This window comes from Stenotrophomonas nitritireducens (assembly GCF_001700965.1).
Taxonomy (GTDB): Bacteria; Pseudomonadota; Gammaproteobacteria; order Xanthomonadales; family Xanthomonadaceae; genus Stenotrophomonas; species Stenotrophomonas nitritireducens_A.
The window spans coordinates 4167089-4223774 of record NZ_CP016756.1; the positions used below are offsets into that span (position 1 = coordinate 4167089).

A 56686-nucleotide genomic window follows, 5' to 3' on the forward strand; every position below is an offset into this window, starting at 1 on the left:
TCCTGATATTGGGGCAATTACCTTTACGTCCTCTGGCTTGGCATCTGTAAAAACCTTGAGGAGCTCCATCGTGCCCGCGTCCGAGAAATCACCTCCCGCAACTTTTTTATCAAAGATTGCCTTTTCAATGATTTTTAAAGCCGTTGCTCTACTGAATCGTGAGCTGATTTTTTTGTGTCCGCTGTAGATTGAGTCTAATGAAATGTAAAATGAAATAACATCGTCGATGCAATATCCTTTATTGTTTTTTGTATCAATCGTAAATTTCTTTGATTGGACTGCGTCATGTGGGCTGCACTCATGGATTAATTCCAGGGCGGAATTTAAGAGCATCTTAGTGTCCACGGTGTTTTCGTTCTTATCGGTTGAAGCCATTTGTAGCGTCCTTTTACTCGGTTTGGAGATCCAGCGTTAAGGGTTCTATGAACGTTGGAGCCGTAATTGTCCTCTATCTTGCCACGTCATAAGTGGCATTGCCATTACCTCACTCAAGTGCATGTCAAGAAAACAGATTACACGACGAGCTGCCGTTGCGAGCTATATGAATCATGTGAGGTGGCGAGAGCCCTCGGTCTTCCTGCACCAACGTTCATAGGAGCTAGCTGTAATTGCAGCAAGCATCGGCGCACCCAGTTAAGGATGCCAATTCGATCTTAAAAGCTTGACAAAAGTTGGATCTGCCTTTTGCTAAATATATCCACTCAAAAAAGGAGATCACATGAAAATCAACGCAATTCAGAGGCTCATCCGAAAGGCCCGTGAGACCGGAGTTATTTCGATTAAAGAAGGGGTCTTTCTTTCAACAGGAGAGAAGATCAAGGGGGAATTGCTTATTTGGGATGAGGCCGCGTCTATCAATGTTCTAGACGACGATCTCTGGATCTATACAGAAGGAGGGATGTATATGCAATTGGGGCAAAAGCCCGAGCGAGAGCTCAACTGCTATGTGTAAAAAAAAGACCGCCGAAAGGCGGTTTTTTTACAACTGCGTCTATTGACAAAAATGCGATCTGCCTTTTACTTAAATTATCAAGGGAGATCACTCATGAATACTCAAATTAAACTCAAAGACATCACGACCCCCGAACAACTTAGAGAGCGTATTGGCAAAGACGGTTTAGGATTTCCCAAGCTTTCACTGGGGATCTATTGGAAGCGCTTCAAAGGGTTGATGACGACCAACCGGACCAGTGACGAGCAAGTTGAGACTCGTGTTGAGTTCTGCTGCTTCGATGGCACCAAATCAGTCCGCCGATTCGTCTAATCCAGGAGACCTTATGAACGCTTATATCTCAGATGTCCAAGTTTGCCTTGCTGCTAAAGAGAGCTTTGGTCTTTGCTCTCCAGCTGAATTCCTTCATCAATTAACGGGGTATGCTCAGTCTGATTTTGATCATGCTTTTGACAGAGCGGCACGCAAAGGCCTAGTCAACGTTTACGGACGAGACACGGTTCTGATTTCGGGCAAGGGCTCTTTGTTCTTGCAGAGTCAAGCCATCGAGGATCATAAATGGCGTGCTGTTGAACGGGTCAAGCAAAGGCTGGTAGAGAGAGAAGAACGCCGGCGCTGGGAAGTCCAGCAGCTCATCAAATCAAAGATGGAGTTTGCTCGAGAGCTTCGAGCGGCTTGACCTGGATCATGGGCCGTTGGCCCACCGCGCCTTGGGTGCTTCGCACGCGATCATTGATCGCCCCGGGCGGGCCCGAGTCGCTTGCTCACGAACCAGGGCTCTTCCGCTCAATGGCATCCCATCGATCTGCTGCCGCACGGTAGATGAAGCCTAAGGCAGGAAACGTCAGCAGCACCGCTGCTCCGGCCGCAATGAAGGTTTTCAAAGGTTGGATGTCGCCCTCTTCGTCAGTCCAGCCCCAGTCGTCCGGCATCCAGAAGAGTGCGCTCTGTGTGCCTCCATACAACATGATCGCAAGTCCCACCCACGCGAGGCCAAAGTAGATCCACTTTAGGGGTGACATGCCCGATTGGACGTGGGCGCGGCGAACGAACGCCTCAGGCTCGAAGTGAGCACTGCAAACGTAGTGGATCAAGGCAACAAGCGAAGCAGTGCTGATAGCACCCGCGATCATTGTAATGACAGACATCTGCCCTCCTGGGCGGACTGAATTAGGTGCGTAGATCACTCATTGCATGTGCAGCAGTCTACCGCCGTGAGCGCTCGTTGCGCTGCCACCTATGGCGAGCGAATTCTTGCGAATAAAGGGTAAAAACCATTGCTAAAGAATAGTTTTGCGCTTTAATGAGGTTGTTCAAATAATTAGGAGATCTCATGTTTTTATATCACTGCACTGACAGCGAAAATCTTTGTAAAATTGCATTAGATGATTTTACGAAGGACAATGTCATTCGTGGACTGTGCTTTTCTGATAACGCTCTAGATCACTTTGGTGACGTAACGTATCGAATAGAGCTTAGAGATGAGGAGAATATGCTCACTACCGATATGCTTCACAACCTGGATGTATCACCAACCAATTCTATTGACTACATGTCTGACAGGCATGGAAACCCGTTAATTATTAGGGGGGAAGATATTAGATCTGCTTTCGAGAAAGCCTGCCTTGAATTCGATTACGATAAAGAACAGTGGGAGAACCTGTGGGCATGCGCGATTGAGTTTGACGACTGTAGTGGCAACGATGAGCTTATTGAATATGCCAATGGAGAAGATCCAGCCTGGGATTTGCAGAGCATACGCGGCCGAACCGCCTATCATCTTGGTCTGGCCGGAGCTGTGATTTCAGATGAGAACGGAACTTCATACATCATCTCAGATAGCAGCCTTCGGCTTGATCGAGTCGAATACGATGACGAGAACATGGAGGATCAGTGGCGTGTCGTGGAAAGGTGCTCACATACTAAAGGCGCTGATGAGTCTACGTTGACCCAAAAAGAGTTCCAGACAAACTCAGTGGAAATTCCCCCGAGCTTCAAGGAATGCGTTGCAAGCCAGCATAGTCTTGGTCCGGCATCTGTAACGCGAGTCACCAGTTCCCGTCGTCTTTGAGCTAGCACACGGTGCATCGGCCGAGTGTCAGATTTTTCTGACACCCCTAGTCTTCACGTAGCGCTTACAATGCGGTTGTCGTCAAGGGAACAGGGGAAGTTCGTGCGCTCTACCATTTCACCGGCCGTCCTGGCCGCACTATGCGTCTTTTTTGTAGGTTGTCAGCAGGACGCGGCTTCAACAACCTCCGGTCACGTGGCAAACAAGCCTCCGATTGTCATTACAGAGGAGCCTTGGGTAGGCAAAGCCTTCGATGGTGAGACGGTTCGTTTGAATCCTCCCATCCGGTTCTACCAGGAACTCATCCGGGCGCGCAACCAGGTGGCAAAAGGCGAGTTCGAAACCACCGCGGACTATGAGAAGCGGAAAGCGGAGCTATCTCTACCTGTTGGCATTGATGCCGGCAAAGTCTATCTCTTCGAATTCACGACGAAGGTCAAATATGATGCTGATCAAGGGGCGTATACAGCGGATCCCAGCTTTTGCACGGACTACGATTTCACCGCCTTGAAGAGCACATTGGCTTGCCGCCTGGCTAGTGTCGAGGGTGCGCCGCTAGTCAACAGGCGGGAGGTCTACGGACAGACCCAACTGTTTGAGAAGAAGACAGACACCGAGTATTCGGTGCTCATGTCCCCACAAGATGTTCGTAAGATCGCTAAGCGTTCCTCCCAATACGCAAGCTATGCGTTGCCCTCGAAGTGTCCAGTGGCCGTAGAGGAAGCTAAAAATTACGGCCCGATTGCCATGGCTTACGGTGTGACCTTTGAGCGACCTGACTTCGTCAAGGGAGACACCATGCATCTGCACACCTATCCGGAATATAAGAACGAATGGGACGTAGAAAAGATAGGCGTTTTTGGCAAGATGACATCACTGGTCTGCTACACCAACGACGAGCACAAGCGTGTGGTCTATCGGCAGGTGCTCTAGATGCCACAGTCTAAAATTCGCAGGCGAACGCGGTTCGTGCACGGGCTAGCTCTTCTGTTCTTGGGGCCTCTCGCGTCTTGGCTCGCCTTCGGGCTACTTGTGGAGTTCCAGGAGTCGCCAAGTTCGGTGAGCACGATTCCGTCAACTTGGGGCTACTACCTCGGGATCACGGCGATCCCGATGATCTTCGGGTTGATTCTTGTCGCGTTTGTGCGCCCAGCATATGGATGGCTGATCTATGCGCTCGGCGCTGCATTTATGCTCTACGGACAGGCTGCATTATCGGCCATGCCAACCCCTTACTGACCGGACCAAGTCATGCTGAAAGAGTTCCCCAAGCCGTTGGCTGCCACCATTGGTGATGTCGTTGGCTCCTACTACTACAGTCACCGACGCTTGGAGACGATGCTTTATGAAGCAGGCGCTTCTGGCGATGTTCCTGAGGGAAATTGCGTTGATAAGGTTCAAAATTGGCTTGTGAGAGAAGGGAAGGAGGATGTCTCTAAGGCCTTCACGATCCTTGGCAAGCTCATTGAAACGCTGATGGATGGTGAGGTCTCGACCTGGGACCCCGACAAAGAGCTCACTGCTCGCAAGCGAATCAACGAAATTCTTGCTCGCTATCAACTGTCCTATGGATTTGGCGGCCGCATTCTGGGCGCTCACTCTGTCACAGCTCCAAGCAAGGCGTTCGGCGATGCTTTGAAGGACTTCTCGGTCGCAGAGGTGGAGGAAGAGTTTGAGCGAGCGGTGAGATTCATTGACAGTGATCCGGCTGCTGCCGTCACGGCAGCATGCGCCATTGTCGAAGCTCTCTGTAAGCACTACATCGCCACTGAGCGCCTGGATCTACCCACGAGTCAGACAGTGAAGCCCCTGTGGGTTGTCGTTGCTAAGCACTTGAAGCTGTCGCCTGAGCAGCTGGAAGACGATGACTTGAAGCGTGTGCTGTCGGGGCTAAGCTCCATCATTGATGGCCTCGGTGCTTATCGAACGCATGCGGGCAGTGCCCACGGCCAGCACAAACGCGCCTACAAGGTCGCTCCAAGGCACGCACGTCTTGTTGTCCACTCAGCTCATTCTTTGTGCCTGTTTGTGGTGGAAACTTGGCAGGCCCGGGAAGCCCTGGCCAAGGGGAGATAGGGACATGATCGAACCAGACCGAAAAGCAGTATTAGCGGCGTTGCCGGAGCTCAGCTCAGTCATCCTAAGCCCCAGTTTTGCAGTGCTGACGACAGATCACGAGTGCTGGACATGCGTGGCAGCGACATCGGTCAGCGCTCTTTGGGTGCCAAGCTTCGTTGAGCGCTTTGATGACGACGAAGAGCTGTCCGTCGCAGACGCAGCCGTTCTCAGATTTGTGGAGTCGATCAACCTTCCAGCCGCGCAGCACATCTCAGCAGCTGCGCCCTGGATGCTTATGGCGACGACGAAGGGATCGGGCACGCGCTACCTGGTCAACCGTTGCCAAGCGTGTGGTGCTATCCAGGGCGACTTCCACCTCTTCGGAGTGGATGGTCCGTTCGGGTTGGTCACATTGGAAAAGCAGGGGACAGAGCACATCAATGTTCGCTATGTCGATTGCCCGATTGAAGCAGTTGCCGGGATTGCCCAAGCAACTTGGATTGATCAAATCTCTGCGAGAAATTTGCAGCCACAGTAGTTTTTCAGCCTTCCAGCTGAGCTGATAGCCTCGCTTTTGCGGGGCTTTTTTATGCCGGGTGCCGATGCTGAACAAGCATTTATGGAAAGGGACGCCTTTCACGTGGACCAAAACCTCCAATGAAAATACAGTTCTCATCGAAGTCTGGCATGGCGTCAGATAAGTGGAGAGCTTAATGAGCTACATCAATTTGAGTGAACTTGATTCAACCGGCAGGAATAACATTCTGATGGACGTGGAGCTTGCACACGTGGTCCAGAATTATTCTTATGGAGACGATATTCAGTTGGAGTATTCGCAGGTTTTCATCATTGTCAGTATGAAAGCTCTTGAGCAGCTTCGATGCACATCGGATGAGAGTGCGGACCTTTCATTTTCCTTCTATACCCAAATTGGGACTGCACTTGTGAAAATCAATGTGACGGTAGTTGATAACGATGCTTTTGGGGAGTCGATGACCATGACTGTCGAGTTGGAGGAGGTCATGTATGTTGAGTAATTCGACCGCTGCTCTTCTGCAAGGGCGAACTAAAGCTTATTTTGACTCTGAAAAAAGGGGGGAAGCATGAATGAGTTGCTCCCAGGGCTTGATTTTTCCGGCTACATCCAAGGCAGGGCCGAGATCTGCAACAGGATTAGGAGAGGCTTTGATGAAATTGAAGATGCGATAAAAATGGCCAAGGATGGCAAGCTTTTTGATCGGAGATTGCACGAGGGCAAACGATATCTCAGTCGCACAGAGAGCGAGCTGATCGACACTATTGATCGGTCAGCATGGCGCTACTTGATGGAACAAAGTGGACTTTGGTCGTTTCTTAATGATGCAAGGCGCGATGAATGGACGCGAGGATTGGGTGGGTATGATCCAGTTCCTGAGTTCAGTTCAGATAATGTTGAGGCCACTTTTCGCGAATACTATGAATCGCGGGAGCAAATGCGAGACGACGGACTAAGGGATATTTTTTTGGAACTTAGTCGTGATTATAAGTGCAATGAGCATCACTATCTCGCGGAAAAGTGCATTGTTAAGTTGTCTGACTGGACTGGTGGCTTTGATCAATCAAGTGTCAATGTTATCGATGATTTGGCAAGGGTCATGTGCTCACTTGATGGAAAGCCGGAGTTCGATCATCGAATCACTACATTTAGGATGCTTACACAGAATTGCTGGGAGGACGCACCTTGGAATGATTACTTCTCATTGAAGGTATTCAAAAACAAGAACGGACATATCAAGTTTAAGCGACTGGATCTATTAGAAAGATTGAATAATGAGATTGGGAGGGTCTTTTCCAATGCACTGCCTCCCGAAATTAAGTTATGAGGTCTTGAAGTGCTACTAGCCGAGCCTCCAGGACGGCGCAAGCGCCGTCTTGGAGAGCATCCTTGATCCGATTTTGGTGATAGAGAGCGAGCCGCTGGCTGCGGTTGGTCTCAACTTTTGCGGCACTTTTCCGACGCTTCCGCAGTGCGTCAGGCTTGTTAGATAGCGCGCGTGTTGCATCAGGGCAGCGGGCGAGCTCACCGAACTTGCTGGCATGACCAGGCCTCAGGCGGGACCTGAGTGCAGCGACTGACCGAACATGGTCCGGCCAGAAGTCTTGCCACTCGCTACCGGGAGCTACCGCGTCATTGCTTGGGAGGGGCACAGGCACGACGAGTGCGTTGAGCTCGATGAGTGACCAGATCAAGGGTAGGAAGCGCCCTGGATCTACCTGGTAGACCCTCACGGCTTCTCCCACCAGCGCTAGGCGGGCACCCTGAAACTTGGTCAGCACCTTGGCGATACCAAGGCTCCCGCCATCACCGGAGCGCCGGGTAAAGCCAATGAGGGCTAGGTCAGACGAATGGTGGACGAAGACACGAAAGCGTGGCTCAGCCCAACGCTTGGCCAGGTGCCTCAGCACAGTGCACTTCATCGAATTGCGGGTATGAGGCGTCCAGTGGTTGGCAGAGCGAGCTAGCAATTCCAGACGCCGCTGCACCAAGTCGGTTGGAGAAAAGCCCAGGGCGCGGCCGTGCGATGGAAGGGGTGGGGCAGCAGCTGGGCTGCAGAACGGTTCGCCAAGGCTGAGCAGATCTGAAGTGCCGCGTCTTCGATTGCAGCGCTCACAGCACAGGAAGCAGTTCGAGAAGTCATCCGGGCCGCCAAGCTCAACGGGAACGATCTGAGCGACGACGATTGACGATCTCTGGGTGAAGTCAGACGCGCAGATCGGGCAAGAGGTCTGCATCGCTCTCAAATGCTCACGAAGTTTTGCTGGCAGATTGAATGATTGGTGAGCCGAAAGTTCAGAGATGGCTTGGCTGAAATTCGCAATCGGATCATCAAGAGAACTTTGCTTCGCTTCGTTCACTTGCTCGATCCTAATTTTGTCTGTCGTCTCCATAAAATCTGTCGTCTCCCGTTCTTGCTAGATCTCATTTCAGTGAAGCAGAAATTGAGATCGGCGCAAGAGTCAGCATTGAAAAGAAAGACCAGGAGCGAAAAGAAAGAGCAGGAGCGAAAAGAAAGAGCAGAAGCGTCGGCTAGCGGAACGGCAAAGGCATCGTCATTTTCACAAGTCTAGATCATACACATGACGCACCTTGGGGTGTTCCGCGCTGACCCCCGCGCGCCCTGTGTAGAGCCTCTGAGAGCTTTTCAGCGCAAGGATTAAAAGAAGCCCCCGGTGAGGGGCTTTTTTAACGCCTTCGATTCACCGCAGCATCTTTCGCTAAATAATTTTAAGCAGACCCCTTGCCAATTCACGGAATCGCCTTACGGTCAATTTATGCCAAACGGAGAATTTATGAAGCTGATCAAAAGAAATGTATTACTTGAGAGTGATCAATTGAGATCACTCAGCGCAATGGCAATTCGGAAAAGAACAAGCGTCAATGAGTTGGTGCGACTAGCTGTCGATGGACTGTTGAACGATCAACTGTTCAACGAGCTCCATGAAAAAACAATGCAAGAGCTTAGGAGCTTTGCTGGTCGCGAGGAAAAGCGACTAACAGAGGTTCGTAGAGAACTTCTTGCAGATCTAAGTGCAGGAGTCCAGGCAATGAACGAGGCATCCGAGCGGCACATCGAACGAAGCACTGATCTGACTAAGGCCTTTGTTCGCAATCTTTCAGATGCATTGAACGGTGAGCCGATCCAAGAAAAAGCGATGCCGGCAGTGAGGTCGAGCCGAGAAATATTGAATTGGATGCAGAGTCAAGGCGTCACCAAAACTAATAACAACCCTAACTAACAAAGGAGATATAAATGAACAAACTAAAATTAACGATGATCGCAATGCTTGCTGCCTCGCTCACTGGATGCGCCACCATCGACCAACTTGCCGGTGGAAGCGCATCTCCGATCAACAAAGGCACAGTCGCTAAAGGTGCAGGAATTGGCTGTGCAGCGGGTGGGGCGCTCGGGGCCATTTTCGCAGGCAAAGACGGTGCGCTGAAAGGATGTGCGGCGGGCGGATTGATCGGTGGAGGCTTTGCTTACAAGCAAGAGCTCGCACGAGCCAGAGAAGCCGCAGATGCAGCTCGCCTGGCAGGCATGAAAGCAACAGTGGGCGTGAAGACCGAGACCTCTGCTGATGGGAAGGCTACGGAAAAATTCCAAGGCCTAGTGATCGAGTATGACCCCGCATCGGTGGTCAAGCCTGACGACAAGACCAAAGCCTTCTTCGATAAGCTCGGCACGATCTTGAAGTCTTCAAAAAATGAGCTGACTGTTCGAACCGAAGGTGGAGCAGGGTGCTTGGCTGTTGTCGGCGAGTTGAACGGACGCAATGCTTTGACTAAGCACAAGCTCGACAACCAGTGCGGCAAAGTTCCGACTCACCGCATCTTAGTCTCTCCACTGCCGGAGCTGAAATAAGTGGAGCCCTTCGGGGCTCTTCTTATCTCAAAAGGAGATCAAGATGAGTATCAGTGATTACGAGCGAAGAAAATTATTGGAAAAAGCTGCAAAGCTTAAAGCTGAAAAAGAAGACGGGTCATCTTTTCCAACTCCTCTAAACTTGCAGCAAGTTCAAGATCGGAAGATGGATCAGCGCTTGGAAAAGACCCAGGTCGCGGCCAAGGCAACTGCACAAGCCACGAGCGGATTTGCCAAAGAGCTTGCGGCCAAGACTGCCAAGCTTGCTCAGGAACAAGCGCAGCGTGCCAAAGCAAAGGCAGATGCTTGGAGGCAAGCACAAGATGCGAAGCGAACAGAGCACGAAGAGGTTAATCGGATCCAGGATGCTGAGCTTGATCGGGAAGAGCAAAACCCGGCCATCGAGAACACAGACGTTGCCAATCCCCAAGCGCTATCGAAGCCCACTTTCAAGATCCTGGCTTCCATAGCAGTCTTCACCGCTCTTTCAGGAGCAGGTGTATGGTTCTGGACTCAGCACGAGAGCGAGAAGACCCCTGAGCTGCACCAGGTCGATGTGCCTTCCCCACTGCCTGTTGCGCCAGCACCTCAGGTCCAGGAAGCGCCCAAAGCATCTGAGCCCGCCCAGGTCATAGAGCCTGTGCATGAGATGTCTGTGACGCCCAGTGTCGAGGAGCAGCCAAGTCGGTTGAACCGAAGCTCCAGAAGGTAGACCGATCACCTGCACCCATTGCGATTGTTCGCGCACCCAAAAAACGTTCAGAGATGCGACAACAGATTGAACAACCCAATACAAAGGGAAGTGATTGGGTAGACAAAGCTAACAATGATCTCGATCACTTCGCAGAACAATTAAAATAAAAAAAGCGCAGCCTTCGTGTTGCGCTTTTTGCTTTTTGGCTTATTGCTGATCTACCACTCAAAAAAACAGGAGATCAGTGTGTTCGAAAGTCTATTCCGTCAATTCAGAACAAAGGTCAAGAGCGCAGACGGCTCGCGCTGGATGCACCTTCATGGAAGGTTGCTTATCGGAAGCGTTGAAAGCAAGGGTCTGGGTCCGTTGCACCCCGATGTGATTCGCACCTACTACTACTTCCACAAAGACCGCTACCCGCTGGACGGGGTCATGACTCAGTCGGGATGGGGACGAGACTGTCAAAGAGCCGACATACGTCGACGAGTCGAGGCCAGCTATGTCGGTGTCTATGCGTGCTTGCTTAGCACAGCCCTCATCACTGCAATGCTATTTGCTTTCATGATGATGATGGGCCTGGGTTCTCTCGGAAGCAAGGTAGGTAGCGCGGTCGGTCTATCACCTTCATATGCGGCGTGCAAAGCGCAGTATCAGAAATCAATCGAGACTGGATCAGATGTAAATCCGAAGTGCCAAGAAGTTATGGAAAAGGCGGGTGAACTATGATGCCCACCATATTCCAAGTTCTGAGCGTTCTCGGAAAAATTCCGGGGTTGAAGCGATTTGTTGATGTTGAAGCGTCAATACAAGAGCGCACCAATGAAGAAATTCATGAAGTGGTCGGCGCATTCGATGACTTCGTTAAAGTCCCAAGCAACATCCTGGTAGATGTCAATGAAGAAGATCAGGCCATTGTAGAAGCATATGGGGCGATTCAATTCCCTGATGGGTCCTGGCACGTAAGCGATGATTTGAAGCATTCGAAGGATCTTGAACCGTGGATGCCTGACGCCACTGACGACATGATCGTTCGCTTTGAAAATTCTAAGATCACGCGCTCTGGCAAGCCGATGGACGGCGTAGTGCTACCTCAAGACACGATCACTGGATCCGTCTCCTCAGCGATGCCATTGATGTTCGCAGCGCTTCCCGTTATCGCTTGCGTAGCCTTCATTCTTAGTCGTTTCTTCGGAGCTTATGGATACCTGGCTCTTCTTGCAGCAGTGCCATATCTAAAAGCTATTCGTGTTGACAAGTCAGCCTCTCATGCCATTGGTTCTTTCTTCTGTTTGCTGGTCGGACCACTATTTGTTGGCATCCAATCGTTGGGCGATGAGCGCGTGGCAGCCTTAAGAAGTCTCCTGTTCGGGCCGGGTTTGATTCCGATGGGAATAGCGTTCTTGGTTGTCGTTACCCTCACATTTGCTTGCTGCTATTTCAGCAGCAAGCAGGGAACCAAGCATGAGAAATCACTCGACCTATTCGCGAGAGCGTTGAAGGTCGAAGTCTCATTCGTTGTCTATGCCGTGGCTGTTTCGCTTCTTCCCGCACCATTGAGCTTGATCTTTATATTTGCAGTGCCGAATTTGTATTGCATTCGCTACACACAGATTGAGCGTGAAACTCGCACGTCTGAGACATCGTCAAACAGCAATCACTTCACAATCGGACGTCATGAGAAGACTGCTCGCGGAATGATGAAGAAGCAGTGGATCGCCCAGGCATTGCGTGCGCTTAACGATAAGTCGCCGCTCATCCCACTGGGAAAAGCCACTGGCTTCTTGTTCAACAAGATGTATCGTTTTGCGCCAGTCCCAGGAAAAATGCTTGTGGCTTCTCTAAAGGACACCTCTCAGCACATCCTGGTGATCGGCAAGTCTGGTGGCGGCAAGACCTTCTGGCTTCGAAAGATCATGGCCTTGGTGAAGTTGACGAAATGGGCCGGGGCCATTGTGGGTGACGGAAAAAACGTGCTCGTTCGAGAAGTAATGAGCTTGATGGATATCGTGATTGAGCCTGGCATCAACCTATCTCTAAGCCAAGGAATGAACGCTCAACAGTTGGTCCAAGCGTTCAGAGAGTTGAAGCGCAAAGGCAAAATGTCGGAGGACGAGAGCAGCTTCTGGACAAGCATGGGTTTCATCGTCTTAGAGCACGTTGCCATGATTGTTGAAGCGGCATGCGAAGCTGAGAAGTTTGTTCGCACAAACACGGCACTATTGATCTCAGACGAAGAACAGCAATTGATCAAGTTCACTGCAATTGAGCAACTTGCGGAGTTGGAAGATGATCAAGAGCGATTAAAGCATGCAAGAAATGCGATTGCTGAGACCAATGCAAATATCCGCAAGTTGGAAGCATCTTTGAAACAGCCGCGCTCGTGTTATTGGACAATTGGTCAGATCCAGCGCTTCTTAAACGTGGTCAATCAGATCAAGCAAACGGAAAAAGGTTTCGAGCTCCACGAAGAGTTCCGGGGCGCGTTCGACTTCATTGAAAAATCTGGCTATCTAAATGTGGCGGATGCAGCCAACCAGATCAAAGGGTCAGTCTCGTATTTCGCAAACACCTGGGCAGTGATGGCACCTGAAACCCGCACCAGCATCACTTCGAACATCGACAACGCCTTGAACGACGTCTTCCGTGGGCGACATCTCAAAAACGCGGATGGAGTTCTGTGGGCCGACACCGAGACAGGCATCGACTTCCAAGGTGTATTGACCGAAAAGCTCTGGATCGGTGTCAACTTGCCAACCATGGTCCATGGCGTGGGTGGACAGATCACAGCGGACATCGTGCGGATGCGCGTTTACAACCTGATCAAAAATCGCCCTGTCAATTGGGCTGACCTTGAAGGGCACAACCCTGTCTTCAACTTCATCGATGAGGCTCAGTCTGTGATCGGTGAAGCGGAGCGTGACTTGATCGCAATGGCGCGAAGCTTGGGTTGCTACTTCGTTTTCTTGACTCAGAACATCAGCTCCTTCCTCGCCAATTTCAGTGAACACGGGGCGCACAACTTATTCGAGCTCTTCGCTACCAAAGTTCTTATGCAGAACGAGAGTTCTCATAGCACCTACAAGTATTTCCAAGAAATGCTGGGCAAAGCTAGGCTCACGCCCTACAAGACCGCGTCAGTGGGGATCAACAACCAGGCTATGCTCCAGCGCTACGCCAATAGCGCCCTGGTCGATCCCGAACATCCCGATGCTGTCTTCATGCAGAAGTTGAGAGAGAAAGGAGTCGGCGCGATACAGAACTCCTATGTCCACTCCGCTCCCCGGCAAATCGATGTTAAGGATGCGGCCCACCGCTTTGAAGACGTTGCACGAATCAAGAACTTCGATCTTGAAACAGTGCAGGGCACTGAGTTGTCCTGGGTGATGGACGATGACGACTTTGCCAACACGCTGTTCCAGGGCCAGGCATTGATCGTCGTGTCGCGCGCCGGTTCGACGCGAACAGAGATCTGTGAGGTCGGAGGACTAGAGGCAGATCAAGTGGAGGATTTCATGAGAGAGAACAGTAGGGCCTGATTGCTCAGTCTCCATAGAATTAGCCCCGAGCAATCGGGGCTAATTGCTTTACAAGATCCCAAACTGCCTTATGTTGGTTTTACCCCAATTATGGAGACCATTCATGACAAGTTTTGCAGAAGCACAAAAGAGGCGCAACGAGTTCTACCAGAACAATCCTGGTCCACAGGCCACAATGACTGATCAGGTCAAGTCATTTAAGCAAGAAGAGCACAAGATCACTTCACAAGCGGGCGATGCTCTGAAAACTGAACTCACTTCACTGTCTAAGAGTTCGGATCCTGAGTTATTGAAATCAACGGTTAGCCAGGTTGAATTCCAAAGCAAGCTGTCGGTCTATCGCTCTGACCAAATTGAACAAATCATACATGCGCAAACGCTGAACGCGGAGCGCGTGTCACGCAGTCAGAACAACGACGGCTATCAGAAGCAGTTCATCAACCGAGATGGCATTGACGAAGAGAAGCAACACGAAGAGAAATTCAATGCATTCATGCGTGAGAAGGGACGCGTTCCTGTCGAGGGCGAGATGGATAAGTTCACCGCCAAGCCAACGCTGACTCAGTCAGATAAGCCCTGGGAGCAAAAGTCTAAAACACAGTCCATGTAAAAATAGGCCCTACGGGGCCTTTTTCTTATACCTCCATCTCTTGACTTTAGTTGCATCTGCCTTTGACTGATTTTACTCAAAAAAAATCGGAGATGCACAAATGATCAATGCTATCGAACGCTTGCCAATCATGCAGCGTGACCTTGTCAGGATGATTGCCTGTTCTAATCCTTGGCAACAAAAGCTCTTTGAAGTGGCGAATTCAGTGTGCTTGGGTAGGTCTGATAGTCCCCCTGCCGTTGATGACATCACTTGCATCTTCCTCCACAACCTTTCGATGCTTGATCATCCCAGCGAATGGATTGGTGATCATCGCTATGAAGCTTCCAGCTACGTCGATCACTTGCATGGTCTTCTGATGTTTGGCGCTGATCCAAATGCACAGCTGAGCAACGGGCGCAATCTCTTGGATGTTCTCACCGCCGAAGGCCGATATTGGCGCTGGAAAGACGCAAGCGAGAACATCCCAGACCTTGTGCTTGCTGCTTTCTCGCTCGGTGCGGTCGCATCTGCTGATGCAGCTAAGGCAATGATCCTTCCTGTCCATCAGAACATCCGCGCTGGTCAGATTGATCACGAGAGTAATCACATTGTCTCATTGATCGACCGCGTGTTGCTTGATCAAACTTCGGCATATGTCGCGCTGACCAAGATTGGAGTTCGTTTATGAGCAAGAAGCCAATATTGATCAGTCATTCGTTCAGCAGTAGTGGTCTGTCGTTTTGTCTTGTTGATGAAATATACATTGACGAAGCCAATTATGAGCTTATCAAAGTCGACTTGGCTGCTCCGCCGCTGCCACCGCTTGCCCATACTCCGATGGCGATGCAGGGATTTAGGGTAAATCATTTGTTGCGGGAGGTGCGTGACATCGCTCGTGATCTTAAGAGGCCCGTGCGATCAAGTTCGGGCTGCAATTCTTGGAAATGTGATCTAGATATTGCCCAGGAAGAACTTGAGAGCAAGAAGCGCCATGAAATAGACCGTATAGATCGACTTCTAGATCAGAGGGGCGCACTACAAAGAAATACGCCTAAGGTAAGTCTTGTTCATAAGCCGGTGCGCTTATGAGGAACATCCTTAGTAGATTGATTGATGCGAGTAGGGTGTCCATCTGGGACGGCTTTGGGATCCTTCGTCATGACTATGACGAAGGGCTGATCGACTTCATGTGCGGTTCGAGGCAGGTGAGCTGGCGTGGGCCCGAGAGGGCGCTTGTCGTTGGGGAGCTCGCTGAAAAGCTGTCAATGTGCTGCCCGGAGCTAGACCCCGAAGAAAAGGACATCGAGTTAGCCGAAATGGCTGCCAAATCCCAGCATCAGGGCCCTGAGTCCTGGTTGTTCCGTGAAATGAGGGATCTGGTCGTTGATGGTGCCAATCCCGAATTTTTGACTGAGCAAGGCAGCTACTTGCAACTACTCATGCGGTATTACTCCATAGCGCGTTCGCTAGAGCACGAGTATGACGCGGATGTTGTTGGGGACCTACTGCTCTGCCTGTCAAAGATCGATAGCCTCGATGTCTCCTCCGGGAATGCGGATCTCGTCGCCGCCTTACTGAATTGCGAGAGTCTGGCAGGGTCACCGTTGATCACTGCTGACGATGTCAGGTCGTTGGCTGCAAGCAATGATCGAGCCGCTCTTGAACGATCGACTTTGCATGTGTTGGTGCAGCCACAAGTTTCCAGGCGTCTATGAAGGCATTGGTCTACAACGCGTTCGGCAAGGTCCCGACCTCCATTCCGCCTAGCCAGCCCGTTCGCCGGGTTGACCATGGCGTAGCCCTATTCCTGATCTTGTTCCTAACTGCCTATCCAGGCCTCACGTGGCTCACCTGGCAGCTTCCAGGTAGCCCACTGAGCCCGAGCCTGTCATTTGACCTCTTGGGGGCACCCGCTGCCCTCTTGCATTGGCTTTCTCTTGGCTCGCTCTTCCCCAATGCCGCTCATGCTTACACCAGCTTCCTTTGGGAGCCTTGGAAGGTGTGGGTCCGGGTTGGTCCCTCGCTATTTGTGAGCTTGGCAGTAGCAACCTGGGTAGGTGCAAAGGCGCTGGAACCCCGGTCCAACACTTGGCATGTGTCCGGCCCAAGATTGCTAGATGGAAAAGCAGCGATCAGAGAGGCACATCGCCGCTCGATGACGCCAAAGCAAATTAGGGGGGATGGATGGCCAGGATGAGCTTGAAGCTCCATCCGGAGCTGCACCTACCCAAGTCCCATTGGTCGAGGCACACGCTCTTACAGGGCTCGGTGGGAAGCGGCAAGACGCAGATCTTGTTGCCGATCATTGAGCAGATCATCCGGGCGGATCACAAGCTGTTCCTCTACGACACCAAAGGCGACTTCACGAGCTATTTCAGGAAGCCGATCATCGTTTGCCCTTTCGATGAGCGCTCCTACTATTGGGACATAGCCGCTGACTGCCGCTACCCACTGCAAGCCGCAATGCTTGCAGAGATCCTCATCCCTACAAGCCCTGATCAAAAAAATGGTGATTTCTGGTCGATGGCAGCAAGGCAGCTGCTCGTCGCCGCTATCCGATCCCTTCAAGTGGAAACGCCCGGCGTGTGGACATGGGCCGATCTCGCATCGCTAAAGAACCAGTCCGCAGAGGCGATGCTTCCCATGATCCAACAACATTTCGCCACAGCGGCAAGCTTAGTGGAGAACACTGAGAGCCAGACCACCGCTTCATTGCTTGCCACGCTCGTAGCTCAAACGAAGCTGATCGACGACTTGGCAATGGCCTGGCCCGTGCGCAAAGAGAGCCGCCGCTTTGCTATCACCGAATGGGCGCAGGACGGCTATAAGGGGCGTAAGCAAGTCATCGTGCAAAGCGGCCCAGAGGAGGCCATGACGAAGGCTTACATCAGTGCTCTGGTCAACCTTGCCGTCCCTGAAATCATCTCGCCCAAGCTCCCAGATGCGGAGAAGGATCGCTTCATCGGTTTCGTGTTCGATGAGTTGGCATCGGCTGGCAAGATCAACATCGGTCCATTGATTGACAAAGGCCGAAGCAAAGGAGTGGTCTTCATAGGGTGCTATAAGAACATCGCCCAAGTAGCCCAGGTCTATGGCGATAAGTTCGCCGAAACGATGTCGTCTATGGTCGGCACCCACATCATCTGTCAGTTGCAGATCGGTGAGACAAGAGAGAAGGCCGCTCAGCAACTTGGCAAGCATCGTGTTGCGTATCGAACGCATGACGAGAAGGCCGCAGTGCACGAAGAGAGCAGGGCGCTGGTCAGCCCGGGTGAGCTTACGGACCGCCTTGGCCCGCGCAAAGGCAAGCAATATGGCCCGCATGGATTTGGGGTGAAGGCAATTGTCCAGATGGGGGGTGACCCACTACTCCTAGACTTCCCCGGTGTCGTCATGAGGACCAAGCGCCCAGGTCAAGTTCCAGCGCGATGGATGACTCAACCTCACCAGCGCAACAACCTAGCCATTCCCGGACCTACCCAGGCTGCATCTCTTAGCGCTCAGCCAAAGCGGGTGGGGATGACGAAAGAAGAGATCGATCAGTTCTTTCGAGAATGATGCAAAGCATCCACACCCAACCATGTCCTTTGATCTTGACGTTTGCTCTGAATGCCTTTGACTGATCACATCACATTAGAGGAGATCAGACTTGATTCCAATCACCGCACTTACAGCGCAAGGCAGGAACAAAGACGGCAAGGCAGTCGTTGAATACCTGCTCGCTACCGAAGGCTTGATTCGCTACTACAACGGCGAGACTCAAGAGATCTCGGCGTCATATTGGGGCGGAAAGCTCGCGCATAAAATGAAGCTCGCTGGCGTTGCTGTGGATGGTAAGCATATGCTCTCTCTATGCGACGGATTTCATCCTTTCACTCATGAACCGCTTTGCCAGAATGCTGGCGAAAAGCCGGTCCTAAAGCCAAAGTTCGATGCGAAGGGTGCTCCGCTCTGGGACGAGGATGGCAACCAGGTCATGATTGAGCAGGGCGGTCATCGTGTTGGTTATGAGCTGACGTTTAGTGCGCCAAAGTCATTGTCTACCGTGTTTGCTCTGGCAGATCAGGATGAGCGAGAGAAGATACTGGAAGTTCAACGTAGGGCTGTCGAGCGGGCCTTTGTCTACATCGAAAGCAAGGTCGAGACCCGGCGTGATCAAGGTGGCAAGACTGTCATCCCAGTCGATGGATTGATCGTCTCTTTTCATCAGCATCTAAGTTCAAGGAATCTGGACCCTCAGATTCACACCCATGCGCTTGCGTATGCCGTTGCGAAGGGGGTCGATGGGAAGTGGGGCACATACGATAGCTACGAGATTTTCGCTCATCGCAAAGCGGCTGATGAGATCTACAAGAACGAGCTCGCTGCGGGCTTGAAAGCCTTGGGTTGCAAGATTGAACAGCACGTCGAGGTCAATGCCCTGGGCGAGAAGACGGGTGTTCGCACATGGGAGATTCCTGGCACAGAACGGCTTTCAAAGCTCTGGTCAAGTCGTCGCGAAGACATCTTGAAACATCAGCAAGAAAATGGCGGGACGATGCAGCAAGCGTCTCTTGCAACACGCAAGCACAAGGATGAACCCACTTTCCTTGAGCTGGTTGAAGCCTGGAAACAGGATGCTATTGAGTTGAAGAAGCAGCACCCCGAGCTTCTGACGACCGTTACTGAGATCAAGCGGCAGGAGATCACCAGGGAGTTCGTCCCTGCTACTGACGAAGAGATCTTGGAGCTTCTCCACGAGAACGAAGCAATCTTTGATGAAAAAGAGCTCCGTTTTCGGTTGGGACAGGCTAACTCGGGAATGATCGACTCAATTCAGCTGGACGCCATGGTGCCGGACTTCATACAGCGCAACAATCTTGTGCGTGTCTGCCCTGAGCGAATCCACACGGACGACATGGGCTCAACCTTAGCTCGCCGGCATACAGAGCAGCGCTTTGCAGCACCCTGGATGGTGTCGATGGAGCAGGAGATCCTCCATAAGACTTTGAGTCGCGAGGGCGAGATCTCCCAGCACATGCCGCTCGATAAGCTTAACGACGCCATCCAAGCCTTCGAAGCCGCAAAAGGCTTCCAGATCAGTCCAGAGCAGCGTGAGGCAGTTGAGCACCTCACCATCAATACAGGGGGCGTGGGCGTGCTCTCCGGGCTTGCTGGAACAGGAAAGACAACAGTGAGCCAGATCTATGCAGAGGCCTTCAAAGCCGATGGGCGCACCGTGCTTGGAGCCTGTGTTTCGAACGAGGCGGCCGAAAAGCTTCACCAGGAATCGGGCCTTGTGTGCACTAGCGTTGCCAAGCTGATCAGTGATTTGGGCAAGTCCAAGCTCAAACTGACGGATAAGCACGTCGTCGTCCTGGACGAGGCAGGAATGGTGGACAGCCGCCAGACTCGGGACCTGATGGCCTATTGCCAAAAAGCAGGAGCAAAGCTCATCTTGCAGGGTGACCAGGAGCAAATCCAACCGGTGGGTGCGGGCTCGGGCATGTCCATTGCAAAAGAGGCAATTGGCGACGCAAAGCTCACGGAGATCCGCCGTCAGAAGAACGCACAGGACCGACATACAGCAGGGCTTTTCTACAACTACGGCGCTGATGGCAAGGTCCGAAACGCAGACAAAGTGCAGTCACGCGGTGACATCATTGAGAAGAGCAAGAAGATCTTTCAAGCGCTTGCAGACAACGGCCAGGTAGACGAGTGGGCAACTGCTGAGCAAGCCAAAAAGGCTTGTATCAAAGCCTATTTCAACAGTTCTGCACCTACCCAAGAGCGTCTCATTCTTGCTCACTCGAACGAAGATATGCAGGATCTCAATCGACGGGTTCGGCAGGAATTGAAGGCACGTGGTCAGGTAGACAAAGAGGACTGCACGTTCCGATCTATTGGCAAAAATAAGGTGTTTCGTGACCTTACGTTGAGCCGGGGTGATCAGGTCATCTTCAACGTCAAAGATGAAGGCCTGGATGTCATCAACGGAACGAAAGGGATAGTGAAAAGCATCAAGCAAGGCAGTGCGGGCGGGGTGAGCCTTGGCGTTGAGATCGAGCGCAACGGGGTCACGAAGACGATCCGCTTTGACTCGCATGAATACAGTGCTCTTGATCTGTCCTATTGCTCAACAATCCATAAGGCCCAGGGGCAGGGCAAGACTGACATCTTCCATCTCGGACATGCTGGAATGACCGACAACCAGAGCGCTTTGGTGGCCTTTACCCGGCTGACCAAAGGCAGCTACACGCTGTTCGCCGACTCTATGAGCTTAGAACAGATCAAAGGGAAGCTTGGGCAGCAACGGCTCAAAGAGAACGCCATTGAGGTGAAGAAGCCCATGCGGGTGAAGCAGCCCGACCTGAAAGGCGAGTTTGAGCAGCTGGGTCAGCAGCTGGGGCAAAAATTGAAGGTCAATTCCGATTTCGTGGCACGTTTGACCGCTCGTCGGAAAAGACAAGCCCGGGTGGCACTAACACGTTGATTCTGCTCTAGATATGGTGCAGCATGGCCTTGCCGGGGTTGGCCTGGTCAAAGGAATCGACATGAGCCTTCTTACCAAGTTCTCCAACATCTTGAGCCAGCAAAACAAACAAGCTGTGGATCAGGGACTCAATAGCATTCATGGTGACCAGGTCGCCCACCAAGCCGACCGAGCACGAGAGTATCGAGGACAGGCACGCACTGCACAGTTCGAGAACGTGCAGCTTGGGATCAATCTGGGCAACGCAACGAGCGAGCTTGAAGTCACGAAGAAGGCGCTCTTGAAGTCCAAGTGCGAGACTGCTCGGATGCAGGGGTTCGTTGAGAACTACGCAGCGACGATGAGTGTCATGAAGGACGTCATTGAAGACCTTCGTCGCGATGAGTCCCAATTCCGTGGGCTTGATGACAAGGCTTTTGCCGAAATGCTCAACGACGCGGTCGAAAAAGTGCGAACTTCGCCTGACGGAAAACAACTCGGGAAGCATCGTGTCAGTCATTTTGTGGAAGGCTGTGAGTTCACAAATCCTGATGGTGGCTTTATTTTTGAGTATCCTCATTTCATCTAATAGATCCGTGCTTCATTTCAGCCGCCTTCGGGCGGTTTTTTTTGCCCAATGATTGACAAACGAATGATCTGGCTTTTGATGAAAAGACCCATCAGAGGAGATCGTCATGAAAAAAATTCCAAATCCACTTTTGCTCGCAGCCGTTGTGGCGAGCTTCGTTTCAATGCTGATCCTTTGGCCGAGCTATGGAGCTTCGCCCTTCCAACTCTCTACATACATGGCATCAGCTGCCCTTGCACTGGCTCTGTGCTTGACGCGCTTGAAGAAGATCTTGGTGGCAGAGCGAGTAAAGGCCAAGCAATGAGGTCTCGAGGCTTTGCACTCGTCGAGCTCAGCCTTGTCGTTGGCCTTGCTGCGATAGCCAGTGTAGGTGCCTGGATGGCCTTCGGTCCTACATCCGTTGGCACAAGGATCCAACAAGAAGCGGCAAATCTTACCCAATTGGCTGACGCCATCGCTGCGGACTTCGCTGTCGCAGAAGGGCGCTACCAAAGCGTCAATGCAGCAAGCGCCGTTGAGCGCAAGTTGGCACCGTCAGCCTGGGTAGACGGCCAAGGTCTTCACTCTCGGACCCTTGGCAACATCGAGCTTTCAACCCTCAATGCAGGGCAGGGCTTCCGAATCACCGCGACTGCAGTCCAGGCGAAGCTTTGCCTAGGGCTGGTGCAGAGCTCTGTCAGGGCGTTTTCGGAAGTCCACGTCAATGGCGTGCTGGTTTACTCTCGCCGTTCTCTCAATCACGGTGCGTTGGCCGAGAGCTGTGCTGAGGGTGGCGAAGTAGCATTTGACCGCAGCTAGAACACAAAAGCAGCAATCCTATTTGCGGCCTGTGGTGAAATAGTTGTCAGGACTGTTTGCCCCTCTGCACGTCCGTGAGACATCAATAGATCGCTGTGAGTTAGCAAACCCGTGCCTGAGCTTGGCTAGCCTATCAGCGGCCCCCTCGAAATATGCACTAGCCAGGAAGTAGTCAGCAGCTGCCTCTCTCGCCAGACGTTTGCTATCGAGCGACGCACTGGCACACAATAAATTCTCGGGGTGCTTTTCGGCGTAATCGCTGACAATCAAGCTCTCTTCAAAAGCTTGCTTCGTTTGTAATCTGAGTCTCGGCAGATCGCGTTTCATCTGTTCAATTATTTTGGGAGATGGGCCGCTTTGAAATTTGAGCTGATTGCTGTCTTTTACGGTTTCAGCGTTGAAAAAGATGGCAAGCGCCAGTGGTAGAAATAATAGATACAGCTTCATCGAGGTCTCCTTTGTTATTGAGTAGTCCTCAGTCAAAGGTGATCTGGGCTGTTGTCAATGCTTCTGAGGAAAAAAGATGGGGGCCCCCTCACTCAAAAAGGGAGCCCCCGCCTGGGAAGAAGGAGATCGGATCTCCCCAGGTTTGAACAATTATTAGCGGCCGAGGTTGACTGAGATGCCAATACCACCCTGCATGGATCCGCCACCCATTCCTTTGGAGAAGCCTGCCGACAAGTTGACCCTCTCACTCACGCGGGCCTTCCAACCCACCGCCACAGCAGCTTTGTTGCCATAGAATCCAACGCCAGCAGTGGCATGGACTTCACCGATGACGCCAGAAGTCTGTGCACCCATCATTGAAGCGAATGCTGCGGACTGAGCTCCCTGGATCTTGACCTCACGTTCCAGATTGCCAACGCGCCGTGTGGTGTCTTCCCAACGATCTGACCACTGTTGCTGCATGTCATAGAGCTGACCGCCATTGACCGCGTCTGTTGATCCCTGGGAGATCGAGCCGTTGCCCACCCCGGTTACCCGGTTGCCACCAGCGTTGATTCCATCACCGTTGATGATGGTCTTGGCTACCTTGATCGATCCGTGATCGCTCAGCTCGACTTGATCTGAGAGGCTCACAGAGGTGCTCCCATCTGCCTGAGTCTGAACTTCGATGTTCTTGCCAGCTGCCACATTGGCCGAGCCGTTTTTCCCATCTTGACCTGGATCGCCCTTATCGCCTTTAGGGCCTTGCGCTCCCACGTCACCTTTCTCGCCCTGCGGTCCAGGAGTGTTGGATCCACCGCCACCAGGTGCGTTCTCCAAGCCCGTCACCCGACCATCCAGATCTGCCAGCGCATCGCCAACCGTGTTGTAGCTCGCACCGCTCAGGAAGTTGAAGCTTGGAGCTGTGATGGTGTTCGTGACCGCGTTGTAGTTGGCACCGCCACCCAAATAGCTGGTGGTCGAAGAGAGAGCGTTTTGGGTGTTGGTGACTTGAACGGAGACGCTGTTGAGCTGACCCATGTTGACCGCGTCAGTCTCATCCTGGCCGCTCGCGATGTTCGTCAAGCGAACGGGCTGACCAGCCGCGCTGCCAAAGCTCGCGGTCATTGACTCAGTGCACAATGCACCGTAGCCAATGGCAATGCAGTCCTGTCCGGCCTTTGCGTATGCACCCAAAGCCACTGACGAATCACCAGCAACGGTTTGATGTCCGCCCGCAAAAGCAGAATCACCCGCTGAACTGAGACTGCCGACGACTGTCGATCCATAGAGCGAAGCCGCGCTGTCTGCGCCAATTACAGTGTTGTATGTGCCGGTTGCCTTGGCCCCGGGACCTGCTGCTACGACCGACTGACCTGTGGCTTGTGTGGTGTCTGAACCATCAGAGACAGGGGATGTCGCCTTGAAATATGGTGAGGCCGATCCACTGCTTGGCTTGTTGTCCAGGGCGGTCAAGGCAGCTCCGACAGTTGTATAAGTGCCGGTCGAAAGAGCGTAGCTTGGAGCGGTGAAAGCGCCATTCGTGAAGCTCGCTCCGCCCCCCAGAGACGCAGCAAGTGGGACAATCTGGCTCACGATCACTGCATCATTTGCACCCTGACCGGCTGCAACATTGACGATTCGGCGACGCAAGCTGCTGTCACCCACAGAAACGGTATTGGCACCCCCGTCTGTGGAACCGTGGCCTAGGGAGACAGCATTTTGGGAGGACGCTTCGCCGCCAATAGCGATTGTGCGGGCCCCTGTTGCTTGTCCGCCAACGGCAATCGCTGAGCCAAACATGCTGCCGTTTGCGACCGCACCAGATCCGATGGCAATGCTCGAAAGCGTCGAAGCGTTAGCATTGAATCCAATGGCTACGGCGGTAGTCGTTGCTTGGGAGAAGTTGCCGATGGCTGTTCCACCATAGCTAGAGGACGATGTGTCGCCGATGGCAACCCCGCCATAAGTGTTGCTTGATCTGTTGCCGATGACTGTTGCGGTCCCAGTCTCCATGCCATTTCCTAGGGTCCAGGCACCGACCCAGGCGGTTGCACCGTTTCCGAGCACCAAGCACCCTGCATAGGCGTTCTGAGCGCAAGTAGCTGCCTCAGTCCCTTTGATGTAGATCTGATCGCCGACTGTGTCAGCCATGGCCGGATGGGCGAAGGCTGCAAGTGCGAACGACAGCGCGAGTGAGAGTTTTCGTAAGGCATTCATTGCTTCACCCCACAAACAAACGTGGGGCCAGGCACTGCGCTGATCTTCCCGACTTTGTCTGGCTTGGAGATCACGACTTCTTGGAAGCTCCCTCCTTTCTTTGATGCAAAGGTCGCGGTGTAGCGCCCGTCTCTGCCTGTGCGTGCTTCCGCGACGGGAGACGTTCCCTGATTTGCTCGAATGACGATATGCGCATCAGAGACGAGTTCGTTAGCAACTATCAGTGCGCCTTCGACCGTGCAAACGCCGTTCTGGAAAGACACTGTTGGCTTGACGGCCGCATTGAATGCCTGGGGATCGACAGTTGTGATCACTGTTGCAAAGGCTGGTGTCGATAAAAGGGCAAGTAGTGGGATAAATAATTTAAACACTGGATCTCCGTTTCGTTGAGTTGCCTTCAACAAAACAGAAAAAATCTAAAGCGCAAGACGTTGATCACAAAAAAACCGCCCGAAGGCGGCTTTATTTTATGCGCGGCGATCTTAGTAAGAGATCGTGATTTGACGTTCTGCTGTGTAAGTGCCAACAGCTGCATATGTCGCGTCCGTGTTGACAGTGATGCGAGTGCTAAACACTTGTTCTGCGCCAGTCCCAACGGAGCTCAATGCCGCGTTGTTTGCGGTAGTGCTAAAAGGTTGCCAGTTCGACGGGCCCGTCAAGCCAAAGCTTGCGCGTGCCTTGATCTCTTTTGAAGTCGCAGCGTCAGTCATCGCGAAGTTGCCAGATGCATCCGCTGTATCCATTTCAACGGTGTAGGGGAGATCTTTGTTGCAGGTGACAGTCAAATCCTGGACCGCAGAGAGCGCGACCAGGACGCTTCCCTCGTCTTTATCGCCGAGCTGCATGAAAACATCCTGCGGGATAGCCATGGTGCAGATCGCTGCTTGAACGGCAGTGACGTTCATTGTCTGTGTGTCAGTCGCAGCAAAAGCCGGATTTGCAGCTGCCATCGCTAATCCAAACGCTAAGCCGGTCGCGACAGTGATTTTACTTTTTAACATCGATTGATCTCCTTCATTGATAAGCGGAATTGCTTAGGATCCAGTCGAAGTTAAGGCGAATTTAAATTTGCGCAAGTCATTCGCACTCAATTTCTTCAAGATCTTTATCGTCCTTATCGATGGGAAGGACACCGCTGCAAGTGACGCTATCTGTTTTGATCGTGATGCTTCTGCCAGGTTTGTAGGTGGGAAGGAATATTCGGCCGTCATCAGCGATTGGAACTTCCAAGTCGTCTGCGACCGCGACCCCTGAACCACGCACGATTTTCCCTTGGAACATCGCTCGCAGTTCTAGCGGTTTGGTGTAAGAGATTGGGAAGGTCACTTTGCTTCCGAACAACCGTGGCGGCGTCGTTGTCTGTGTGCGCTCGTTGACCTGGGCATCGAGGGGCAGGGAGCTTACGTCTAGACCAACGTTCGATGTTCGATATGCGGACAGGGGGAACAATGCGTATCCACGCTTATTCGTGACTTGTCTTGACCCGTTGGCGTTGAGCTTTGCGTTAGTGGTGTTAGCAACTTCGACGAGAGCAAAGGAGCGATTGAGAGTGCGGCCGATAAGTGCGCCACCTTCGCCCAGCCAGACTGAGCCTTCATACCGGCCTGACAGGCTCGTTTGACCATCGCGCATCGTGGACTGTGCTTGGAAGCGTCCTGCGCGGGTGTCGAGCCCGGCATTGGCGTAAGAGCCCGTGTCAGACGTCCCCAATCCATAATTAATCTTTCCAGCTCGGCCGTTGAGCGCCACGCTTCTGTGCTCATCACTGAAAGAGACGCTCCCTCGCTGCCGGGTGCCGAACTGGCGGGTGTAGAACACATAGAAGCCGCTCTCATCTCGATCACGATAGAGCTGGGCGCTCAGCGTGCTCTTGGCACCGGAGTAGCGTCCGGTGAGGCTCAGGCGTTCGTTCTGAGCTCCCGTTGAGTAGGTATTCGAAGACCAGGACAATCCAACTTGGAACGGGCGATGGGTGTATGAAAGGCTCGCCAAGTTGCTTTTGGTGATGACTGATCCTCCGCGCCATTGATCACTGAGCTGCCAGCTGTCCGGGGCCCGCTTCCGAGTCTGAGCATTGACCGACCAGTTACGGGTCTGGAAGCTGTATCCAGCGGAGTAAGACAGGGCGTTTTGCCCACCTGATTGGCTTGCCAGACTGCTTAGGGTGAGGGCACCAGCGGTCCCGAGGACGACAGTTGCATCCAGCCCCAGGTTCGCGTTCTGCCCCATCATTTGTGCAGAGGAACCGAGCGTAAGGAATGAGCTGACGCCCCTGCGGTAGAAGCCCACGAGCGCAAGATCTCGGTAGTCGTTGCCAATGGATCCATAGCGGCTCATGCCGCCAGTCAGTGACCATTCGGACGCTCCAGGACGCAGGGCACGGTTGGTAAAATAGAAGTCACTCTGGATGATCTGCTCGCGGCCAAACTGGTCTCTCAGCACGACTGACGATGAGTTCAAGCCATTGAGCATTGATCCCTGTTCGATGGAGTAGGGCCCTTGGTCGAGGTTGAGCTGGCGTTGCCTCTCATTGTTGAGATAGATCTCCGCAGTTGTCCGGCTATCCGCGATGCCGGCGATGACTGGGACGGGGTAGAGATCGCCCCTAAGCTCGCGCTCCGTGCCGACTTTGAAGCCCAGCAAATTCGACGTGGACGTGATGCCTAGCGTAGGCGTAAAGACATCCCCGATCTCCACCGAGAGTCCCTTCATGATGTAGTCCTTGGTCCATGTCGTGAGTCCCCGTGTGTTGGTAGAACCACCCGGTTGAACGTTCAGTTGCCCCGTGTTGATCAGCACACCACCTGCGAGACCTGTTCGCATGTCATAGCCCCAAGATGCTGCCCAGTCGCCTCTGGATGAGCGGATGACGGCGAGATCTTGGTTGATCAAGATGCCCTTCGGTGCGGGGTCTGCCTCTACAAGCGCGTCCGCTGATCCCACGACCTGAGGCTTGAAATATTTGCCAGGCACGGTGAGAGCGACGAGCTGCTTCTCACCGTTCACTTCCACCCCGACACCGAGTGCTTTCATACTTTGGATAGAGGCGAAGTCGCCGACCAGGCCGTAGCTTTTGAGCTTGTCTGATGGCACGAGCAAATCGCCGTCTTCGGTTGTTGTCGCTAGAAGTGCCTCATCGACGGTTTTGCCGTTGATCGCAATGGCATAGATGCTCTCAGCACCATATGAATTCGAACACCAAAGAAGAGGGGCTAGCGCAAAGGCGCGCCAGGCCATTACTCAATCACTAGCTCAGTAGCGACGCCATTGATCAGCGCTCTGACTGATGTCGCGTTGCCCTTGGAGATGATCATTTCTTCGCCCGGGAGCAAGTAGCCGACCAGACCATCACGACGATGGCTGCCATAGTTGAGGTTCGCGATCTGGGCAGTAATCGGGCTTGCATTGCGAAGAACAATGGTTGATCCAGAAGACTTTGCGGTCACTGTGGCTCGATCAGATGCTCGCCAAAAAATGGGGAAGTTCATGTTGAAGACGGGCTCAACCCCAGTCGTCTCCAGCTTCTTGACGTTCTTCTCTTTGACGACGACGCGATAAGCAAGCTCAGCACTGGATGTTTCGCTGTTGATGAAGCGGACTACTTGAGATTTGCCGCCGTCAAGGTAGAACGAGCTTGGAGCGAAACGGATAGCGTCAACAGGTGTGCGGCTCTGCTTTCCATCCACCAAGATCCATTTATATGCTTGGATCTGGTATTCCTTCTTTTCATTCGACGTGTTGGCAACAGTCAACGAGCCATTGTTTTTGCTCGGGTTGATGGTTTGAGCCAGGGGCGAGACTTGCATTGCATTTGATGTAAATGGACAGAGCGCTAGAGCTGCGCTTAACAATAGATATTTCATTGGATCTCCGAATGTTTTGAGTGTTCTTCACAAATAACGGAGGTCCACGCAATGTCAAGGATTGATCAATAAAAAAGCCGCAACAATGTGCGGCTCTATGATCTAAAATATGGTTAGGAAAAAGCGTAAAGATAAAGATCTGATCTAGATATGCATGCTCTGCTTTGGCTCTGAACTGTCCAGCCCCACAAAGCAAATCTTTCTTTACCCATAGCGATGCAGGTGGCTTCCAATCCTATCGGGCACCAAGTCGAAATCAGCGCTCGTTCAAGAATTAGAGATGATGGTTCGCCAGCGTTCGCGGTGAACTTGGGTAGAGGTTGGCCGTGGCGCTTTGCCAATTTGGACTGACCACACTCGGCTTTCATCTCAACGTGCGGATAGTCTTTGGGAGAGGTCCACCGGCCGCCCCAATTTAAACCGAGAATTTCCGCCAGCTCGCCGAACCGCTCATAGCCTGCAATGACGTGCGGATCTCTCAAATTCCAGCTCGGCTTTCCACCTACGTAGACAGCGGCATCTAGGGCTAAGCCATAGTTGTGACAACTCGACCATGCGCCAACACTGGTGACGCCCGATGCAGAAGCGAGTAGGGTGGTTTGACGCTCGGGACTCCGATAACCCTCCACTGGTCTCAGATCAAACCCTTCCGCTTTCATGACATCTTGGATTGCTTCGATCTTTTCTCTGAGATCAGGATGAACACCTTTCCAGATCCGTTCTTGGCCAGGATGGAAGAATCGATAGATGCGTCCACGTGGCTTCTTCGTTGATCTCTGTGTTTCGGATTGGATCGAGATGCTATCGGAGACAACATCTCCATAGGAAGCAGGAGTTGAAGATCCGAAGATGACGCCACTTGAACCCTGATCAAAAATTCGAACATGGGCAGTGCTCGGGCTCACCAGGAAATTCGATGAAGTGAGTTTTGACCAATAAGGTTCTTGAGCAGCAAGGGCAGTTGTTGGTGCAAGGAGCATGAGTAAGCTAAAAAGCAGTTTGCGCATTGGATCTCCAGTTTTATTTGAGTGTTAATCACAAATAAGCCGAGGCCGCGCGATGTCAAGGATTCAGGCGTAAAAAAGCCGCCATTGGCTGGCGGCTTTAAGAGCTGGTGTAACTTCGAACTTATTTGCTTTTCATGCGTGCATTGAAGGCGAGAGAGATAGCGGCAGTCATATCTTCACTGCTCAAAAGAAGCAGGGATCGAACCACTTCCTGGATGCTGGTCTCAACATCTCCCCGGCTTTCGAGCTCATCGATCTTCTTCCCGAGTTCTACGGGATCGGGATTGAAGTAGCGCATGAACATTTTCAAGTCTTTGTGCCCAGAGATCTTCGCCGCTTCTGCTGGGTTGAGATAGTGGCCAAGTTCGGTGATGCGGGTATGACGAAGATCGTGAATTCGCGCGGTCAAGATGTCGGGGTTGTCTTGGCTAGTTGCGACGTCCGAACGTGCCCGGTCCCAAGCCTGGGTTATCGTGTCTGGCCGAGACCTTTTGCCGCGACTTGATACGAAGACCGGACCTCTTTTTTCTGATGACGACTTATGCCGCTCTTCCAAAAGGCTCAGTGCATCTTTGTTGAGCGGAATTGTCCGTTCAACATATTTGCCATCATTGGCCTTTGTTCCGCGCAGTCGTGCGGTCTTGTTTTTAAAGTTGATGTCTGACCAATCAAGCTTAATGCACTCAGAGCGTCGAGCCGCAGTAAAGCGGGCGAAACGGATGACATCAATGGTTGCCGGATCTGTTCGTCCTTTTTCCAAGCGATCAATGATCGAGTTCCACTCGTCTTCTGTGAGGGTCCTGGATCGTGAATCGTCTTGATTCAGGGATTTGAGTGTGGCAATAGGTGAGCGGATATCGATCTTCCAGGCGTCATAGGCATGCTTAAAGATCGTTTGGATTGTGGTCAAGGCGCGCTTCTTGCTTCCCGGCACAATTTCGCGAACGGACCCGTCTTTCAGGACTTTTACGTAGAGATTGACGAAAGAGGTTGGGTGCTTGCCCAGGAAATCGTCACTCGTGAGGTCCTTGGCGAGCTTGCTGCTGAGCAGCGGCATGCCTGTCTTGTGCAGCCCCAAGCCCTTGCCGGTGCCCAAAAACAACATGATGTTCGACCGGTCAGTCTTCACAGAAGAGTGTTTGATCACACCCGAATCGATCTCATCCACATAGCGCCGCAGGAGGTCTCCAAACGTCCAGGCGTCGGCCGTGTTGGCGAAAGGGGTCTGCCGGAGCTCGAGGGAGGCGTGTTCACGGCTCACGTAGGCTTCGGCCATGAGCCTTGCCGTATCGATATGGTGCTCGGTCCCGACCTTGGCCTTGGGATCGACTGGGTAGCGTTTGAGGGGGAATTTGAGGGCCTGGCCGTCCAGGGAGCGCCTGATTCGGGCCTCCCACCGCAGTTGGCCATCGATCCGCAACGTCACGCCAGCCGCAAGGCTCACGGCCTGGGAGGGCTTGATCCCTGAGGGCAGGGCACCGGAAAACGACTTGATTCTGCCCTTCTTGACGACCTTCTTCTCTTTGCTCACGAGTCCAACCCCTGTATCCTTAACGGGCAACTGCTGCAAGGCCCCGTGGCACAATTGGATAGCGCGCGTCCCTCCTAAGGACGAGGTTGCTGGTTCGAACCCAGCCGGGGTCACCATTTCAGGCCGCTCGCCACAAGAGCGCCACAGCGATGCTACCTTTCGCGCCTAAAGCCTTGCAGGGCTTAGGTTTGAGGATAACGTGGTTTTCCCTCCTAAGGGACAGGTCGCACGTTCGAATCGTGTCGGGGTCACCATCTTTCGGCGCAGTCTGCGGCACCGCTGCACGCGCCAGCCACCCCCGGTATTGATGCCGATGCAGTGCGCTGAAACCCTCAGTTTTCGCAGCTATGGCCCTGCGGGTCACTCGCACAGCCACGATCACCTGCAGCTGGTACTGCCGGTGCACGGCAGCCTGGAGCTGGAAATCGAAGGGCGCGGCGGCCGTCTGGACGCGCTGCATGGGGCCCTGGTCGTCCCGGGTGCCTGCCATGTGCAGGCCGGCGACGGGCGCAACCGGTTTCTGGTGGTCGACTGCGACAGTGCCTTGTTGGACCGGTCACAGTTGGAGCGGGGGTGGCAACGTCCGTTCCTGCAGGTTTCCGCCGCTGCCCGCAGCTTGCTTGAATTTGTTGAAATACGAACCGGGTCGCAGGCAGCGGTGAGCACGGCGCTGGCACAGCATGCGCTGCCGTTGTTGCTGGACGCCCTGTTTGCCGAACCCGTGGCGGTGGTGCCGCACGCAGCTGGATTGCAGCGCCTGTACGCGCAGATTCTGGATGCGCCCGGTCAGCCTTGGCCATTGGTACGCATGGCGCAGGTGGCCGGTATCGGCTTGACCGCCTTGCACGGCGTATTCAAGCGCGAGTATGGGCTTACCCCCGGGCAATGGTTGCTGCAGCAGCGGCTGCGGTTCGCCCAGCGGCAATTGGCTGCCGGCAGTCAGTCACTGGCGCAGATTGCCCAGCAGTCCGGTTTTTCCGATCAAGCCGCCTTGAGCCGTGCCATGCGCCGTTCGCTGGGCACCACGCCGGGGCAGTACCGTCGTCGGTTCGATGCGTAGTTTCAGCCCATCGCCGCGTAGTTTGGGACAATACAGGCCCGGCCGGCACATGGATGCTGGTGCGGTATCGGAACAGCGGGTGGGTTGATGAAAGATCGGATGTGGTTCGGTATCGGCAATGGCATTGCTTCCGGTGCGCTGTGGGGGCTGGTGTTCCTGGCGCCGGCGGTGCTGGCCGATTTCTCGCCGATGCAGCTGGCTGCGGCGCGTTACCTTATTTATGGCCTGGTGGCGGTGATCCTGCTGGTGCCGCGCTGGCCGGCGCTGCGCGTGCGTATAGGCAAGGCCGAATGGACCGCGCTGACCTGGTTGAGCCTGCTGGGCAATCTGCTCTATTTCGTCATGTTGTCCATCTGCGTGCAGTGGAGCGGGGGCGGCGCTGCTGCGTTGATCGTCGGCATGGTGCCGGTGTTGGTGGCGGTGGTGGGGGCGCGTGAGCCAGGTGCGGTGCCGTTGTCACGGCTGGCACCGGCATTGGCCTTGTGCGTGGCCGGCGTGGTGCTGATGGGCTACGAGGCCATCGTCTCCTCACATGTACAGGCCAGCACCACGCAGCGCCTGATCGGCCTGTTGTGCGGTGTGGGCGCGCTGCTGTCCTGGACTGCCTATTCGGTAGGCAATACCCGCTGGTTGGCCAGGGTGCCGGAGGTATCCGGGCATGACTGGTCATTGCTGACCGGCGTGGCGACTGGCGGATTGGCCTTGCTGCTGGCGCCCATCGCCTTCGCCGATGGCGGGGCCGGGCATACGGGCCGCGAGTGGACCGGTTTCTGGATGATGGCGGCGGCGGTGGCGGTGTTCGCCTCGATCCTGGGCAATGCCTGCTGGAACCGCGCCAGCCGCGCCCTGCCATTGACCCTGGGCGGCCAGATGATCGTGTTCGAGACCTTGTTTGGGCTGCTCTATGGCTTTGTCTGGCAGCAGCGCTGGCCGGTTGCGGTCGAGGTGATCGCCGCGCTGTGCCTGATTGCCGGGGTTGCGTGGAGCGCGGCGGCACACCGTCCGGCGACGCCTGCAACCGATCCAGCCTGAAGGTTTCCGCGCAGTCAGGCAGCGAAAGCCGGCTTTGACTGGTGCTTTCGAATGGAATGGCAGTCGCCCCCGCGTAAGGTCCGGTCAGACGACTGCCCTACGTTGTGCGAGGCATTGACCGCTGCTTGGGCGTGAGATGCGCGACGTTCGCGGCTGGTGACATTTGCAACTTTTACCTGCCGCTTCGGCGAAGTTGCCTTCAATTGGGTTTTTGCATCGCAGCACTTGACAGCCTGATCGGTGCTGTTGTCTCTTGAGGGCCATGAACAGCCCGCAGTCCCCCGCCATGACCTCGCAAACGCCCCTGGGCGGCCGAGTGAGCGTGCCTGGCTTCGGCGGCGCCATTACCACCACCACTATTACCGTCACCATTAGCCCGGTGCGGCCCGTCGTCTTCGCGTAATTTCCGAAAACCACGGCCCCGCACCCGGATCAGGATGCGGGGGAACTCCATCCAGATGCGTGTCGGGGCCTTCAGCCGAGGTTCTTCCGATGTCGCCAGTTGCTGCTTCACCCGCCGATCCTGCCGCGAACGCTGCCGTCCGCACCGTCGTGCACAAATTCGGCGGTACCTCCGTCGCTGACGCTGACCGTTACCGCCATGTAGGCAAGCTGCTGCTTGACCGCGACGAGCAGCAGCAGGTGACCGTGGTCTCGGCGATGAAGGGCGTCACCGATGCGCTGATCGACCTGGCCAGGGCCGCAGCGGCGGCTGACCCGGCCTGGGACGAGCGCTGGCACGAGCTGCGCGCGCGCCATCGCGGCGCGGCTGCTGCGCTGCTGGGCGAACATTCCGGGGCGACCATCGAATGGCTGGACGCGCGCTTCGAGCGCCTGCGTGAAATCCTTGCCGCATTGGCGGTGATCGGCGAGCTGCCGCAGGAAGTGCTGGATCGCGTGCAGGGTCTGGGCGAGGTGTTTTCCGCCCACCTGCTGGGCCATCACCTGCAGGTACTGGGCGAAGATGCCGATGTGCTCGATGCCCGCGACGTGCTGGTGGTCAACCACGGCGAGCTGGGTGTGGACGTGGACTGGAAGTCCAGCGCCGCCAGACTCGCACTGTGGCGCGAAACGCATCCGGCGCGACGCTTGGTGGTGACCGGCTTCGTGGCCCGTGACCGCAAGGGCCATATCACCACGCTGGGCCGCAACGGCAGTGATTTCTCTGGCGCGATCTTCGCGGCCTTGTTCGCGGCTGACGAACTGCATATCTGGACCGATGTGGATGGCGTGCTGTCGGCCGACCCACGGGTGGTGCCTGAGGCCGTGCAGCTGGACGCCCTCAGCTATGACGAAGCCTGCGAACTGGCCTATTTCGGCGCAAAGGTTGTACATCCGCAGACCATGTCGCCGGCGATCGAACGTGGCCTGCCGATCATCATCCGCAACACGTTCCAGCCCGATCATCCGGGCACCCGCATCACCGCCGAAAGCTCCAGCAGCGGCCCGATCAAGGGTTTGACCTTGAGCTCGGATCTGGCCGTGCTGAATCTGGAAGGTACCGGCCTGATGGGTGTGCCGGGCACCGCCGAGCGTGTCTTCGCCGCGCTGCGCAATGCGCACGTTTCGGTGGTGATGATCTCGCAGGGCTCGTCCGAGCACTCGATCTGCTGCGTGGTCAAGCAGGGCGAGTCCGAGCGCGCACGCGATGCCTTGTTACAGGGCTTCTCGCACGAGCTGGCAGCGGGCCAGGTGCAGCGTGTACAGCTGACCCAAGGGGTGAGCGTGCTCGCCGCCGTCGGCGACGGCATGGCCGGCCAGCCGGGCGTGGCCGCACGCCTGTTCGAGGCGTTGGGCCGGGCCCAGGTCAATATTCTTGCCATTGCGCAGGGTTCGTCCGAGCGCAACATCTCGGTGGCGATCGGGGCGGGCGACGCCACTAAAGCCTTGCGTGCAGCGCATGCCGGGTTCTGGCTGTCGCCGCAGACCTTCTCGGTAGGCGTGATCGGGCCGGGCAACGTGGGCGCGGCCCTGCTCGAGCAGCTGTATGCGTCCGAAGCAGCACTGCTGGCCAGGGCGAAACTGGACCTGCGGCTGCGTGCGGTGGCCTCGCGCAACCGTATGGTGCTCGACCAGCGGGGCCTGCACGGCAACTGGAAGGCGGCATTCGATTCGGCCGCGCTGCCCAATGACCTGGACCTGTTCACCGAGCATCTGTTGTCGGCGCGGCTGCCGCACACGTTGATCATCGACTGCAGTGGCAGCGCCGAGGTGGCCGACCGCTACGCGGGCTGGCTGGCTGCGGGCATCCATGTGGTGACGCCCAACAAACAGGCCGGTTCCGGCCCATTGGCGCGCTATCAGGCCATCCGTGAGGCGGCCGCATCGACCGGTGCGCGCTTCCGCTACGAAGCGACGGTGGGCGCCGGCCTGCCGGTGATCACCACCTTGCGCGATCTGGTGGATACCGGCGATGAAGTCACCGCGATAGCCGGTATTTTCTCCGGCACCTTGGCGTGGCTGTTCAATAAATATGATGGCAGCGTGCCGTTCTCCGAGCTGGTCACGCAGGCGCGCGGCATGGGGTATACCGAGCCGGACCCGCGCGATGATCTGTCTGGCGTGGACGTGGCGCGCAAGCTGGTCATCCTGGCACGCGAGGCTGGTTACGAGCTGAGCCTGGAAGATGTTGCGGTGGAAAGCCTGGTGCCGGCGGCGCTGCAGCAGGCAAGCGTGGACGACTTCATGGCGCGCCTGCATGAGGTGGACGCGGGCTTCGCACAACGGCTTGCCGAAGCGCGCGCACGTGGCAATGTACTGCGCTATGTGGCCCAGTTCAAACCGGGTCAGCAGCCCAGCGTGGGACTGGTCGAGTTGCCGGGTGACCATGCCTTCGCCAACCTGCGCCTGACCGACAACGTGGTGCAGTTCACCACCCGTCGCTATTGCGACAATCCATTGGTGGTGCAGGGCCCGGGTGCAGGCCCGGAAGTGACGGCAGCCGGCGTATTTGCGGATGTGCTGCGGGTCGCAGCAGGCGAGGGAGCGCGATTGTGAGTGATGGCTTGAGGAATTCAGGGTTGCGCGAAGCGCGGGCGTTCTCGCCCGCTTCGGTGGCCAACGTAGCGGTTGGTTTTGATCTGCTCGGCTACGCGGTACCGGATGTCGGCGACACCGTAACCGTGCGCCGCATAGACGCGCCGGAAGTGCGCATCGCCGCCATTCGTGGCGCTGCTGTGGAATTGCCGTTGGATGCGCCCAGCAACACCGCCGGCGCGGCGTTGATCGCATTGCGCCAGGCCTTGGGGCTGACGTACGGCTTTGAAGTGGAGATCGACAAGGGCATTCCACTCAGTTCCGGGATGGGCGGCTCGGCGGCATCGTGCGTGGCTGCACTGGTGGCGGCCAATGCACTGCTGGATATGCCTTTGAGCCGCGAGCAGCTGTATCTGTATTCACTGGAAGGCGAGGCGGTGGCCAGCGGCAGCCGCCACGGCGACAACCTGGGACCGATGTTTCTTGGCGGGCTGGTGTTGTCCACCTTGGAGCGGCTGGTGCCGGTGTCGGTGCCCGCACAGTGGCATAGCCTGCTGGTACATCCGGATGCTTTGCTGGAAACGCGCCGCGCCCGCGCCGCCTTGCAGGGAAGCTATGCATTGAAGGAGTTCGTCGCGCAGAGCAGTAATCTGGCGCTGGTACTGGCCGGTTGCCACGCTGGCGATGCCAACTTGGTGCGGGCTGGCTTGGCCGACGTGCTGATCGAACCACGGCGTGCGCCGTTGATCATCGGCTTTGACGCCGCCAAGGCAGCGGCACTGGCGGCCGGAGCGATGGGCGCCAGTATTTCCGGTGCTGGTCCCAGCGTGTTTGCCTGGTTTGAGGACCGTGACACCGCGCTCGCGGCCGCACCCAAGGTGCAGTCGGCATTTGCTGCGGCAGGATTCGGCAGCCAAAGCTGGGTGACCCCGGTCAACAGTCCCGGTGCGCGCCTGCTGTGAGCCCGCAGCGGCCGGATTGAACGGCCGCTCATCACGCTTGCGTCGCATGCAGTACTTCAACCCTTTCGCGGATTTTCGAATGAACTTCATCTCTACCCGCAACGCTTCTCCCGCCGTCACCTTGAGCCAGGCCATTGCGGCCGGGCTGGCACCGGACGGTGGCCTGTACGTGCCGCAGCAGATGCCTGCAGCGCGCAACCTGAAGCCCGGTACCACGCTTGCGGCCACCGCTGCCGACCTGCTGCAGCCGTTCTTCGCAGCCGATGCATTGGCGCCTGAGTTGGCGGCAATCTGCAGCGAGGCCTTTGATTTCCCCGCACCGCTGCAGGCCTTGGCTACACCCAATGATCATGTGCTGGAGCTGTTCCACGGGCCCACCGCGGCGTTCAAGGATTTCGGTGCGCGCTTCCTCGCTGCCAGCCTGTCGCGCTTGCGCACAGGGCAGGAGCGACCGCTGACGATCGTGGTTGCGACCTCCGGTGATACCGGTGCCGCCGTCGCTGCCGCCTTCCACAATCAGCCGAATCTGCAGGTGGTGGTGCTGTACCCGGATGGGCGGGTATCGCCGCGGCAAGCGCATCAATTAGGTTGCCTGGGCGGCAACATCCGTGCGCTGCGGGTGGCCGGCTCGTTTGATGATTGCCAGACCATGGCCAAGCAGGCGCTGGGCGACACCGAGCTGCAGGCACAGGTACCGTTGAGCTCGGCCAACAGCATCAGCCTCGGCAGATTGCTGCCGCAGATGAGCTATTACGCGCATGCGGCGCTCACCCATCAGGCCGCGCACGGCGGCCTGCTGAACTTCGTCATTCCTACCGGCAATCTGGGCAATGCGATGGCGGCGGTGATGGCGCGAGCGCTGGGTGTGCCATTGGGGCGGATCGTATTGGCGACCAATGCCAATCGCGTGTTGCCGGATTACTTCAGCGGCGGCGATTACGCGCCCAAGGCCAGCGTTGCGACCTTGGCCAACGCCATGGATGTTGGCGCGCCCAGCAACTTCGAGCGGCTGCGCTGGCTGTACAACGGCGATGATGCAGCCTTGCGCGCTGCATTCACCTCGCAGGCGGTAAGCGACGCCACCATCCGCGACACGATTGCCGCCCGCTACCGCGATCATGGCGAAGTGTTCTGCCCGCATACCGCAACCGCGGTGTATGTGCTGGAGCAACTGCGTGCCAGTGGTAGTGCGGCCGCCAATGAACATTGGGCGGTGGCGGCGACTGCGCACCCGGCCAAGTTCGAATCGGTGGTCGAGCCGCTGATAGGTCGCGAAGTCGAGGTGCCGCCGGCCTTGGCCGAGCTGCTCAAGCGCCCGGCCCACGCCGAACCCTGCGCCCCGGAATACGCCGCCCTGCGCGAAAAACTGCTCTAACCCGCAGTCTGTAGTGCCGAGCCATGCTCGGCAGGGGCTTCACCGGAAGATCAACTATAGGAGCGGCGTAAGCCGCGAAGCCGGCACTGTTTCGCAGCCAATAATTTCTGCAATCTGAAAATGCAGGAGCTTCGCGGCTTACGCCGCTCCCACAGGAAGCGCCGGCCGGCCTCGCTTGTAGTGCCGAGCGATACTCGGCAGAGGCCTTACCGATAGGCCAGCTGCATAAGCCGCGAAGCAGATATTGTTTCGCAGTCAACAATTTTTGCGTTCTGGAAGTGTACGGGCTTCGCGGCTTACGCCGCTCCTACAGCTTCCGCAGGCGTCGCGCCCCTGTAGTGCCGAGCCATGCTCGGCAGAAGCTTCACCGTAGAGCTTCAGCCGAGCATGGCTCGGCTCTACTGGTGCAGCCTCAAAACTCGTCGTTGGCCAGGTGCTGCAGCTCGGCGAAATCCAGGATCTCGACCACGTTCAGATGGGGCAGGGCGATCAGCCCCTGCTGGCGCAGCTTGGTGAAGGTGCGGCTCACCGTTTCCATGGTCAGGCCCAGATGGTCGGCGATATCGCCGCGGCCCATCGGCAGCGAGACACGGTTGCTGCTGCGCCCGTTCAAGGTGGCCTCGCGCGCGGCCAGCCGCAGCAGGAAATCCGCCAGCCGCTCCGGCGGCTGCAACCGCGCCAGGGCCAATGCGTTGTCCTGTGCCGCGTCCAGTTCCTGGCAGGCGCGCTGCAACAGCTTGCGCTCCAGGTGCGGGTAGCGTTGGCGCAGGTCGCGCATCTGCGTGGTGGGGACGCGGCAGACGCGGCTGTCCGCGATCGCCTCGATGTCGTAACGGTGATGGTCGCTGCCGCTCAGGCCCAGGTAATCGCCCGGCAGTACGAAACCGTTCACCTGGCGGCGGCCATCGGCCAAGGTCCGGACCAGGCGCAGCGCGCCCTCGGTTACTGTATAGACATATGCGCGCGGCTCGCCGGCACGGGCCAGCGTGGTGCCCATCGCCACCGGCGTGGACACGGTAATCTGCTCCAGCGCATGCACTTCATCGCAGGACAGGGCCGAGCACACCGACAGGTGGCGGACCGAGCACTGCAGGCACTCGCGCACGCCATTGCCTTCTGCCGCAATGGACGAAACCGGGGATTGCTCGGTGCCTTGGGCTGGCCGGGACATGTCTTGATTGGGGGGACGGTTGTCCTAAATGATACTTCATGCGGCCAGACGGGCGGTGTGCGGCTAGAATTGGCAACCGTTTCCCTATTGAGTTGCAGGAGTTTTGCCCGTGATCAAGCCCCGTACCCCGCCCGGCATCATGGAATTGTTGCCGCGCGAGCAGATCGCGTTCCAGCGCATGCTGGACGTCATCCGCCGCAACTACGAGCGCTTCGGGTTCCTGCCGGTGGAAACCCCGGTGTTCGAGCTGTCCGACGTGCTGCTGACCAAATCCGGCGGCGAAACCGAGCGCCAGGTGTACTTCGTGCAGTCCACCGGTGCGCTGGCCAATGCCGCCGAATCGGCCGACAAGGGCGGGCTGCCGGAAATGGCGCTGCGCTTCGACCTGACCGTGCCGCTGGCCCGCTATGTAGCCGAGCATGAGCATGACTTGACCTTCCCGTTCCGCCGCTACCAGATGCAGCGCGTCTACCGTGGTGAGCGCGCCCAGCGTGGCCGCTTCCGCGAGTTCTACCAGTGCGACGTCGATGTGATCGGCAAGGACAGCTTGAGCATCCGCTACGACGCCGAAGTGCTGGCGGTGATCTACGCGGTGTTCTCCGAGCTGCGCATCGGCAACTTTGCCGTGCAGCTGAACAACCGCAAGCTGATGCGCGGCTTCTTTGAAGCGCAGGGCGTGGTGGATGCCGAGCAGCAGGCGCTGGTGCTGCGTGAAGTCGACAAGCTCGACAAGCGCGGTCCCGATTACGTGCGTGAAACCCTGGTTGGCCCGGATTTCGGCCTGCCGGCCGACGCGGTCGAGCGCATCCTGTCCTTTGTCGAAGTGCGCTCCAGCTCGCACGCGGATGCATTGGCGCAGATCGACGCGGTGCTGGCGGCGGCTGGCCAATCGGCCAGTGAGTCGCTGCGCACCGGCGCTGCCGAGCTGCGTGAAGTGCTGGAACTGGTGAAGGCGCTGGGTGTGCCGGAGACCGCCTATTGCCTGAATTTCTCCATCGCCCGCGGCCTGGATTACTACACCGGCACGGTTTACGAGACCAGCCTGGTCGACCACCCGCAGATCGGCTCGATCTGCTCGGGCGGCCGTTACGAGGACCTGGCCAGCCACTACACCAAGTCCAAGCTGCCAGGCGTTGGCATTTCCATCGGCCTGACACGCCTGTTCTGGCAGCTGCGCGAAGCCAACCTGATCGATGGCATTGCTGAAAGCAGCGTGCACGCGATGGTGGCCTTGATGGACGAGGCGGCCATGCCGCAGTCGCTGGATATCGCCCGTCGCCTGCGCGCTGGCGGCATCAACACCGAAGTGCAGATGGAGCCGAAGAAGATCGGCAAGCAGTTCCAGTACGCCGCCAAGGCAGGCATCCGCTTCGTGGTGCTGGCCGGTGAGGATGAGTTGGCGCGCGGTGTGGTCGCGGTCAAGGACCTGCTGCGTGAACAGCAGTTCGAAGTGGCCAGGGATGAACTGGCATCTACCCTCCAGGTAGAGCTGGAACAGACCCGCGCAATGGCGCGCTGATCGAAAAGCCCCGCATAGCGGGGCTTTTTTTATGCCTTCGCGATGAAGGTGGCCGGCACGAAAGGTAGTGCCAAGCCATGCTCGGCAAAGGCCTTCCTGGTAATGCCCCAGCCGAGCATGGCTCGGCTCTACCGTTTCTGCTCCCGCCCTTTCGCGCAGCGGAGGGGAGGTCTTTCGCTGACAGCAACAGGCACCTGGCGCCGTCCCGGCGCATGAACCCTGTAGTGCCGAGCCATGCTCGGCAGAGGATTTCCCGGTAATGCTCCTGCCGAGCATGGCTCGGCACTACAAGGGAGCCGGTTTGACTCTCCGCCGGTTACGCACTAATGTATTAGCACGCTATTACATTGATGCAAATGAAGACTCGTCAGGAAACCGAACGTGACAAGGCCGCCGATGCAGCGCTGAAGACGCTGGCGCGGGCTTTTGCCGCCCTCGACAAGCCGCAGGAGGCGCAGGCCTTCCTGCGCGATCTGTGCACGCCGGCAGAGCTGGAAGCCATGGCCGACCGCTGGCGGGTAGTGCCGCTGCTGCGCAAGGGCGTGCCCTATCGTGAGATCTATGACCTGACCGGGGTGAGCGTCACCACCATAGGCCGGGTCGCGCGCTCGCTCGAGCATGGTGCCGGCGGCTATGCCGTCGCCATCGAACGCCTCGCCACGCGCAAAACCGAATCCAACTGAGATAACCCCATGAGTGCTTCAACCACCGCCCCGGCACGCGACCGGCTGCGTATCGCCATTCAGAAAAGCGGCCGCCTGGCCGATCCCGCGCGCAGCCTGCTGGCGGCCTGTGGACTGAGCTGGCGGCAGAGCCGCGACAAGCTGTTCTGCTTCGGCGAGTCGCTGCCGGTGGACCTGTTGCTGGTGCGCGACGATGACATCCCGGGGCTGATCGCCGACGGCGTCTGCGACCTGGGTGTGGTTGGCCTGAACGAACTCGACGAGCAGGCCAAGGCACGCCGCCAGATCGGCTTGCCCGATGTCTACCAGCCGCTGCGTGGCCTCGGCTTCGGCTCCTGCCGGCTGATGATCGCGGTGCCGGAGGAATGGGATTGGCAGGGCGTGCAGATGCTGCAGGGCAAGCGCATCGCCACCAGCTACCCTGCCATCCTGGCCGCATGGCTGAAGGAAAAGGGCGTGGATGCGCAGGTCGTGGAGCTGTCCGGTTCGGTGGAAATCGCCCCGAAGCTGGGCACCGCCGAGCTGATCTGTGACCTGGTCTCCAGCGGCGCCACGCTGGCCGCCAACCAACTCAAGCCGGTGGAAGTGCTGCTGGAGAGCGAAGCCGTGCTCGCCGGGCCGGTACATGAGCTCGACGACGCCCGCGCGGGCCTGATGGCGATGCTGCTGCGTCGCCTGGATGGCCTGAGCAAGGTGCAGGACCAGAAGCTGCTCATGTTCAGCGCCAGCGAAGACCGCGTCGAAGAACTTGCGCGCCTACTGCCCGACGCCGAGCCGCTGCTGCGGCTGCCGGGGCAGGGCGATGCGGTGCGGCTGCAGACCATGTGCAGCGGCGCGCTCAGCTGGCAGCGCCTGGAAGAACTGGAACGTGCCGGCGCCCAAGGCCTGATGGTATTGGCGGTGGAGAAGTCGCTGGTATGAACATCCTCGATTGGAACGCGCTCGACGCCGCTGCACAGGCGCGTGCACTTACCCGTCCGGTGCAGACTGTTGCCGTCCAGACCCGCGAGTCCGTCGCCGGCCTGATCGAGCAGGTGCGCAGTCGTGGCGACGCGGCATTGCGTGAAATCACCGAGCGTTTCGACGGCGTCGCGCCAGAGCGCTTTGAAGTCAGCGAGGCCGAATTTGCCGCCGCCGAACTGGCAGTGCCGGCAGAACTGCGCATCGCCATGCAGCAGGCTGCCGATCGCATCGATCGCTTCCACCGCGCCGGCATGGCCCAGCCCTATAGCGTGGAAACCGCGCCGGGCGTGGTCTGCGAAAAAGTCATCCGGCCGATCTCGCGCGTGGGCCTGTATGTACCGGCAGGCAGCGCGCCGCTGCCGTCCACCGCGTTGATGCTGGGCGTGCCGGCCATGCTGGCTGGCTGCCGTGTAGTGGTGCTGTGCACGCCGCCGCGCAAGGACGGCAGCGCCGATCCGGCCGTGTTGGTGGCCGCGCGCCTGACCGGCGTGCACCGCGTGTTCAAGATCGGTGGGGCGCAGGCCATCGCCGCCATGGCTTATGGCACCGAATCGGTCCCGTCCTGCGACAAACTGTTCGGGCCGGGCAATAGTTTTGTTACCGAAGCCAAGCAACAGGTTGCCCAGGCCGGTGCTGCCGCCATCGACATGCCGGCCGGTCCGTCGGAAGTGCTGGTGATCGCCGATGCCGGCGCCAACGCTGCCTTTGTTGCCGCCGATCTGCTGTCACAGGCCGAGCACGGCCCGGATTCGCAGGTGCTGCTGCTCTGCGACGATGCGGCGATGATTGCCGCCGTGCAGGACGAAGTGGAAGCCCAAGTCGTGCAGCTCGCGCGTGAGGCCATCGCCCGTCAGGCGTTGACGGCCTCGCTGCTGGTCAAGGTTGAATCGATCGCGCAGGCATTTGAAATCTCCAACCGGTATGCGCCTGAGCACTTGATTCTGGCCCTGCGCGAACCGCGGCAATGGCTGGACAAGGTGGAAGCCGCCGGCTCGGTGTTCCTGGGTGACTACACGCCCGAGGCGCTGGGTGACTACTGCTCCGGCACCAATCACGTGCTGCCAACGGCGGGCGCGGCCCGCGCCTACAGCGGCGTCAGTGTGGCCAGTTACCAGAACCAGATCAGCGTGCAGGCGGCCAGCCAGGCAGGAATCACGGCCATCGGCCCGTGTGCGCTGACCATGGCCCGCGCCGAGGGTCTGGGTGCGCATGCCAACGCGGTCGCGCTGCGGCTGGGGGTTGCGCCGTGAGCAGCGTGCTTGATCTGGTCCGTGATGATCTGCGCGACTTTGGCGGTTATTCGTCGGCACGCAGCGCCAAGCTGCAAGGCGAGATCTGGCTCAACGCGAATGAATCGGCATGGGCCAACCCTGGCGACGCCGAGGCCAGCTGCCGCCGTTATCCCGACCCGCAACCGCAGGCACTGCGCGAGCGGCTGGCCAGCCTTTATGGCTGCCAAGCCGAGCAGCTGCTGATCGGTCGCGGCAGCGATGAAGCCATCGATCTACTGGTACGCGCCCTGTGCGTGCCCGGCCGCGATGCGGTGCTGTATACGCCGCCGGTGTTCGGCATGTACGCGGTCAGTGCGCGGTTGCAGAATGCGCCGGCGCTGGAAGTGCCGCTGCTCGACACCGACGCAGGCCTGGTGCCGGATATAGCCCGCATCATCACCACGGCGAAGGAGGGTGGGGCCAAACTGGTGTTCCTATGTTCGCCTTCCAATCCCGGTGGCCTGAGCATCACCTTGGATCAGATCGAAACCGTGGCCCAAGCATTGCGCGGTCAGGCCTTGGTGGTGGTGGATGAAGCCTATGCCGAATTCGCCGACGAACCTTCTGCGACTACCTTGATGGCGCGCTTCGACAATATTGCCGTGCTGCGTACGCTGTCGAAGGCGCATGCGCTGGCGGCCGCACGCATTGGCTGCGTGATTGCCGATGCGGCACTGATCAGCGTGCTGCGCCGCTGCCAGGCGCCGTACCCGATCCCGACGCCTTGCTCAACGCTGGCGCTTGCCGGCTTGGACGAGGCTGCGCTGGTGCAGACCCGCGCGCGCATCGCCACCGTGCGCGGTGAGCGCGACCGCCTGCGCATTGCGCTGTCGCTGCAGCGCTGTGTACGCCATGTTTACGGCTCGGATGCGAACTTCCTGCTGGTGCGTTTCAACGATGCCGAAGCGGCGTTCCAGGCCTTGTTGAAAGCCGGCGTGGTGGTGCGCGATCAGCGCGCCGCGCCGCAGTTGCACGACGCCCTGCGCATCACGCTGGGCACCCCCGAACAAAATGATCACGTCCTTGACGCACTTGCCACGCTGGAGCCGTCCGCATGACCCCCATTCTGTTTGTCGATCGCGATGGCACCTTGATCGAGGAGCCGGCCGACTTCCAGATCGACGCCTACGAGAAGATCCGCTTCGTCAGGAACGTGATCCCGGCCATGCTCAAGCTGCGCGATGCCGGCTACCAGTTCGTCATCGTCTCCAACCAGGACGGGCTGGGCAGCGAGGGCTATTCCCAAGCGAGCTTTGATGGGCCGAATGATCTGATGCTGCAGATTTTCGCCAGCCAGGGCATCACTTTCCGCGACGTGCTGATCGATCCGAGCTGGCCGCAGGACAACAGCCCCAACCGCAAGCCGGGCATCGGCATGATGGTGCCGTACCTGCAGGACCGCAGCATCGACTGGGCGCGCTCAGGGATGGTGGGCGACCGCCCAACCGACATCCAGTTCGCCGACAACATGAAGATCCGCGGCTTCCAGCTGCGCACCGAACAGTTCGGCGGCGAGTGGGACTGGGATGCGATTGCCCACGAGCTGGCCGATGCGCCGCGCCGCGCCACCGTGCAGCGCGACACCAAGGAAACCCAGATCCGTGTCTTCGTTGACCTGGACAAGGTGGCCAGCTCCAGGATCAACACCGGCCTGCCGTTCTTCGACCATATGCTGGACCAGATCGGCCGCCATGGCGGTTTCGCGCTGGAAGTGGAGGCCAAGGGCGATCTGCACATCGACGAGCACCACACCATCGAAGACACAGGCCTTGCGCTCGGCCAGGCATTGCGCGAAGCGCTGGGCGACAAGCGCGGCATCGGTCGCTATGGCTTTACCTTGCCGATGGACGAAACCCTGGCCAGCGCCGCGCTGGATTTCAGCGGCCGGCCTTACTTCGTGTTTGATGGCGAATTCAAGCGAGAGCGCGTGGGCGACATGCCGACCGAACTGGTGCCGCACTTCTTCCGTTCGCTATGCGATGCCAGCGGGCTGAACCTCAACCTCAAGGTGGAAGGTGAGAATGACCACCACAAGGTGGAGGCCTGCTTCAAGGCATTGGCTCGCGCACTGCGCCAGGCCATCCGCAAGGAAGGCACCGAGCTGCCGTCCACCAAGGGGGCCTTGTGAGCAAGGTCGGTCTGGTGGATGCCGGCGGCGCCAATCTGGGTTCGGTGCGCTATGCGTTGGAGCGGCTGCAGGTTGACGTGCAGATGGTCCGCGAAGCGGGTGATCTGGACGGTCTGGAGCGGGTGATCCTGCCGGGCGTTGGCGCGGCCGCGGAGGGTATGCGCCGGCTGCACGCGCAGGGTCTTGTACAACCACTGCGCGATTTGCAGGTGCCGTTGATCGGCATCTGTCTGGGCATGCAGCTTTTGTTCGAGCGCTCGGAAGAGGGCGATGTGGAATGCCTCGGCCTGCTGCCGGGCATTGTCCGTCGCATGCACCCTGGTGTGGGCGTACGTGTTCCGCATATGGGCTGGAACAAACTGCTGGCGCTGCGCGAGTCGCCCTTGCTGGATGGCGTGCCGCTTGGTTCCAGCGCTTACTTCGTGCACAGCTACGCGGCGCCGGTCACTTCCGACACGGTTGCCGCCTGCCACCACGGCGGCCTGTTTACTGCGGTGGTACAGCGTGGCCGCTTGTGCGGCGCACAGTTCCATCCCGAGCGTTCGGCTGGGCCTGGCGCACGCATCCTACAGAATTTTCTTGAGATCGCCGCATGAGTTTTACCGTCTACCCCGCGCTGGATATCCGTGACGGCCGTGTGGTGCGCCTGCTGCAGGGCGATTACGCCAAGCAGACCACCTATGGCGACGATGCCTTGCCACGCGCGCAGGTATTTGCCAGCACCGGCGCCAGCTGGATGCATCTGGTCGATCTGGATGCGGCCAAGGCCGGCGGCTATACCTTGGCGCCGCTGCTGCAGCAGATCGCCGCGACCACGCCGTTGAAGGTGCAGACCGGCGGTGGCGTACGTGGCCGCGACGACGTCGCGCGCATCCTCGATGCCGGCGCCAGCCGCGTGGTGATCGGTTCGCTGGCGGTTCGCCAACCCGAGCAGGTGCTGGCATGGCTGGCCGAGTTTGGCGCCGAGCAGCTGACCATCGCGCTGGATACCCGCCAGGGTGAAGACGGTGTCTGGCGCCTGCCGGTACATGGCTGGACCGAGACCGCCGATGTCACCCTGGATGAACTGGCCAGCCGCTACGCGCAGGCCGGCATGAAGCACCTGCTGTGCACCGATATTTCCCGCGACGGCATGCTTTCCGGTCCGAACATCGAGCTCTACACCCACTTGGCCAAGCTGCTGCCCGGCGTCGCCGTGCAGGCCTCTGGCGGCGTGCGTGATGCTGCCGACATCCGCGCAGCCAAGGCTGCAGGCTGCGGTGGCGCGGTGCTCGGCAAGGCGCTGCTGGAAGGGCGGCTGCAACTGGACGAGGCCTTGTCATGCTGAGCCGCCGCATCATTCCCTGCCTGGACGTGCGCGAAGGCCGGGTGGTCAAGGGCGTCAAGTTCCGCGACCACATCGACATGGGCGACATCACCGAACTGGCGCTACGCTACCGCGACCAGGGCGCTGACGAACTGGTGTTCTACGATATTTCCGCCAGCCCGGAGGGGCGTTCGGTGGACCGCGCGTGGATTGAGCGGGTGGCGCGGCTGATCGATATTCCGTTCTGCGTGGCGGGCGGTATCCGCGATGTGGAAACCGCGCGTGCAGTGCTCAATGCCGGTGCCGACAAGATTTCAGTCAATACCCCGGCGCTGGAACGCCCGCACCTGATTGCCGAGCTGGCCGAGGCGTTTGGCCAGCAATGCGTGGTGGTCGGCATCGATTCCATCGCCGAGCCCGACGGGCAGTGGCGGGTGCGCTCCTATACCGGCGATCCGAGCAAGACCCGCGCCGAGGCCAGGCTGACCTTGGACTGGGTGCGTGAAGTGCAGGCTCACGGCGCAGGTGAAATAGTGCTGAACTGCATGGATAGCGATGGCGTGCGCAAGGGGTACGATATTGCACAGTTGCGCCAGGCCCGGGCGCTGTGCACGGTTCCGTTGGTCGCCTCTGGCGGCGCGGGCACGCCACAGCATTTCGCCGATGTATTCGAACAGGCTGACGTTGACGGGGCTTTGGCTGCCAGTGTCTTCCACTCCGGTGCCATCGCAATTCCGGAACTGAAGCAGTTCCTGCGCGAACAACAAATCGAGGTTAGGGATGTCTACTGAATTCAAACCGGTTGATCCGGCCGCACTGGACTGGGAAAAGGTCAACGGGATGATGCCCGTCATCATCCAGGACGAGGCCACGCTGCGTGTGCTGATGCTGGGCTATATGGACCGCGAGGCGCTGGACAGCACCCGCGACAGCGGCAAGGTCACTTTCTTCAGCCGCAGCAAGAAGCGCCTGTGGACGAAGGGCGAGACCTCGGGCAACCACCTGGATCTGGTCGACATCCGCAGCGATTGCGACAACGACACGCTGTTGGTCACCGTGCGCCCGCATGGCCCAACCTGCCATACCGGCAGCAGCAGCTGTTTCAGCGCGGCGCCGGGCAACTTCCTTGGTGCGCTGGATGCCTTGATCAGGCAGCGCGAGCATGATCGCCCGCTCAACAGCTACACCACCAAATTGTTCGAGAAGGGCGCACGGCATATCGCGCAGAAAGTGGGCGAAGAGGGCGTGGAAACCGCATTGGCCGGCGTCGTGCAGCGCGATGACGAACTGCTGGGCGAATCGGCCGACCTGCTGTTCCACCTGATCGTATTGCTGCGTGCCCGCGGCCTGTCGCTGGACGATGCCGTCGCTGTGCTGGAAGACCGCCACGCCAAGGCCGCCGAAAAAGCCGCCAGCTAGGTAGTGCCGAGCCATGCTGGGCGGGGCCTTCGCAACAAAACCCCCCGTCACCGATAAAGCGCAGCCGAGCACCGCGCGCAATGTAGTGCCGAGCCATGCTCGGCAAGGGCCTTCACAACAAACCCCACTATCACCGGTAAAGCCCAGCCGAGCATGGCTCGGCTCTACCTGGGTATTGCTCGCCAGCTGACGCAACCCTGCTGCAGCATCCGGGGGCGATAATGGGCCACTGTCCAACGTTGCCGAGGAACCCATGCGCCCATCCCTGCTGACTGCCGTGCTGCTGGCCTGCGTACCGTTTGCTGCCAGCGCTTCCTGCCTCCAAGGCGCGGTCTTCCTCGATCGCAACGGCAATGGGCAACAGGACGCAGGCGAACAGCCCTTGGCGGCTATCCGCGTATCCGACGGCCAGCATATCGTCAGCACCGGCAAGGACGGCCGCTATCAACTGCCCGCATCCAGCCAGCCGAATGTCTTCCTGATCAAACCGGCCGGCTACAGCGCAGCCCAGCGTTACGATGGCCTGCCGGATGTCTGGCGGCCGCAGGCAGGCGAGGGCGATGCGCAGTGCCGCTCGTTCGCGCTGATGCCGGACAAGAGCGCACCCAGCAGCTTCCAGGCTTTGTTGCTGGCCGACAGCCAGACCAGCAACGCGTTGGATGTGAGCTACTTCGAGCGCGACATCATTGAACCGCTGCGTGGCAAGCACCAGGCGCGTTTGGGCATGACCTTGGGCGACATCACCAATGACGACCCCAGCCTCTACCCGGCGCTGACCAAAGCGGTGACCTCGCTGGGCGTGCCGTGGCTGCACGTGCCAGGCAACCACGACATGGACTTGGGCGCTAGCACCGACGCCAATTCGCTGGACAGCTACCATCGTGTGCTGGGCCCGGACACCTATGCCTGGGAAGAGGCGTCAATGGTCTTCATCGGCCTGGACGACATCCTCGCCCAGCCCGGCCAGAAGCCGGCCTATATCGGTGGCCTGCGCGAGGATCAGTTCGCCTTCCTTGAGGCCTATCTGCCGACCATCCCGAAAGACAAACTGGTGGTGCTGGGCTTCCACATTCCCTTGTTCGATCACGTCTACCGGGCGGAAGACCGCGCGCGGCTGTTCAAGCTGCTGGAGCAGGTGCCACATCCGTTGATCGTCAGTGGCCACACCCACAACCAGAGCCAGAAGTTCTGGGGGGCGCAGGACGGTTGGAACGGTACCAAACCGCTGCACGAATACAATGTGGGCGCCGCCTGCGGTGCCTTCTGGTCGGGGGTGAAGGATGCGCAGGGCATTCCGGATACCACCATGGCGGACGGCACGCCCAATGGTTATGGCTTGCTCAACATCCGCCCGCACGGCCAGTACAGCGTTGAGTACCGCGTTGCCCGTGTCCCGGCCGATCAGCAGATCGCGTTGCATGCACCCAAGGTGCTTCGCCAGGGCGCTTACCCGGCCTGGGGTATCTACGCAAATGTGTTCATGGGCTACGCTGGCCTGCCGGTCGAGTTCCGCGTCGATGATGGACAGTGGCAGCCGATGAAGCAGGTCGAGCAGCCGGATCCACGCTTGCTGGTGGAAAACATCGCCGATGATCTGGCCGACACGCTGCGCGGCTACGATCGCTCGCCGGAAGCCGTGCCATCCAGCCATTTGTGGCGCGGCGCGTTGCCGACCAAGCTGGCCGAGGGCGAACATGCGGTGGAAGTGCGAACCGTGTTGAACGGTGTGGAATACCGCAGTCAAGCCAGCTACCGGCTGCAGAGCGCCACGCCGTAAAGGCAAGCAAGGTTGTTGTGTTGTGGGAGCGGCGTAAGCCGCGAAGCTGGGAATGCTTCGCGGCCAGAGATTTCCGTAACCTAACAGTCCGTTAGCTTCGCGGCTTATGCCGCTCCCACAATGCGGGTCGGCCGTTTTTTTTGTAGGAGCGGCGTTAGCCGCGAAGCTGGAAATGCTTCACGGCCAGAGATTTCCGTAACCTAACAGTCCGTTAGCTTCGCGGCTTTTGCCGCTCCCACATTGGAGGGCGGCTGGCTGTTTTTGTTTTTGTGGGAGCGGCGTAAGCCGCGAAGCTGGCAATGCTTGGCGGTCAAAGATTTCCGCGGGCTGACAATCTACGAGCTTCGCGGCTTACGCCGCTCCTACATCCGTTGCCGCCGGCTGTTGAAATTGCATAAAAAAACCTCCCTGTTGCCAGGGAGGTTTGTGGGTGTCACGCAGCCTGTTTCAGGTCGGCGGCATCAGGTCGCCTATATCAAACCGCCGGCATCAAGCTTCCGGCTTGGCGTCGCGCAGTTCGCGGCGCAGGATCTTGCCGACGTTGGTCTTGGGCAGTTCCTTGCGGAACTCAACGATGCGCGGGTGCTTGTAGCCGGTCAGGTTCGCACGGGCGAATTCCTTGACCTGCTCCTCGGTGAGGTTGGGGTCCTTCTTGACGATGACCACCTTCACCACTTCGCCCGACTTCTCGCTGGGTGCGCCGACTGCTGCCACTTCCAGCACGCCCGGCATCATCGCGATCACGTCTTCGATTTCGTTCGGATAGACGTTGAAGCCGGACACCAGAATCATGTCCTTCTTGCGGTCGACAATATAGAAGAAGCCGTTCTCGTCCATGCGCGCCATGTCGCCGGTATGCAGCCAGCCTTCGGCGTCCATGACCTTTTCGGTCTCGTCGGGGCGGTGCCAATAACCCTTCATCACCTGCGGGCCGCGAATGCACAGCTCGCCTACTTCGCCCATCGCCACCATCTGGCCGTCGTCGTTCTTGACGCAGGCATCGGTGGAGGGGATCGGCAGGCCGATGGCGCCGTTGTATTCCTTCAGGTCCAGCGGGTTGATGCAGGCCGCCGGCGAGGTCTCGGTCAGGCCGTAGGCTTCCACCAGGGTGACGCCGGTAACCTTCTTCCACTTGTCGGCCACGGCGCGCTGCACCGCCATGCCGCCGCCAAGGGCGAACTTCAGATTGGAGAAGTCGACTTCATCGAAACCTTCCGTGTTCAGCAGGCCATTGAACAGCGTGTTGACACCGGTGATGGCGGTGAAGCGGTTGTTCTTGAGCTCCTTGATGAAACCCTTCATGTCGCGCGGGTTGGTGATCAGGTAGTTCAGGCCGCCGAGCTTCATGAAGACCAGACCGTTCGCCGTCAACGCGAAGATGTGGTACAGCGGCAGCGCGGTGATGATCACTTCCTCGCCCGGCTTGACGCCCGAGGCGCCGATCCAGGCCGAGGCCTGCTGCATGTTGGCGATCAGGTTGCGGTGCGTCAGCATTGCGCCCTTGGCCACGCCGGTGGTGCCACCGGTGTACTGCAGGAAGGCGATGTCCTCGTGGTCGACTTCGACCACCGGCATGCTGTGGCTCTTGCCCAGCTTCAGCGCATCCTTGAAGCGGATGGCGTTGGGCAGGTCATAGTCCGGCACCATCTTCTTCACGTACTTCAGCACGAAGTTGACGATGGGGCCCTTGGGGAAGCCGAGCATGTCGCCCAGGCCGGTGGTGATGACCTGCTTGACCGGCGTATCGGCAATGACCTGCTGCACGGTGTCGCCGAAGTTGTCGACCACCAGCAGCACGGAGACACCGGCATCGGCCAGCTGATGCTTGAGCTCGCGCGCGGTGTACAGCGGGTTGACGTTCACCACCGTCAGCCCGGCGCGCAGGATGCCGAAAATGGCGATCGGGTACTGCAGGCAGTTGGGCATCATGATCGCCACGCGATCACCCTTTTTCAGCTGCAGCTCGCCCAGCAGGTAGGCGGCAAACTGGGTGACCAGCACGTCGGCTTCGCCATAGGTCAGCACCTTGCCGAAGTTGGAATAGGCCGGGCGATCACGGAACTTGGCAACCGAGGCGTTGAAGACATCGGCGACGGAGTGGAATTCGTTGACGTCGATTTCAGCTGGTACGCCAGCCGGGTAGCTCTGCAGCCAAGGACGTTCTTGAGTCATCTTCCCCTCCAGGAAATGGAATGATCTAGTGGTCAGGCCCGTAGTGCGGGCACTGGCGTAATTGTTGTCAGCATACCGTTCCGAATTGAAAAGGCGAAGGGATAGATGATTCGAACAGTCTTCAACGGCGTTCTTTGTGCGGTGATCATGCTTTTGCTGGCCGCTTGTGGCCGCGAACTGCCGGAGCAGCGCCTGCGCACCACGTTTGCTGCAATGCAGGAAAACGTGGAGGCGGGCAAGCCCGGGGCCTTCATGGATGCGGTGGCGCCGGATTTTGTCGGCAACCAAGGGCTGGACCGGGCCGGCCTGGAGCGGCTGCTGCGCGGGCAGTTGCTGCTCAATGCCAAGGTTGCCATCCAGACCGGGCCATTGCGGGTGGAGATGGGCGAGGGTGGAACCGCCACGGTCCGGTTCACCGTGCTGCTGACCGGCGGTAGCCGCGGACTGCTGCCTGAGCGTGGGCAGATGCAGGAAGTGGTTTCCGGCTGGCGTGAGCAGGACGGGGAGTGGCAGGTGTACAGCGCGGATTGGGGGCCGGTTGGGGGTGAAGGTGGGTGAGGGATTTAGCGGGGCAGCGCGTCGGAGCCGCGGATTTTCAGAGGCTTGGTGATTTGCAGGCTTCCCCCTCTCCCCAACCCCCGCTCCGCGCCCCGGCCTTCGCTTGCGCTAAGGCGCTCTGAGAGCAGCGAACCAATGGTTCGCAAGCTGCTCTCAACCGCCCCGCAAGGGGAGAGGGGCTCAGTGTGCTGCGAGTTCAAGCATTGCGTGCAATTGCAGCTTAAGCCCCTCTCCCCTTGCGGGAGAGGGGTTGGGGAGAGGGGGAGCTTTCGCTCATGGCCTCTACAACAAACACGCCATCGCAAAAAAAGAACGCCCCAATCGGGGCGTTCTTCATTCATCAGCGTGCAGATTCAGGGGTGATGATTCAGGCCGCCTTTTTCCCTGCCAACTGCCGCAACACATACTGCAGCAGGCCGCCATTGCGGAAGTACTCCACTTCCTTCGGCGTCAACAGCAGCACCTTGGTGGTGAAAGTCTTCCTGCTGCCATCGGCCTTGGTAGCGGTGACGGTGGCACTTTTGGCCTTGCCGTCATCCAGCCCGGTGATGTCGAACACTTCCGAGCCATCCAGCCCCAGGGTCTGGGCGTTCTCGCCTTCATGGAACTGCAGCGGCAGCACGCCCATGCCGACCAGGTTGGAGCGGTGGATGCGCTCGAAGCTCTCGGCGATCACCGCCTTGACGCCCAGCAGGTTGGTGCCCTTGGCCGCCCAGTCGCGCGAGGAGCCGGTGCCGTATTCCTTGCCCGCCATCACCACCAGCGGTACGCCGTCGGCCTTGTACTTCATTGCCGCGTCATAGATCGCCAGCTTCTCGCCGGTGGTGCTGCCCGGTGCGTAATACAGCGTATTGCCACCTTCTTCGCCACCAAACATCAGGTTCTTGATGCGGATGTTGGCGAAGGTGCCGCGCACCATCACATCGTCGTTGCCGCGACGGCTGCCGTAGCTGTTGAAGTCGGCCGGCTGCACGCCGCGCGACTGCAGGAAGCGGCCTGCCGGCGAATCCTTCTTGATGTTGCCGGCCGGGGAAATGTGGTCGGTGGTGATCGAGTCACCAAACAGCCCCATTACCCGTGCGCCGTGGATGTCGCTGATAGTGCCGACCTGCATGGTCATGCCGTCGAAGTAGGGCGGGTTCTTGATGTAGGTCGAGTCGCCACTCCAGGCATAGGCTTGGCCTTCCGGCGATTCGATCTGCGCCCAGCGGCTGTCGCCCTTGAACACATCGGCGTAGTTCTGCTTGAACATTTCCGGGCCGACGGTGGCGGCGATGGTGTCGCCGATTTCCTTGTTGCTCGGCCAGATGTCGCGCAGGTAGACGTCCTTGCCATCGCTGCCCTTGCCCAGCGGCTGCGTGGTCAGGTCGATGTTGACCGTGCCGGCGATGGCGTAGGCCACCACCAGCGGCGGCGAAGCCAGGTAATTGGCCTTCACTTCCGGGTGCACGCGGCCTTCGAAGTTGCGGTTGCCGGACAGCACCGACGCCACCACCAGTTCGTTCTCGGCAATGCCGGCGGACACGGCTTCCGGCAGCGGGCCGGAGTTGCCGATACAGGTGGTACAACCGTAGCCGACGACGAAGAAGCCCAGCTTCTCCAGGTCGGTCAGCACGCCGGCTTTTTCCAGATAGTCGGTGACCACGCGCGAGCCTGGGCCGAGCGAGGTCTTCACCCACGGCTTGGCCTTCAGGCCGATGCGCGCTGCATTGCGTGCCAGCAAGCCGGCGCCCAGCATCACCGCCGGGTTGGAGGTGTTGGTGCACGAGGTGATGGCGGCGATCACCACCGAGCCGTCGGACAGTTCGGTGTCTTCGTCGTTGATGCGGATCTTGGAGATGGGCTTGGCCGCCAGGCGCTTGGCCTGCGGCTGGTCGCCACCTTCCTCGTCGAACTCCTGCACCGCGCAGCCCACCTTGGATTTGCGGTTGGCGGTAAGCGTGGTCAGGGCCTCGGCGAAATTGCTGTGCACGTCTTCCAGCAGCACGCGGTCCTGCGGGCGCTTGGGGCCGGCCATGGACGGCTTGACGTCACCCATGTTCAGTTCCAACGTGGCGCTGTACTGCGCATGCGCGCTGTTGGCGTCGTGCCACAGGCCCTGCGCCTTGGCATAGGCTTCGACCAGGTTGATCTGCGCCTCGCTGCGGCCGGACAGGCGCAGGTAGGTCAGCGACTCGGCATCGATCGGGAAAATGCCGCAGGTGGCGCCGTATTCCGGGGCCATGTTGGCGATGGTGGCACGGTCGGCCAGCGGCAGGTGCTGCAGGCCCTCGCCGTAGAACTCGACGAACTTGCCGACCACACCGAGCTTGCGCAGCATCTGGGTGACGGTCAGCACCAGGTCGGTGGCGGTAGTGCCCTCGGGCAGCTTGCCGGTCAGCTTGAAGCCGACCACCTGCGGGATCAGCATCGACGAGGGCTGGCCCAGCATCGCGGCCTCGGCCTCGATGCCGCCCACGCCCCAGCCCAGCACGCCGATGCCGTTGATCATCGTGGTGTGCGAGTCGGTGCCGAATACGGTGTCCGGGAAGGCCCAGTTGGTGCCGTCGATCTGCCGTTCCATCACCACGGGGGCGAGGTTTTCCAGGTTCACCTGGTGGACGATGCCGGTGTTCGGCGGCACCACCTTGAAGTTCTCGAAGGCCTTCTGGCCCCAGCGCAGGAAGCTGTAACGCTCGCGATTGCGCTCGAATTCGATCTTGCCGTTGAGGTCCAGCGCATCCGGGCGGCCGAACACGTCCACCTGCACGGAGTGGTCGATGACCAGCTCGGAGGGGATCAGCGGGTTGATCTGCGCGGCGTTGCCGCCGAGCTTGGTCACTGCATCGCGCATCGCGGCCAGGTCAACCACGCAGGGCACGCCGGTGAAATCCTGCAGCACCACGCGGGCTGGCATGAAGGCGATTTCGGTGTCGGGCTCGGCCTTGGGGTTCCAGCGGGCCACCGCTTCGATGTGGTCCGGGCCGACGGTCTGGCCGCCGTCCTCGTGCCGGAGCAGGTTCTCCAGCAGGATCTTCATCGAATAGGGAAGGTGGGAGATGTCGAATTTCTGGCCGAGCTTGGGAAGGCTGCAGTACGTGTACTGCTGGCCGCCAACCTCCAGTTGGCTACGGGTGGAGAATG

At 57.9% G+C, this 56686-nt stretch carries 54 protein-coding genes and 1 tRNA gene (2 of these 55 cut by a window edge); 41 read left to right on the forward strand and 14 right to left on the reverse strand.

From position 1 onward, the window contains the following. Nucleotides 1-375: the 5' end (the start) of a HEPN domain-containing protein gene (locus BCV67_RS17845; protein ID WP_062167840.1), read on the reverse strand. It extends 861 nt beyond the left edge of the window; only the first 375 of its 1236 coding nucleotides appear in the window; the start codon lies at nt 373-375; the stop codon falls past the left edge of the window. A 343-nt stretch (nt 376-718) separates the two neighbouring features. Here BCV67_RS17845 and BCV67_RS17850 point away from each other — a divergent pair, with 343 nt between their 5' ends. From BCV67_RS17850 to BCV67_RS20230, 3 genes are all read left to right on the forward strand, one after another. Continuing rightward, entirely contained in the window at nt 719-952 is a 234-nt protein-coding gene (locus BCV67_RS17850) for a hypothetical protein (protein WP_062167838.1), read from the forward strand. Between the two features lie 93 nt (nt 953-1045). Further along, the gene (locus BCV67_RS17855; protein WP_062167837.1) at nt 1046-1264 is read left to right on the forward strand and encodes a hypothetical protein; all 219 of its coding nucleotides are present in this window, start codon (nt 1046-1048) and stop codon (nt 1262-1264) included. A 13-nt stretch (nt 1265-1277) separates the two neighbouring features. Beyond that, nucleotides 1278-1631: a hypothetical protein gene (locus tag BCV67_RS20230; protein ID WP_154329520.1), complete on the forward strand. Its 354-nt coding sequence runs from the start codon at nt 1278-1280 to the stop codon at nt 1629-1631. 85 nt (nt 1632-1716) lie between these two features. On the opposite strand, the gene BCV67_RS17860 is transcribed toward BCV67_RS20230, so the two are convergent. After that, on the reverse strand, nt 1717-2100 hold the full coding sequence (locus BCV67_RS17860) for a hypothetical protein (protein ID WP_062167835.1): 384 nt from the start codon (nt 2098-2100) through the stop codon (nt 1717-1719). A gap of 185 nt (nt 2101-2285) precedes the next feature. Here BCV67_RS17860 and BCV67_RS20235 point away from each other — a divergent pair, with 185 nt between their 5' ends. The 7 genes from BCV67_RS20235 to BCV67_RS19780 all read left to right on the forward strand — a co-directional run bounded on the left by BCV67_RS20235 (nt 2286) and on the right by BCV67_RS19780 (nt 6943). After that, on the forward strand, nt 2286-3023 hold the full coding sequence (locus BCV67_RS20235) for a hypothetical protein (protein ID WP_154329519.1): 738 nt from the start codon (nt 2286-2288) through the stop codon (nt 3021-3023). Between the two features lie 102 nt (nt 3024-3125). Then, complete coding sequence (locus tag BCV67_RS17870; RefSeq protein ID WP_156455824.1) at nt 3126-3956, forward strand: hypothetical protein; 831 nt, start codon at nt 3126-3128, stop codon at nt 3954-3956. 126 nt (nt 3957-4082) lie between these two features. Further along, nucleotides 4083-4262, forward strand: coding sequence for a hypothetical protein (locus BCV67_RS20240; protein ID WP_154329517.1), 180 nt, complete (start codon nt 4083-4085; stop codon nt 4260-4262). A gap of 12 nt (nt 4263-4274) precedes the next feature. Further along, nucleotides 4275-5099 (forward strand): abortive infection family protein, encoded by an 825-nt coding sequence (locus BCV67_RS17880; RefSeq protein WP_062167826.1) that lies wholly within the window; start codon nt 4275-4277, stop codon nt 5097-5099. 4 nt (nt 5100-5103) lie between these two features. After that, on the forward strand, nt 5104-5619 hold the full coding sequence (locus tag BCV67_RS17885; RefSeq protein ID WP_062167824.1) for a hypothetical protein: 516 nt from the start codon (nt 5104-5106) through the stop codon (nt 5617-5619). Between the two features lie 175 nt (nt 5620-5794). Continuing rightward, nucleotides 5795-6118 (forward strand): hypothetical protein, encoded by a 324-nt coding sequence (locus tag BCV67_RS17890; protein ID WP_065868166.1) that lies wholly within the window; start codon nt 5795-5797, stop codon nt 6116-6118. A 66-nt stretch (nt 6119-6184) separates the two neighbouring features. After that, nucleotides 6185-6943 (forward strand): DUF4942 domain-containing protein, encoded by a 759-nt coding sequence (locus tag BCV67_RS19780; protein WP_082746559.1) that lies wholly within the window; start codon nt 6185-6187, stop codon nt 6941-6943. Here the strand turns inward: BCV67_RS19780 and BCV67_RS19785 are convergent. Next, entirely contained in the window at nt 6933-7976 is a 1044-nt protein-coding gene (locus BCV67_RS19785) for an HNH endonuclease signature motif containing protein (protein WP_172837761.1), read from the reverse strand. The two genes, BCV67_RS19780 and BCV67_RS19785, sit on opposite strands and share 11 nt — an antisense overlap. Nucleotides 7977-8411: 435 nt before the next feature. Here BCV67_RS19785 and BCV67_RS20245 point away from each other — a divergent pair, with 435 nt between their 5' ends. The 13 genes from BCV67_RS20245 (at nt 8412) to BCV67_RS17955 (ending at nt 22144) form a co-directional block, all read left to right on the forward strand. Continuing rightward, nucleotides 8412-8858, forward strand: a complete 447-nt coding sequence (locus BCV67_RS20245) for a hypothetical protein (RefSeq protein WP_156455823.1) — start codon at nt 8412-8414, stop codon at nt 8856-8858. A gap of 14 nt (nt 8859-8872) precedes the next feature. Continuing rightward, the gene (locus BCV67_RS20250; protein ID WP_156455822.1) at nt 8873-9484 is read left to right on the forward strand and encodes a hypothetical protein; all 612 of its coding nucleotides are present in this window, start codon (nt 8873-8875) and stop codon (nt 9482-9484) included. A 43-nt stretch (nt 9485-9527) separates the two neighbouring features. Continuing rightward, on the forward strand, nt 9528-10196 hold the full coding sequence (locus tag BCV67_RS17905; RefSeq protein ID WP_156455821.1) for a hypothetical protein: 669 nt from the start codon (nt 9528-9530) through the stop codon (nt 10194-10196). Nucleotides 10197-10361: 165 nt separating this feature from the next. Further along, a complete protein-coding gene (locus BCV67_RS17910) occupies nt 10362-10904 on the forward strand; it encodes a hypothetical protein (protein ID WP_062167816.1) in 543 nt (180 codons plus the stop codon). Continuing rightward, the gene (locus tag BCV67_RS17920; protein ID WP_172837762.1) at nt 10904-13714 is read left to right on the forward strand and encodes a type IV secretion system DNA-binding domain-containing protein; all 2811 of its coding nucleotides are present in this window, start codon (nt 10904-10906) and stop codon (nt 13712-13714) included. The genes BCV67_RS17910 and BCV67_RS17920 overlap by 1 nt, the downstream gene beginning before the upstream one ends. A gap of 103 nt (nt 13715-13817) precedes the next feature. Then, on the forward strand, nt 13818-14324 hold the full coding sequence (locus tag BCV67_RS17925; protein ID WP_065868168.1) for a hypothetical protein: 507 nt from the start codon (nt 13818-13820) through the stop codon (nt 14322-14324). A gap of 100 nt (nt 14325-14424) precedes the next feature. After that, nucleotides 14425-14994, forward strand: a complete 570-nt coding sequence (locus BCV67_RS20255) for a hypothetical protein (protein ID WP_156455820.1) — start codon at nt 14425-14427, stop codon at nt 14992-14994. Continuing rightward, entirely contained in the window at nt 14991-15395 is a 405-nt protein-coding gene (locus BCV67_RS20260; protein WP_156455819.1) for a hypothetical protein, read from the forward strand. Before BCV67_RS20255 ends, BCV67_RS20260 begins: the two co-directional genes overlap by 4 nt. Nucleotides 15396-15430: 35 nt before the next feature. Further along, nucleotides 15431-16021: a hypothetical protein gene (locus BCV67_RS17935; protein WP_156455818.1), complete on the forward strand. Its 591-nt coding sequence runs from the start codon at nt 15431-15433 to the stop codon at nt 16019-16021. A 478-nt stretch (nt 16022-16499) separates the two neighbouring features. Next, nucleotides 16500-17864, forward strand: a complete 1365-nt coding sequence (locus BCV67_RS17940) for a type IV secretion system DNA-binding domain-containing protein (protein ID WP_231732365.1) — start codon at nt 16500-16502, stop codon at nt 17862-17864. 91 nt (nt 17865-17955) lie between these two features. After that, entirely contained in the window at nt 17956-20778 is a 2823-nt protein-coding gene (gene mobF / locus BCV67_RS17945) for a MobF family relaxase (protein WP_062167805.1), read from the forward strand. Nucleotides 20779-20839: 61 nt separating this feature from the next. Then, nucleotides 20840-21346: a hypothetical protein gene (locus tag BCV67_RS17950; protein WP_156455817.1), complete on the forward strand. Its 507-nt coding sequence runs from the start codon at nt 20840-20842 to the stop codon at nt 21344-21346. Between the two features lie 48 nt (nt 21347-21394). Continuing rightward, the gene (locus BCV67_RS17955; RefSeq protein ID WP_156455816.1) at nt 21395-22144 is read left to right on the forward strand and encodes a type II secretion system protein; all 750 of its coding nucleotides are present in this window, start codon (nt 21395-21397) and stop codon (nt 22142-22144) included. 18 nt (nt 22145-22162) lie between these two features. Here BCV67_RS17955 and BCV67_RS17960 read toward each other — a convergent pair whose 3' ends face one another. The 8 genes from BCV67_RS17960 to BCV67_RS17985 all read right to left on the reverse strand — a co-directional run bounded on the left by BCV67_RS17960 (nt 22163) and on the right by BCV67_RS17985 (nt 31191). Then, the gene (locus tag BCV67_RS17960; RefSeq protein ID WP_065868169.1) at nt 22163-22591 is read right to left on the reverse strand and encodes a hypothetical protein; all 429 of its coding nucleotides are present in this window, start codon (nt 22589-22591) and stop codon (nt 22163-22165) included. 153 nt (nt 22592-22744) lie between these two features. Next, a complete protein-coding gene (locus BCV67_RS19790) occupies nt 22745-24790 on the reverse strand; it encodes a YadA-like family protein (RefSeq protein ID WP_082746556.1) in 2046 nt (681 codons plus the stop codon). Next, complete coding sequence (locus tag BCV67_RS20265) at nt 24787-25161, reverse strand: hypothetical protein (RefSeq protein ID WP_156455815.1); 375 nt, start codon at nt 25159-25161, stop codon at nt 24787-24789. Before BCV67_RS20265 ends, BCV67_RS19790 begins: the two co-directional genes overlap by 4 nt. Before the next feature lie 111 nt (nt 25162-25272). Beyond that, complete coding sequence (locus BCV67_RS17970; RefSeq protein WP_156455814.1) at nt 25273-25791, reverse strand: hypothetical protein; 519 nt, start codon at nt 25789-25791, stop codon at nt 25273-25275. A gap of 76 nt (nt 25792-25867) precedes the next feature. Continuing rightward, nucleotides 25868-28027, reverse strand: coding sequence for a fimbria/pilus outer membrane usher protein (locus BCV67_RS17975; RefSeq protein WP_062167796.1), 2160 nt, complete (start codon nt 28025-28027; stop codon nt 25868-25870). After that, nucleotides 28027-28653 (reverse strand): fimbria/pilus periplasmic chaperone, encoded by a 627-nt coding sequence (locus BCV67_RS17980; RefSeq protein WP_082746555.1) that lies wholly within the window; start codon nt 28651-28653, stop codon nt 28027-28029. Before BCV67_RS17980 ends, BCV67_RS17975 begins: the two co-directional genes overlap by 1 nt. Before the next feature lie 113 nt (nt 28654-28766). Next, complete coding sequence (locus BCV67_RS19795) at nt 28767-29660, reverse strand: M15 family metallopeptidase (RefSeq protein ID WP_082746554.1); 894 nt, start codon at nt 29658-29660, stop codon at nt 28767-28769. A gap of 121 nt (nt 29661-29781) precedes the next feature. Continuing rightward, nucleotides 29782-31191 (reverse strand): integrase, encoded by a 1410-nt coding sequence (locus BCV67_RS17985; protein ID WP_062167794.1) that lies wholly within the window; start codon nt 31189-31191, stop codon nt 29782-29784. A 39-nt stretch (nt 31192-31230) separates the two neighbouring features. Between BCV67_RS17985 and BCV67_RS17990 the strand changes: the two genes are divergently transcribed. From BCV67_RS17990 to thrC, 6 genes are all read left to right on the forward strand, one after another. Continuing rightward, a tRNA-Arg gene (locus tag BCV67_RS17990) sits at nt 31231-31307 on the forward strand. A gap of 197 nt (nt 31308-31504) precedes the next feature. Beyond that, the gene (locus BCV67_RS17995) at nt 31505-32251 is read left to right on the forward strand and encodes a helix-turn-helix domain-containing protein (RefSeq protein ID WP_065868170.1); all 747 of its coding nucleotides are present in this window, start codon (nt 31505-31507) and stop codon (nt 32249-32251) included. 87 nt (nt 32252-32338) lie between these two features. After that, nucleotides 32339-33283, forward strand: coding sequence for a DMT family transporter (locus BCV67_RS18000; RefSeq protein ID WP_062167791.1), 945 nt, complete (start codon nt 32339-32341; stop codon nt 33281-33283). A gap of 492 nt (nt 33284-33775) precedes the next feature. Further along, on the forward strand, nt 33776-36280 hold the full coding sequence (gene thrA, locus BCV67_RS18005) for a bifunctional aspartate kinase/homoserine dehydrogenase I (RefSeq protein WP_062167790.1): 2505 nt from the start codon (nt 33776-33778) through the stop codon (nt 36278-36280). Between the two features lie 8 nt (nt 36281-36288). Further along, a complete protein-coding gene (locus tag BCV67_RS18010) occupies nt 36289-37221 on the forward strand; it encodes a homoserine kinase (RefSeq protein ID WP_428999485.1) in 933 nt (310 codons plus the stop codon). A 79-nt stretch (nt 37222-37300) separates the two neighbouring features. Beyond that, nucleotides 37301-38596: a threonine synthase gene (gene thrC / locus BCV67_RS18015; protein ID WP_062167789.1), complete on the forward strand. Its 1296-nt coding sequence runs from the start codon at nt 37301-37303 to the stop codon at nt 38594-38596. A 412-nt stretch (nt 38597-39008) separates the two neighbouring features. Here thrC and BCV67_RS18020 read toward each other — a convergent pair whose 3' ends face one another. Next, complete coding sequence (locus BCV67_RS18020) at nt 39009-39767, reverse strand: Crp/Fnr family transcriptional regulator (protein WP_062167788.1); 759 nt, start codon at nt 39765-39767, stop codon at nt 39009-39011. Nucleotides 39768-39876: 109 nt separating this feature from the next. Here BCV67_RS18020 and hisS point away from each other — a divergent pair, with 109 nt between their 5' ends. The 11 genes from hisS (at nt 39877) to BCV67_RS18075 (ending at nt 50833) form a co-directional block, all read left to right on the forward strand. Then, nucleotides 39877-41286 (forward strand): histidine--tRNA ligase, encoded by a 1410-nt coding sequence (hisS, locus tag BCV67_RS18025; RefSeq protein WP_062171572.1) that lies wholly within the window; start codon nt 39877-39879, stop codon nt 41284-41286. A gap of 356 nt (nt 41287-41642) precedes the next feature. Continuing rightward, nucleotides 41643-41969 (forward strand): YerC/YecD family TrpR-related protein, encoded by a 327-nt coding sequence (locus tag BCV67_RS18030; RefSeq protein WP_062167787.1) that lies wholly within the window; start codon nt 41643-41645, stop codon nt 41967-41969. Between the two features lie 9 nt (nt 41970-41978). Beyond that, nucleotides 41979-42890: an ATP phosphoribosyltransferase gene (hisG, locus tag BCV67_RS18035; protein ID WP_062167786.1), complete on the forward strand. Its 912-nt coding sequence runs from the start codon at nt 41979-41981 to the stop codon at nt 42888-42890. Continuing rightward, on the forward strand, nt 42887-44182 hold the full coding sequence (hisD, locus tag BCV67_RS18040; RefSeq protein ID WP_062167784.1) for a histidinol dehydrogenase: 1296 nt from the start codon (nt 42887-42889) through the stop codon (nt 44180-44182). The genes hisG and hisD overlap by 4 nt, the downstream gene beginning before the upstream one ends. Further along, complete coding sequence (gene hisC / locus BCV67_RS18045; protein ID WP_062167783.1) at nt 44179-45261, forward strand: histidinol-phosphate transaminase; 1083 nt, start codon at nt 44179-44181, stop codon at nt 45259-45261. The genes hisD and hisC overlap by 4 nt, the downstream gene beginning before the upstream one ends. Next, nucleotides 45258-46331 carry a bifunctional histidinol-phosphatase/imidazoleglycerol-phosphate dehydratase HisB gene (gene hisB, locus BCV67_RS18050; protein ID WP_062167782.1) on the forward strand — a complete coding sequence of 358 codons (1074 nt, stop codon included), beginning with the start codon at nt 45258-45260 and terminating at the stop codon, nt 46329-46331. Before hisC ends, hisB begins: the two co-directional genes overlap by 4 nt. Beyond that, nucleotides 46328-46927: an imidazole glycerol phosphate synthase subunit HisH gene (gene hisH, locus BCV67_RS18055; RefSeq protein ID WP_062167781.1), complete on the forward strand. Its 600-nt coding sequence runs from the start codon at nt 46328-46330 to the stop codon at nt 46925-46927. The genes hisB and hisH overlap by 4 nt, the downstream gene beginning before the upstream one ends. Then, nucleotides 46924-47658, forward strand: a complete 735-nt coding sequence (gene hisA, locus BCV67_RS18060; protein ID WP_062167780.1) for a 1-(5-phosphoribosyl)-5-[(5-phosphoribosylamino)methylideneamino]imidazole-4-carboxamide isomerase — start codon at nt 46924-46926, stop codon at nt 47656-47658. Before hisH ends, hisA begins: the two co-directional genes overlap by 4 nt. Continuing rightward, nucleotides 47652-48428 carry an imidazole glycerol phosphate synthase subunit HisF gene (gene hisF / locus BCV67_RS18065; protein ID WP_062167778.1) on the forward strand — a complete coding sequence of 259 codons (777 nt, stop codon included), beginning with the start codon at nt 47652-47654 and terminating at the stop codon, nt 48426-48428. Before hisA ends, hisF begins: the two co-directional genes overlap by 7 nt. Next, nucleotides 48418-49056 carry a bifunctional phosphoribosyl-AMP cyclohydrolase/phosphoribosyl-ATP diphosphatase HisIE gene (gene hisIE / locus BCV67_RS18070; RefSeq protein ID WP_062167777.1) on the forward strand — a complete coding sequence of 213 codons (639 nt, stop codon included), beginning with the start codon at nt 48418-48420 and terminating at the stop codon, nt 49054-49056. Before hisF ends, hisIE begins: the two co-directional genes overlap by 11 nt. 253 nt (nt 49057-49309) lie before the next feature. After that, nucleotides 49310-50833, forward strand: coding sequence for a calcineurin-like phosphoesterase C-terminal domain-containing protein (locus BCV67_RS18075; protein ID WP_062167776.1), 1524 nt, complete (start codon nt 49310-49312; stop codon nt 50831-50833). A 489-nt stretch (nt 50834-51322) separates the two neighbouring features. On the opposite strand, the gene BCV67_RS18080 is transcribed toward BCV67_RS18075, so the two are convergent. Next, nucleotides 51323-53005, reverse strand: a complete 1683-nt coding sequence (locus BCV67_RS18080) for a long-chain fatty acid--CoA ligase (protein ID WP_062167775.1) — start codon at nt 53003-53005, stop codon at nt 51323-51325. A 105-nt stretch (nt 53006-53110) separates the two neighbouring features. On the opposite strand from BCV67_RS18080, the gene BCV67_RS18085 reads away from it, so the two are divergent. Then, nucleotides 53111-53563 (forward strand): nuclear transport factor 2 family protein, encoded by a 453-nt coding sequence (locus tag BCV67_RS18085; protein ID WP_062167774.1) that lies wholly within the window; start codon nt 53111-53113, stop codon nt 53561-53563. 367 nt (nt 53564-53930) lie between these two features. On the opposite strand, the gene acnA is transcribed toward BCV67_RS18085, so the two are convergent. Continuing rightward, nucleotides 53931-56686, reverse strand: partial view of an aconitate hydratase AcnA gene (gene acnA, locus BCV67_RS18090; protein WP_062167773.1) — the 3' portion only. 10 nt of this gene lie beyond the right edge of the window; 2756 of the gene's 2766 nt are visible here — the last part of the coding sequence; its start codon lies off the right edge, out of view — the gene reads right to left on this strand; the stop codon is at nt 53931-53933.

Excerpts from the sequence above, each read along its gene's own strand:
- BCV67_RS17850 (WP_062167838.1), top strand. The coding sequence starts at position 719 with ATGAAAATCAACGCAATTCAGAGGCTCATCCGAAAGGCCCGTGAGACC.
- BCV67_RS17855 (WP_062167837.1), top strand. The coding sequence starts at position 1,046 with ATGAATACTCAAATTAAACTCAAAGACATCACGACCCCCGAACAACTT.
- BCV67_RS20230 (WP_154329520.1), top strand. The coding sequence starts at position 1,278 with ATGAACGCTTATATCTCAGATGTCCAAGTTTGCCTTGCTGCTAAAGAG.
- BCV67_RS17860 (WP_062167835.1), bottom strand. The coding sequence starts at position 2,100 with ATGTCTGTCATTACAATGATCGCGGGTGCTATCAGCACTGCTTCGCTT.
- BCV67_RS20235 (WP_154329519.1), top strand. The coding sequence starts at position 2,286 with ATGTTTTTATATCACTGCACTGACAGCGAAAATCTTTGTAAAATTGCA.
- BCV67_RS17880 (WP_062167826.1), top strand. The coding sequence starts at position 4,275 with ATGCTGAAAGAGTTCCCCAAGCCGTTGGCTGCCACCATTGGTGATGTC.
- BCV67_RS17885 (WP_062167824.1), top strand. The coding sequence starts at position 5,104 with ATGATCGAACCAGACCGAAAAGCAGTATTAGCGGCGTTGCCGGAGCTC.
- BCV67_RS17890 (WP_065868166.1), top strand. The coding sequence starts at position 5,795 with ATGAGCTACATCAATTTGAGTGAACTTGATTCAACCGGCAGGAATAAC.
- BCV67_RS19780 (WP_082746559.1), top strand. The coding sequence starts at position 6,185 with ATGAATGAGTTGCTCCCAGGGCTTGATTTTTCCGGCTACATCCAAGGC.
- BCV67_RS20245 (WP_156455823.1), top strand. The coding sequence starts at position 8,412 with ATGAAGCTGATCAAAAGAAATGTATTACTTGAGAGTGATCAATTGAGA.
- BCV67_RS20250 (WP_156455822.1), top strand. The coding sequence starts at position 8,873 with ATGAACAAACTAAAATTAACGATGATCGCAATGCTTGCTGCCTCGCTC.
- BCV67_RS17905 (WP_156455821.1), top strand. The coding sequence starts at position 9,528 with ATGAGTATCAGTGATTACGAGCGAAGAAAATTATTGGAAAAAGCTGCA.
- BCV67_RS17920 (WP_172837762.1), top strand. The coding sequence starts at position 10,904 with ATGCCCACCATATTCCAAGTTCTGAGCGTTCTCGGAAAAATTCCGGGG.
- BCV67_RS17925 (WP_065868168.1), top strand. The coding sequence starts at position 13,818 with ATGACAAGTTTTGCAGAAGCACAAAAGAGGCGCAACGAGTTCTACCAG.
- BCV67_RS20255 (WP_156455820.1), top strand. The coding sequence starts at position 14,425 with ATGATCAATGCTATCGAACGCTTGCCAATCATGCAGCGTGACCTTGTC.
- BCV67_RS20260 (WP_156455819.1), top strand. The coding sequence starts at position 14,991 with ATGAGCAAGAAGCCAATATTGATCAGTCATTCGTTCAGCAGTAGTGGT.
- BCV67_RS17940 (WP_231732365.1), top strand. The coding sequence starts at position 16,500 with ATGAGCTTGAAGCTCCATCCGGAGCTGCACCTACCCAAGTCCCATTGG.
- BCV67_RS17950 (WP_156455817.1), top strand. The coding sequence starts at position 20,840 with ATGAGCCTTCTTACCAAGTTCTCCAACATCTTGAGCCAGCAAAACAAA.
- BCV67_RS17955 (WP_156455816.1), top strand. The coding sequence starts at position 21,395 with ATGATTGACAAACGAATGATCTGGCTTTTGATGAAAAGACCCATCAGA.
- BCV67_RS17960 (WP_065868169.1), bottom strand. The coding sequence starts at position 22,591 with ATGAAGCTGTATCTATTATTTCTACCACTGGCGCTTGCCATCTTTTTC.
- BCV67_RS19790 (WP_082746556.1), bottom strand. The coding sequence starts at position 24,790 with ATGAATGCCTTACGAAAACTCTCACTCGCGCTGTCGTTCGCACTTGCA.
- BCV67_RS17970 (WP_156455814.1), bottom strand. The coding sequence starts at position 25,791 with ATGTTAAAAAGTAAAATCACTGTCGCGACCGGCTTAGCGTTTGGATTA.
- BCV67_RS17975 (WP_062167796.1), bottom strand. The coding sequence starts at position 28,027 with ATGGCCTGGCGCGCCTTTGCGCTAGCCCCTCTTCTTTGGTGTTCGAAT.
- BCV67_RS17980 (WP_082746555.1), bottom strand. The coding sequence starts at position 28,653 with ATGAAATATCTATTGTTAAGCGCAGCTCTAGCGCTCTGTCCATTTACA.
- BCV67_RS19795 (WP_082746554.1), bottom strand. The coding sequence starts at position 29,660 with ATGCGCAAACTGCTTTTTAGCTTACTCATGCTCCTTGCACCAACAACT.
- BCV67_RS17995 (WP_065868170.1), top strand. The coding sequence starts at position 31,505 with ATGCAGTGCGCTGAAACCCTCAGTTTTCGCAGCTATGGCCCTGCGGGT.
- BCV67_RS18000 (WP_062167791.1), top strand. The coding sequence starts at position 32,339 with ATGAAAGATCGGATGTGGTTCGGTATCGGCAATGGCATTGCTTCCGGT.
- thrA (WP_062167790.1), top strand. The coding sequence starts at position 33,776 with ATGTCGCCAGTTGCTGCTTCACCCGCCGATCCTGCCGCGAACGCTGCC.
- thrC (WP_062167789.1), top strand. The coding sequence starts at position 37,301 with ATGAACTTCATCTCTACCCGCAACGCTTCTCCCGCCGTCACCTTGAGC.
- BCV67_RS18020 (WP_062167788.1), bottom strand. The coding sequence starts at position 39,767 with ATGTCCCGGCCAGCCCAAGGCACCGAGCAATCCCCGGTTTCGTCCATT.
- BCV67_RS18030 (WP_062167787.1), top strand. The coding sequence starts at position 41,643 with ATGAAGACTCGTCAGGAAACCGAACGTGACAAGGCCGCCGATGCAGCG.
- hisG (WP_062167786.1), top strand. The coding sequence starts at position 41,979 with ATGAGTGCTTCAACCACCGCCCCGGCACGCGACCGGCTGCGTATCGCC.
- hisD (WP_062167784.1), top strand. The coding sequence starts at position 42,887 with ATGAACATCCTCGATTGGAACGCGCTCGACGCCGCTGCACAGGCGCGT.
- hisB (WP_062167782.1), top strand. The coding sequence starts at position 45,258 with ATGACCCCCATTCTGTTTGTCGATCGCGATGGCACCTTGATCGAGGAG.
- hisA (WP_062167780.1), top strand. The coding sequence starts at position 46,924 with ATGAGTTTTACCGTCTACCCCGCGCTGGATATCCGTGACGGCCGTGTG.
- hisF (WP_062167778.1), top strand. The coding sequence starts at position 47,652 with ATGCTGAGCCGCCGCATCATTCCCTGCCTGGACGTGCGCGAAGGCCGG.
- hisIE (WP_062167777.1), top strand. The coding sequence starts at position 48,418 with ATGTCTACTGAATTCAAACCGGTTGATCCGGCCGCACTGGACTGGGAA.
- BCV67_RS18075 (WP_062167776.1), top strand. The coding sequence starts at position 49,310 with ATGCGCCCATCCCTGCTGACTGCCGTGCTGCTGGCCTGCGTACCGTTT.
- BCV67_RS18080 (WP_062167775.1), bottom strand. The coding sequence starts at position 53,005 with ATGACTCAAGAACGTCCTTGGCTGCAGAGCTACCCGGCTGGCGTACCA.
- BCV67_RS18085 (WP_062167774.1), top strand. The coding sequence starts at position 53,111 with ATGATTCGAACAGTCTTCAACGGCGTTCTTTGTGCGGTGATCATGCTT.